This is a genomic window from Caulobacter sp. GW822-FHT07D08 (genome assembly GCF_058798735.1).
Genome location: NZ_JBXAKU010000001.1, coordinates 338,681 through 396,159 on the forward strand (window position 1 = coordinate 338,681; position 57,479 = coordinate 396,159).

General features: G+C 68.9%; 47 protein-coding genes (2 of these 47 running past the window's edge). 22 read left to right on the forward strand and 25 right to left on the reverse strand.

Annotated elements, in window-relative coordinates:
- A protein-coding gene (locus tag AC1RJ9_RS01520; protein WP_492835356.1) for a TonB-dependent receptor crosses the window boundary here: on the reverse strand, positions 1-215 show its 5' end (the start). The gene continues 1,996 nt to the left of window position 1, outside the view; 215 of the gene's 2,211 nt are visible here — the first part of the coding sequence; the start codon lies at positions 213-215; the stop codon falls past the left edge of the window.
- 244 nt (positions 216-459) lie between these two features.
- Complete coding sequence (locus tag AC1RJ9_RS01525; protein ID WP_492835354.1) at positions 460-1,668, reverse strand: TetR family transcriptional regulator; 1,209 nt, start codon at positions 1,666-1,668, stop codon at positions 460-462.
- A 205-nt stretch (positions 1,669-1,873) separates the two neighbouring features.
- Between AC1RJ9_RS01525 and AC1RJ9_RS01530 the strand changes: the two genes are divergently transcribed.
- From AC1RJ9_RS01530 to AC1RJ9_RS01550, 5 genes are all read left to right on the forward strand, one after another.
- Positions 1,874-3,151: a glycerate kinase type-2 family protein gene (locus AC1RJ9_RS01530; protein ID WP_492835352.1), complete on the forward strand. Its 1,278-nt coding sequence runs from the start codon at positions 1,874-1,876 to the stop codon at positions 3,149-3,151.
- 136 nt (positions 3,152-3,287) lie between these two features.
- Positions 3,288-4,577 carry a c-type cytochrome gene (locus AC1RJ9_RS01535; protein ID WP_492835350.1) on the forward strand — a complete coding sequence of 430 codons (1,290 nt, stop codon included), beginning with the start codon at positions 3,288-3,290 and terminating at the stop codon, positions 4,575-4,577.
- 7 nt (positions 4,578-4,584) lie between these two features.
- A complete protein-coding gene (locus AC1RJ9_RS01540) occupies positions 4,585-5,049 on the forward strand; it encodes a (2Fe-2S)-binding protein (RefSeq protein WP_492835348.1) in 465 nt (154 codons plus the stop codon).
- On the forward strand, positions 5,046-7,355 hold the full coding sequence (locus AC1RJ9_RS01545; protein ID WP_492835346.1) for a xanthine dehydrogenase family protein molybdopterin-binding subunit: 2,310 nt from the start codon (positions 5,046-5,048) through the stop codon (positions 7,353-7,355). Before AC1RJ9_RS01540 ends, AC1RJ9_RS01545 begins: the two co-directional genes overlap by 4 nt.
- Positions 7,356-7,547: 192 nt before the next feature.
- Positions 7,548-8,756 (forward strand): acetyl-CoA C-acyltransferase, encoded by a 1,209-nt coding sequence (locus AC1RJ9_RS01550; protein ID WP_492835344.1) that lies wholly within the window; start codon positions 7,548-7,550, stop codon positions 8,754-8,756.
- 35 nt (positions 8,757-8,791) lie between these two features.
- Here AC1RJ9_RS01550 and AC1RJ9_RS01555 read toward each other — a convergent pair whose 3' ends face one another.
- Positions 8,792-9,247, reverse strand: coding sequence for an SgcJ/EcaC family oxidoreductase (locus tag AC1RJ9_RS01555; RefSeq protein WP_492835342.1), 456 nt, complete (start codon positions 9,245-9,247; stop codon positions 8,792-8,794).
- 123 nt (positions 9,248-9,370) lie between these two features.
- Here AC1RJ9_RS01555 and AC1RJ9_RS01560 point away from each other — a divergent pair, with 123 nt between their 5' ends.
- From AC1RJ9_RS01560 to AC1RJ9_RS01570, 3 genes are read left to right on the forward strand one after another with little or no spacing between them, the layout of a single operon-like run.
- Complete coding sequence (locus AC1RJ9_RS01560) at positions 9,371-10,849, forward strand: carotenoid oxygenase family protein (RefSeq protein ID WP_492835340.1); 1,479 nt, start codon at positions 9,371-9,373, stop codon at positions 10,847-10,849.
- Between the two features lie 25 nt (positions 10,850-10,874).
- The gene (locus AC1RJ9_RS01565) at positions 10,875-11,633 is read left to right on the forward strand and encodes an SDR family oxidoreductase (protein WP_492835338.1); all 759 of its coding nucleotides are present in this window, start codon (positions 10,875-10,877) and stop codon (positions 11,631-11,633) included.
- A gap of 9 nt (positions 11,634-11,642) precedes the next feature.
- Entirely contained in the window at positions 11,643-12,044 is a 402-nt protein-coding gene (locus tag AC1RJ9_RS01570) for a nuclear transport factor 2 family protein (protein ID WP_492835336.1), read from the forward strand.
- A gap of 77 nt (positions 12,045-12,121) precedes the next feature.
- On the opposite strand, the gene AC1RJ9_RS01575 is transcribed toward AC1RJ9_RS01570, so the two are convergent.
- Positions 12,122-12,532: a limonene-1,2-epoxide hydrolase family protein gene (locus AC1RJ9_RS01575; protein ID WP_492835334.1), complete on the reverse strand. Its 411-nt coding sequence runs from the start codon at positions 12,530-12,532 to the stop codon at positions 12,122-12,124.
- Positions 12,533-12,982: 450 nt separating this feature from the next.
- Between AC1RJ9_RS01575 and AC1RJ9_RS01580 the strand changes: the two genes are divergently transcribed.
- From AC1RJ9_RS01580 to AC1RJ9_RS01590, 3 genes are all read left to right on the forward strand, one after another.
- Positions 12,983-15,286, forward strand: coding sequence for a TonB-dependent receptor (locus AC1RJ9_RS01580; RefSeq protein ID WP_492835332.1), 2,304 nt, complete (start codon positions 12,983-12,985; stop codon positions 15,284-15,286).
- An 81-nt stretch (positions 15,287-15,367) separates the two neighbouring features.
- The gene (locus tag AC1RJ9_RS01585; protein WP_492835330.1) at positions 15,368-15,778 is read left to right on the forward strand and encodes a nuclear transport factor 2 family protein; all 411 of its coding nucleotides are present in this window, start codon (positions 15,368-15,370) and stop codon (positions 15,776-15,778) included.
- A gap of 80 nt (positions 15,779-15,858) precedes the next feature.
- Complete coding sequence (locus tag AC1RJ9_RS01590) at positions 15,859-16,290, forward strand: nuclear transport factor 2 family protein (RefSeq protein WP_492835328.1); 432 nt, start codon at positions 15,859-15,861, stop codon at positions 16,288-16,290.
- On the opposite strand, the gene AC1RJ9_RS01595 is transcribed toward AC1RJ9_RS01590, so the two are convergent.
- The 10 genes from AC1RJ9_RS01595 to AC1RJ9_RS01640 form a co-directional block, all read right to left on the reverse strand.
- Positions 16,287-17,246 carry a winged helix-turn-helix transcriptional regulator gene (locus AC1RJ9_RS01595; RefSeq protein WP_492835325.1) on the reverse strand — a complete coding sequence of 320 codons (960 nt, stop codon included), beginning with the start codon at positions 17,244-17,246 and terminating at the stop codon, positions 16,287-16,289. The two genes, AC1RJ9_RS01590 and AC1RJ9_RS01595, sit on opposite strands and share 4 nt — an antisense overlap.
- Before the next feature lie 59 nt (positions 17,247-17,305).
- On the reverse strand, positions 17,306-18,247 hold the full coding sequence (locus AC1RJ9_RS01600; RefSeq protein WP_492835323.1) for an NAD(P)H-dependent flavin oxidoreductase: 942 nt from the start codon (positions 18,245-18,247) through the stop codon (positions 17,306-17,308).
- A gap of 2 nt (positions 18,248-18,249) precedes the next feature.
- A complete protein-coding gene (locus tag AC1RJ9_RS01605) occupies positions 18,250-19,059 on the reverse strand; it encodes a DUF1295 domain-containing protein (protein WP_492835321.1) in 810 nt (269 codons plus the stop codon).
- A 94-nt stretch (positions 19,060-19,153) separates the two neighbouring features.
- The gene (locus AC1RJ9_RS01610; RefSeq protein ID WP_492835319.1) at positions 19,154-20,938 is read right to left on the reverse strand and encodes an AMP-binding protein; all 1,785 of its coding nucleotides are present in this window, start codon (positions 20,936-20,938) and stop codon (positions 19,154-19,156) included.
- A 2-nt stretch (positions 20,939-20,940) separates the two neighbouring features.
- Positions 20,941-22,161 (reverse strand): acetyl-CoA acetyltransferase, encoded by a 1,221-nt coding sequence (locus AC1RJ9_RS01615; protein WP_492835317.1) that lies wholly within the window; start codon positions 22,159-22,161, stop codon positions 20,941-20,943.
- A 48-nt stretch (positions 22,162-22,209) separates the two neighbouring features.
- Entirely contained in the window at positions 22,210-23,094 is an 885-nt protein-coding gene (locus tag AC1RJ9_RS01620) for an SDR family NAD(P)-dependent oxidoreductase (protein ID WP_492835315.1), read from the reverse strand.
- A 55-nt stretch (positions 23,095-23,149) separates the two neighbouring features.
- The gene (locus tag AC1RJ9_RS01625; protein ID WP_492835313.1) at positions 23,150-24,214 is read right to left on the reverse strand and encodes an NAD(P)H-dependent amine dehydrogenase family protein; all 1,065 of its coding nucleotides are present in this window, start codon (positions 24,212-24,214) and stop codon (positions 23,150-23,152) included.
- A 75-nt stretch (positions 24,215-24,289) separates the two neighbouring features.
- The gene (locus AC1RJ9_RS01630) at positions 24,290-25,234 is read right to left on the reverse strand and encodes a winged helix-turn-helix transcriptional regulator (RefSeq protein WP_492835311.1); all 945 of its coding nucleotides are present in this window, start codon (positions 25,232-25,234) and stop codon (positions 24,290-24,292) included.
- A 76-nt stretch (positions 25,235-25,310) separates the two neighbouring features.
- Positions 25,311-26,999 carry a class I adenylate-forming enzyme family protein gene (locus AC1RJ9_RS01635; RefSeq protein WP_492835309.1) on the reverse strand — a complete coding sequence of 563 codons (1,689 nt, stop codon included), beginning with the start codon at positions 26,997-26,999 and terminating at the stop codon, positions 25,311-25,313.
- 193 nt (positions 27,000-27,192) lie between these two features.
- Positions 27,193-28,230, reverse strand: a complete 1,038-nt coding sequence (locus AC1RJ9_RS01640; RefSeq protein WP_492835307.1) for a LacI family DNA-binding transcriptional regulator — start codon at positions 28,228-28,230, stop codon at positions 27,193-27,195.
- 184 nt (positions 28,231-28,414) lie between these two features.
- On the opposite strand from AC1RJ9_RS01640, the gene AC1RJ9_RS01645 reads away from it, so the two are divergent.
- Positions 28,415-29,998 (forward strand): rhamnogalacturonidase, encoded by a 1,584-nt coding sequence (locus tag AC1RJ9_RS01645; protein WP_492835305.1) that lies wholly within the window; start codon positions 28,415-28,417, stop codon positions 29,996-29,998.
- Positions 29,999-30,011: 13 nt separating this feature from the next.
- The gene (locus AC1RJ9_RS01650; RefSeq protein ID WP_492835303.1) at positions 30,012-31,646 is read left to right on the forward strand and encodes a glycoside hydrolase family 43 protein; all 1,635 of its coding nucleotides are present in this window, start codon (positions 30,012-30,014) and stop codon (positions 31,644-31,646) included.
- On the opposite strand, the gene AC1RJ9_RS01655 is transcribed toward AC1RJ9_RS01650, so the two are convergent.
- Positions 31,627-33,033: a glycoside hydrolase family 28 protein gene (locus AC1RJ9_RS01655; RefSeq protein ID WP_492835301.1), complete on the reverse strand. Its 1,407-nt coding sequence runs from the start codon at positions 33,031-33,033 to the stop codon at positions 31,627-31,629. The genes AC1RJ9_RS01650 and AC1RJ9_RS01655 overlap by 20 nt on opposite strands.
- 157 nt (positions 33,034-33,190) lie before the next feature.
- Between AC1RJ9_RS01655 and AC1RJ9_RS01660 the strand changes: the two genes are divergently transcribed.
- Positions 33,191-36,250, forward strand: a complete 3,060-nt coding sequence (locus AC1RJ9_RS01660) for a TonB-dependent receptor domain-containing protein (RefSeq protein WP_492835299.1) — start codon at positions 33,191-33,193, stop codon at positions 36,248-36,250.
- Between the two features lie 113 nt (positions 36,251-36,363).
- On the opposite strand, the gene AC1RJ9_RS01665 is transcribed toward AC1RJ9_RS01660, so the two are convergent.
- Positions 36,364-37,284, reverse strand: coding sequence for a nucleoside hydrolase (locus AC1RJ9_RS01665; protein ID WP_492835297.1), 921 nt, complete (start codon positions 37,282-37,284; stop codon positions 36,364-36,366).
- Positions 37,281-37,934, reverse strand: coding sequence for a phosphoribosylanthranilate isomerase (locus AC1RJ9_RS01670; protein WP_492835295.1), 654 nt, complete (start codon positions 37,932-37,934; stop codon positions 37,281-37,283). Before AC1RJ9_RS01670 ends, AC1RJ9_RS01665 begins: the two co-directional genes overlap by 4 nt.
- Positions 37,935-38,015: 81 nt before the next feature.
- Here AC1RJ9_RS01670 and AC1RJ9_RS01675 point away from each other — a divergent pair, with 81 nt between their 5' ends.
- Complete coding sequence (locus AC1RJ9_RS01675) at positions 38,016-38,834, forward strand: carbohydrate kinase family protein (RefSeq protein ID WP_492835293.1); 819 nt, start codon at positions 38,016-38,018, stop codon at positions 38,832-38,834.
- On the opposite strand, the gene AC1RJ9_RS01680 is transcribed toward AC1RJ9_RS01675, so the two are convergent.
- Positions 38,799-39,263: a MarR family winged helix-turn-helix transcriptional regulator gene (locus tag AC1RJ9_RS01680; protein WP_492835291.1), complete on the reverse strand. Its 465-nt coding sequence runs from the start codon at positions 39,261-39,263 to the stop codon at positions 38,799-38,801. The genes AC1RJ9_RS01675 and AC1RJ9_RS01680 overlap by 36 nt on opposite strands.
- Positions 39,264-39,342: 79 nt before the next feature.
- On the opposite strand from AC1RJ9_RS01680, the gene AC1RJ9_RS01685 reads away from it, so the two are divergent.
- Positions 39,343-39,714: a nuclear transport factor 2 family protein gene (locus AC1RJ9_RS01685; RefSeq protein ID WP_492835289.1), complete on the forward strand. Its 372-nt coding sequence runs from the start codon at positions 39,343-39,345 to the stop codon at positions 39,712-39,714.
- Here AC1RJ9_RS01685 and AC1RJ9_RS01690 read toward each other — a convergent pair.
- Positions 39,711-40,997 carry a NupC/NupG family nucleoside CNT transporter gene (locus tag AC1RJ9_RS01690; RefSeq protein WP_492835287.1) on the reverse strand — a complete coding sequence of 429 codons (1,287 nt, stop codon included), beginning with the start codon at positions 40,995-40,997 and terminating at the stop codon, positions 39,711-39,713. The two genes, AC1RJ9_RS01685 and AC1RJ9_RS01690, sit on opposite strands and share 4 nt — an antisense overlap.
- A gap of 279 nt (positions 40,998-41,276) precedes the next feature.
- On the opposite strand from AC1RJ9_RS01690, the gene AC1RJ9_RS01695 reads away from it, so the two are divergent.
- The 5 genes from AC1RJ9_RS01695 to AC1RJ9_RS01715 all read left to right on the forward strand — a co-directional run bounded on the left by AC1RJ9_RS01695 (position 41,277) and on the right by AC1RJ9_RS01715 (position 49,138).
- A complete protein-coding gene (locus tag AC1RJ9_RS01695) occupies positions 41,277-43,631 on the forward strand; it encodes a TonB-dependent receptor (RefSeq protein ID WP_492835285.1) in 2,355 nt (784 codons plus the stop codon).
- A gap of 131 nt (positions 43,632-43,762) precedes the next feature.
- On the forward strand, positions 43,763-44,764 hold the full coding sequence (locus AC1RJ9_RS01700) for a LacI family DNA-binding transcriptional regulator (protein WP_492835283.1): 1,002 nt from the start codon (positions 43,763-43,765) through the stop codon (positions 44,762-44,764).
- Positions 44,761-45,783, forward strand: coding sequence for an esterase-like activity of phytase family protein (locus tag AC1RJ9_RS01705; protein WP_492835281.1), 1,023 nt, complete (start codon positions 44,761-44,763; stop codon positions 45,781-45,783). The genes AC1RJ9_RS01700 and AC1RJ9_RS01705 overlap by 4 nt, the downstream gene beginning before the upstream one ends.
- Positions 45,784-45,866: 83 nt before the next feature.
- Positions 45,867-48,026 carry a TonB-dependent receptor gene (locus AC1RJ9_RS01710; protein ID WP_492835279.1) on the forward strand — a complete coding sequence of 720 codons (2,160 nt, stop codon included), beginning with the start codon at positions 45,867-45,869 and terminating at the stop codon, positions 48,024-48,026.
- Entirely contained in the window at positions 48,026-49,138 is a 1,113-nt protein-coding gene (locus AC1RJ9_RS01715; RefSeq protein ID WP_492835277.1) for a PepSY-associated TM helix domain-containing protein, read from the forward strand. Before AC1RJ9_RS01710 ends, AC1RJ9_RS01715 begins: the two co-directional genes overlap by 1 nt.
- An 89-nt stretch (positions 49,139-49,227) precedes the next feature.
- Here the strand turns inward: AC1RJ9_RS01715 and AC1RJ9_RS01720 are convergent, their stop codons facing one another.
- Positions 49,228-52,275 carry a sensor histidine kinase gene (locus tag AC1RJ9_RS01720; RefSeq protein WP_492835275.1) on the reverse strand — a complete coding sequence of 1,016 codons (3,048 nt, stop codon included), beginning with the start codon at positions 52,273-52,275 and terminating at the stop codon, positions 49,228-49,230.
- A 313-nt stretch (positions 52,276-52,588) separates the two neighbouring features.
- Between AC1RJ9_RS01720 and AC1RJ9_RS01725 the strand changes: the two genes are divergently transcribed.
- On the forward strand, positions 52,589-53,194 hold the full coding sequence (locus AC1RJ9_RS01725; RefSeq protein WP_492835274.1) for a response regulator: 606 nt from the start codon (positions 52,589-52,591) through the stop codon (positions 53,192-53,194).
- On the opposite strand, the gene AC1RJ9_RS01730 is transcribed toward AC1RJ9_RS01725, so the two are convergent.
- The 5 genes from AC1RJ9_RS01730 to AC1RJ9_RS01750 all read right to left on the reverse strand — a co-directional run.
- Complete coding sequence (locus AC1RJ9_RS01730) at positions 53,191-53,730, reverse strand: helix-turn-helix domain-containing protein (RefSeq protein WP_492835272.1); 540 nt, start codon at positions 53,728-53,730, stop codon at positions 53,191-53,193. The two genes, AC1RJ9_RS01725 and AC1RJ9_RS01730, sit on opposite strands and share 4 nt — an antisense overlap.
- A 167-nt stretch (positions 53,731-53,897) precedes the next feature.
- A complete protein-coding gene (locus AC1RJ9_RS01735; protein ID WP_492835270.1) occupies positions 53,898-55,247 on the reverse strand; it encodes an alginate export family protein in 1,350 nt (449 codons plus the stop codon).
- Positions 55,244-55,945 carry a YoaK family protein gene (locus AC1RJ9_RS01740; RefSeq protein ID WP_492835268.1) on the reverse strand — a complete coding sequence of 234 codons (702 nt, stop codon included), beginning with the start codon at positions 55,943-55,945 and terminating at the stop codon, positions 55,244-55,246. Before AC1RJ9_RS01740 ends, AC1RJ9_RS01735 begins: the two co-directional genes overlap by 4 nt.
- A complete protein-coding gene (locus AC1RJ9_RS01745) occupies positions 55,942-56,358 on the reverse strand; it encodes a DoxX family protein (protein WP_492835266.1) in 417 nt (138 codons plus the stop codon). Before AC1RJ9_RS01745 ends, AC1RJ9_RS01740 begins: the two co-directional genes overlap by 4 nt.
- A gap of 2 nt (positions 56,359-56,360) precedes the next feature.
- Positions 56,361-57,479, reverse strand: partial view of an amidohydrolase gene (locus AC1RJ9_RS01750; RefSeq protein ID WP_492835264.1) — the 3' portion only. It continues 837 nt past the right edge of the window; the window shows 1,119 of its 1,956 coding nt (coding positions 838-1,956); the start codon falls outside the window, past its right edge; its stop codon occupies positions 56,361-56,363.

Sequence of the window (57,479 nt, forward strand, 5' to 3'; positions counted from 1 at the left end):
GGCGACGTATCGTCCGAGGTGATGCCGCGTAGCGAAATCCCCGGCAGCAAGCGGTCCTGCAGTTGGATGACCAGGCCCGGCGTCAGCTGGGCGATCCTGTCCAGCTCCGTCACCCCCAGCCGCTCCAGGGTCGCGCCGTCATAGGCGCTGATCGACATGGGCACTTCCGAGATGCGTTGGGTGCGCTTCTGCGCCGTGACGATGATATCGCCCACGGTCGCGACATCGTCATGAGCAGGGAGCTCCTGCCCAAACGCTTGTCCAGCACCAAGCGCGCTGACGCTGCAGCAAAGAGCCAAACGAAAGGCCGAAAAAATTCCTCGTGCCGACATAAACGCCCCTCCCTAAAAGTTATTGAGCAGGGGCTTAATCGCAGGTGATTATGACGTCAACATAACAGTTGTCCTAATTTTGGAAGCGAGATACCGCCGATTTCCCCTTACGGTATCGAACGGTTGTCTAGTCCTTGTGGCGCGCGATCAGCCAGCTCAGCAACAGGTCGCGGCGGTCGTCGCCGTCCACGCCAGACAGGATTGTCTGTCCGGTGGCGACCAGCGAAGCCGTCTGGCCGTCGAGGGCGTCGAGACCGGAATAGCCTCTGGATCTCAAGAGGCGGATATAGTTGACGCCACGCCAGCGGCGCTGATCGATGACATAGGGAGACAGCGCCGGGTCCCGGGCGGCGGCCAGGACCACGGCCAGTTCCCCGCGCGCGACAGCCTGGCCTCGCCACAGGATCGGATCAACGCCGGGCGGCGCGGGTGGCGGATCGCCGCGCCCATCGGCGATCAGATAGACGCCGCTGATCGCCGCCTTGAACAGGTCCGCCGCGGTCCTGAAATAATAGCCCACGGCCGACCGCGACAAGCCGGCGCGTTCGGCGACCGCCCTGTGGGTGAGCGCTTCGGCGCCGCCGTCGACCAGCACATGACAGGCGGCGAGGGCGGCGTCGCGCTTTGGACCTGGCCCCATGGCGTCCGCCGGGACATCGCCCGCCGGCAGGCCCAGGCGCCGATCCATTCGCTGCACCAGCCGAGAGAACAGCGGTTCGCGCCCGACGCCGTCGCGTTCCAACCGGCTGGACAGTCGGTCGATCGCCATCCGGCGCAGCAGCCGGTAGTCGAGGTCGTCGCCCACGACCAGGCCGTTGAAGCCCTCGTCCGTGACATAGGCGGCGGCCAGACCCGCCCAGATGGCGGGGTTCTCGATGCGTCCGTCGAACAGCCGCGTCCAGAAGCTCCGGCGCTCGGCCAGCCACGGCGCCACCTGGGCCGCCACCTCGGCGTCGCGCGGCGCCCGTAGCGCCAGGTCCATCCAGATCAGTTGCGTCAGACGCGCTTCGCCGTGGACCAGGGCGTCGAGATATTGCTCCAGGATGGCGGCCAAGGCCTGACGGTCCAGGCGTTCAAGGCCATCCAGACGCTCCAGCCATTCGTCGTGCCAGCGGCGGTCGCGAAGCCGCTCACGCGCGACGACCTCGCTCAGGATGTCGGCCTTGGCGCCGAGATGGTAGGCCAGGGCGCCCGATGTCGCGCCCACGGCGTCGCCCAGGCGACGGAAGCTCATCGCGCGCAGGCCGCCATGGGCAAGCTCTCGCCGAGCCGCCTCGATCAGGCGATCTACCTGGGGCTCCGGGGGGGTAGCGGCGTCGAGTGGTCCTGAAGTCATGACTTTTCTATAGCGTGAGCCCGCCCGCGAGCCTCAATAGATCGCGTCGCAAAAAAATGGGCGGGAAAAGGTTTTTGCGCGCTGGCTTTGTGGCGACGCTGAAGGCGGCGCGTCAGGTTTCGGCGGATCTGATGCGTTTCGCGCATAGGCCGGATGGGCCGTGGGCGGCCTAACCCGGAGACGGACTGGAGAAGGGCGCGGACCCGTGACGGATATCGAAGCCCAGGAGGCCTTGAAGGCGATGTTCCAGGCGGCGGTCGACGCCGCCTCCCCAGGGCTTTGCCTGCCGCCGCATCTGCCCGCGCCACCCAAGGGGCGTACGATCGTGGTCGGCGCGGGCAAGGCCGCCGCCGCCATGGCCGCCGCTCTGGAAGCTCACTGGGAGGGCCCGCTCGAAGGGCTGGTGATCACCCGTTACGGCCACGGCGCGCCGTGCCAGCGCATCACGGTCGTCGAGGCCGGGCACCCGGTCGCCGACGCGGCGGGCCTGGCCGCCACCGCCGCCATGATCGCGCTGCTGAAGGACCTCACCGCCGATGATCTGGTGGTGTGCCTGCTGTCGGGCGGCGGCTCGGCGCTGCTGGCCGCGCCCGCGCCGGGGCTGACCCTGGCGGACAAGCAGGCCATCACGCGGGAATTGCTGCGCAGCGGCGCGGCGATCGACGAGATCAACTGCGTTCGCAAGCATCTGTCCGCGGTCAAGGGCGGCCGGCTGGCGCTGCTGGCCGCGCCGGCGCGTGTCGTGACCCTGGCCATCTCCGACGTGCCTGGCGACGACATCTCGACGATCGCCTCGGGGCCGACCGTCCCCGACCCGACGACGCGCCAGGCGGCGTTGGCGATCCTCGAGCGCTGGCGGATCGCCATCCCCGACCGTGTCCGGGCCTGGTTGGATGACCCCCGCAGCGAAACGCCCAAGGCCGTCCCCGATGCGCGAACGGCGCTGGTCGCGCGTCCTCGCGACGCCCTGAACGCCGCGGCGCGGGCGGCCTCCGAAAGAGGGCTGACCCCTGTCATCCTGGGGGATGCGATCGAGGGCGAGGCCCGAGGCGTCGCCGCCGCCCAGGCGCGGCGGGCCCTGGAGATCGCCGCCAGGCGCGGCGAGGTCGCGCCGCCCTGTGTCCTGCTGTCGGGCGGCGAGACGACCGTGACCGTCACGGGCGGCGGCCGTGGCGGGCGCAACGCCGAATACCTGCTGGCCCTGGCGGTCGCCCTGGACGGCCGGGCCGGAATTCACGCCCTGGCCGCCGACACCGACGGAGTCGACGGCTCCGAGGACAACGCCGGGGCGATCCTCTTTCCGAGCAGTCTGGCGCGCCTCTCGGCCCTGGGACTGAACGCCGCCGAGCGTCTGGCCGACAACGACGGATACGGCGCCTTCGCCGCCCTCGGCGACCTGTTGGTCACCGGTCCTACTCGCACCAACGTCAATGACTTCCGGGCGATCCTGATCGACGCCCCGTCCTCGGAGGGCTCGCGATGACCGAGCGGCGTTGCGAACGTCTCGCAGAACGTCCGTATGCCTTGCCTGGGGTGGGATTTGCTCCCAAGCTCCCCGCATCTGGCCTTGTTGCGGATGGGCGCTGCGCGTCCGCGCGGGACCGCCAGGAGGGTCCCCCGTGCTGAAACGTCTCCTAGTCGGAACGCTGGCGATCGTGGTCGTCGGCCTGGTGGGCTTCGGGGTCTTCGCCTGGCGTCCGGCGATCGACAAGATCGCGCCGCCCGCGCCGTCCAGCTTCGCGCCTGAACTGGTCGCGCGCGGCGCGGTGCTGGCGGGGGCCGGCTATTGCTCGACGTGCCACACCACCAAGGGCGGGCAGCCGTTCGCCGGCGGTTATCCGATGAAGACGAGCTTCGGCGCGATCTACTCGACCAACATCACCCCCGACCCCAAGACCGGGATCGGAACCTGGTCCGAGGCGGCCTTCCGCCGGGCGATGCACGAGGGCGTGGCCCGCGACGGCGCCCACCTGTTCCCGGCGTTCCCTTACGACCATTTCACCAAGCTGTCGGACGCCGACGTCTCGGCCCTCTACGCCTACATGATGACCCGGCCGGCGGTGGACGCGCCCGCCAAGCGCAACAGCGTCCCCTTCCCGCTGAACATCCGCGCGCTTCAGGCCGGATGGAAGCTGCTGTTCTTCAAGCCCGGCCGCTTCCAGCCCGACACGTCCAAGAGCGCCGAGTGGAACCGCGGCGCCTATCTGGCCGAGGGCGTCAGCCACTGCGGCGCCTGCCACACGCCGCGCAACGCTCTGGGCGCCGAGAAGCACGACAAGGCTTTCGCCGGCGCGGCGATCGACAACTGGATCGCCCCGCCGCTGACCGCCGCCAATCCGTCGCCCGCGCCCTGGGACCAGGCCGAGCTTGTCGCCTATCTGCGCACCGGGATCAGCCGCTATCACGGCGTCGCCGCCGGCCCCATGGCGCCGGTTGTCCACGATGGACTCGTCACGCTGCCCGACGCCGACATCCAGGCCCTGGCGGCCTATTTCGCCGACCGCGACGGCGCGGCGGGCCGAGCCTCGACCCTGGCGCCGGCCCTGCAACGCGCGGCCGTCGCCAACCGGCTCAACGTCGGGCCGCAGAACGATCCGTCGGCGCGGCTTTACACGGCGGCCTGCGCGTCCTGCCACTACAACGGCGCGGGCCAGCCCAATCCGCTGCGGCCGGACCTGGCCCTCAACAGCGCCGTCAATCTGGACGACCCGACCAACCTGATCCGGGTGGTGCTGTACGGGATCAGCGCGAAGGACGGAGCGCCAGGGGTCGTGATGCCCAGCTTCAACCGCTTCAGCGACGCCGACGTCGCCAAGCTGGCCGCCTATCTGCGCGCCACCCGCACGGACAAGCCCGCCTGGCCGAACCTCGAGAAGAAGGTCGCGGCGATCCGCGCGCAGGGAAAGTGAGCCCGTCATGACCCAGTTCACGATCAACGGCCGGGCCGTCTCCATCGACGCCGACGAGGATACCCCCCTGCTGTGGGTGATCCGCGACGACATCGGCCTGACCGGCACCAAGTTCGGCTGCGGCATCGGCATGTGCGGAGCCTGCACCGTCCACGTCGGCGGCCGGGCGACTCGCTCGTGCATCACCCCGATCAGCGCCGTCGACGGCGCCGAGGTCACCACCATCGAGGGTCTCGATCCGGACGGCCAGCACCCCGTGCAGCAGGCCTGGCTGGACCTGCAGACCCCGCAATGCGGCTACTGCCAGTCGGGCCAGATCATGCAGGCCGCCGCCATGCTGAAGGACTTCCCCGCGCCCACCGACCAGGACATCGACGCGACCATGAGCGGCAACCTCTGTCGCTGCATGACCTATGTCCGGATCCGCGCGGCCATCAAGCAGGCCGCCGCGGCGATGGGAGAGAAGTCGTGAGCCGCCTGCCGCCGAAAGGTGAGACCGGCGGCTTCCTGTCGCGCCGCAATTTCCTGATCGCCTCCACCGGCGCGGGCCTGGCCTTCGGCTTCTCGGCCCTGGTCGAGGCGGCGATGGATCCCGCCGTTCCGGGCGGTGTCCCCGTGAGCCCGACAGGACCCCGGTTCGAGCCGACCCTGTGGTTCGCCATCGACGGCGACGGCGTCGTCACGGTCAACATCATCCGCGCCGAGATGGGCCAGCACGTCGGCACCGCCCTGGCCCGCATCCTGGCCGACGAGCTGGACGTCGCCTGGGACAAGGTGCGCATCGTCCATGTCGACACCGATCCCAAGTGGGGCCTGATGGTCACCGGCGGCAGCTGGTCGGTGTGGCAGACCTTCCCGATCTTCAGCCAGGCCGGCGCGGCTGGCCGCATCGCCCTGGTCGAGGCCGGGGCCAAGCTGCTGAACGTCTCGCCGGCCGGCGGGACGGCGCGCGGCGGCGTGGTCCATGTCGGCGGCAAGTCGATCTCGTACGGCGACATCGTCAAGCGCGGCGGCGTCGCGCGGCAGTTCACGCCCGACGAACTGGCCAAGCTGCCGATCAAGCCGGCGGCCGAACGCAAGCTGATCGGCAAGCCGGGCAAGGCCCTGGACATCGCCGCCAAGATCAATGGCTCGGCGGTGTATGGCATCGACGCCAAGGTGCCGGGCATGGTGTTCGCGCGGCCCAAGCTGCCGCCGACCCGCCATGGGGCCAAGGTGCTGTCGGTCAACGACAGCGAAGCCAAGAAGATCAAGGGCTACCTGCGCTGCCTGACGATCGAGGATCCGTCCGACACCGTCCCCGGCTGGGTGCTGGTGATCGCCGAAAGCTATCCGGCCGCCCTGCGCGCGTCGGAACTGGTCAAGGTGAAATGGGCCGCCGGTCCGGGCGCGACCGTGTCGGAGAGGGATTTGCAGGATCACGCCGCAAGCCTGATCGCCAAGCCCGACGGCGGCGCGCTGCTGGACAACAAGACCGCCGACACCGCCCCGGCCTTCAAGGCCGCCAAGTCGGTTCTGGAGCAGACCTACACCGCCGCCACCGTCCTGCATTTCCAGCTCGAGCCGCTGAACGCCCTGGCCTTCGAGAAGGACGGGGTGATGGAGATCCACACCGGCAACCAGTGGCAGAGCCTGATCCTGCCGACCCTGGCCAAGGCGCTGGACCGTCCCGAGACCCGTATCGTCATGCGCACCTACATGCTGGGCGGCGGCTTCGGGCGGCGGCTGAACGGCGACTACGCGGTGCCGGCCGCCTTGGCGGCCAAGGCGCTGGGCAAGCCGGTGAAGCTGGTCCTGACCCGCGAGGACGACGTGCGCTTCGACTCGGTGCGCTCGCCCTCGGTCCAGACGGTGCGCATGGCCTTCGACGGGGCCGGAAACATCCTGGGCCAGGAGCATCACGCCGCCGCGGGCTGGCCGACCCTGGCCAACGCCCCGGCCCTGATGCCCAAGGGCAAGAACGGCGTGGCCTACGACCCCTTCGCCATTTCCGGCGCCGACCATTGGTACGAGGTCGGCGCGCACAAGGTGCGGGCCATCAACAATGACCTGGCCAACGAGACCTTCCGCCCCGGCTGGCTACGGTCGGTGGGGCCGGGCTGGACCAACTGGGCCGGCGAGAGCTTCATCGACGAGGCGGCCCATCACCTGAAGACCGATCCGGTGGCTCTGCGGCTGAAGCTGCTGACCGGCGCCGGCGCCAATGCGGGCAGCGACGCCAGCACCAAGGGCGGCGCCAAGCGTCAGGCCGAGGTGGTGCGGCGCGCGGCGGAAGCCGCCGGCTGGGGACAACCCCTGCCCAAGGACACCGGCCTGGGCCTGGCTGCCAGCTTTGGCCAGGAACGCGATATGCCCACCTGGGTCGCCTGCGTGGCCAAGGTCCATGTGAACCGCGCCAGCGGCGTGGTCACGGTCCAGAAGCTGACCTTGGTGACCGACGCGGGCACCATCGTCGATCCCGACGGGGCCCGCGCCCAGACGGAAGGCGCGGCGCTGTGGGGCCTAAGCATGGCCCTGCACGAGGGGACCGAGTTCGTGAACGGCCAGGTCAGGGACCTGAACCTCGACACCTACACGCCGCTTCGGATCTCCGACACGCCGGAGCTGGACATCCAGTTCGTCGACAGCGTCGAGGTCCCGGTCGGCCTGGGCGAGCCGGCGACGACGGTGGTCGCCCCGGCGATCGCCAACGCCATCTTCCGCGCGGTCGGCGCGCGCCTGCGGCATATCCCGATCACCTCGGCCGCCGTGCTGAAGGCGCTCGCGGAACAGACCTGATCGCCCCATCGACATGGCGCCGCGGTCCTGTCTCGGGAAGCGGCGCCGGTCGCTGGCTGCAACCTCCGCGCACCGCAAAGCGTCCACCCGGCGTCTCGCGATCCTTCGTCGACGGGATTGCTTTCTGATCGGATCTAGGTCACTTCGTTAAAAAGACTTTTAAACGAATACTGACTTTCCGGGAGGGGCTGGATGGACGTCTACATCTTTGACGCGGTGCGAACGCCGCGCGGCAAGGGGCGTCCGGACGGTTCGCTGGCCGGGGTGAAGCCGGCCGGGCTCGTCGCGCAACTCGTGCGGGCCCTGGAGGCCAGGAACGGTCGCGAGGCTGTCCACGCCGCCGGGCATTTCACCCTGGGCTGCGTCACCCAGTTCGGCGTTCAGGGCGGCCATCTGGCGCTGGCGTCGCGGATCCAGGCGGGCCTGCCCGACGCGATGTCGTGCCTGACGATCAACAACTTCTGCGTCTCGGGCCTGTCGGCGATCGCGGACGCCGCGCGGCGCATCGCCGCCGGCGAGGTCGATCTGGCCCTGGCGGGGGGCGCGGAGTCGATGTCACAGACGCCGTTCCTGGCCGACCAGGCCGACTTCTATGCCGACATGGCGCTGGCCAGGCGGATGGGCTGGGCGCCGGTCGGGCTGGCGGCGGATCTGCTGGCGACGCGCGAGGGCCTGACGCGGGCCGCGTTGGACGCCGCCGTCCTCAAGTCCCACCAGCGCGCCGCCGCCGCCTGGCGCGAGGGCCGCTATGCCGGCCGGGTCGTGCCGATCCTGAATGAGGACCAGACGGTGGCCCTGGATCGCGACGAGAACATCCGCGACTACGGCGACGGCAAGTCGCTGGAGCGCTTCGGGCCGGTGTTCGCGGCCACGGGCGCGGAAGGCTATGACGACATCCTGCTGGAGAGCTTCCCCGAGCTCGGCAAGGTCGAGCATCTGCATACCATAGCCCACTGCCCGCCGATCTCGGACGGCGCGGCGCTGGTGCTGCTGGGCTCAAAGGAGGCGGGGCGACGGCTGGGGCTGACGCCGGTCGCCCGGATCCGCGCCCTGGGCGAAGCGGCCGACCATCATGTCCTGCAATTGACGGCCGGTCCGGTGGCGATGGGCAAGGCGCTCGACCGGGCGGGCATGGCGCTCGGCGAGGTCGGGGTCGTCGAATATATGGAAGCCTTCGCCGCCGTGCCTGTGCTGTTCGAGCGAGGCTTCGGCTTCGATCCGGAGCGCCTCAACCCCAATGGCGGGCACCTGGCGATGGGCCATCCGATGGGGGCGACCGGGGCGATCCTGACCACGACCCTGCTGGACGACATGGCCCAGTTCGACGTCGAGACCGGCCTGGTCGTGGCGACGGGCGGCGTCGGGGTCGGCGCGGCTATGGTTCTTGAGCGGGCAGGGTAGGCGGGGCGCGAGGACAGCCCCCGCGCCGCCTCGCTTCAGGGCTCGCCCTTCAGCGCCTTTTCCAGGCTGGCGCGGTCGTAATATTCGCGCCACTCGACGATCTTGCCGTCCTTGATGTCCAGCACGCCGACCACCGGGACCGCGCCGGGATGGCCGTTGTAGACGAACCGGTCGACGCGCTCCATGAACACCAGATCATCGATGATCCCCATGTGGGCGATGTCCAGGGTGACGCCGTCGGGCGCGCCCTTGCCCAGGGCGGCGATGCGCTCGTAGATCGCCGTCCGGCCCTTGACCGGCGCGACCATCATCGACTTCAGCGTTCCGTCCTCGGCGAACAGGTCGGCGACCTTGCGCCAGTCGGCGTGCTTCCAGGCCGCGATCATGTCGCGCGCCACCGCCAGGCGGCTGGCGTCGGTGTCCTGCGCGAAGGCCGGCGAGGCGAGGGCCAGGGCGAGCGTCAGCGACGCGACCAGGCTTGCGATCTTCATGATTTCCTCCCGTGATTTTTTATGCGCCGGATGACGCTACGACATCACTTGCATAACAAGACCATGATGCTAGGGTCGTGACAAGAGGCGCGGTCACGTCGTCTCGAATCCGGGAGAGTCTCGATGAAGCTGGAGCGCCTGCCCCCCGTTCTGACGACGCTTGGGCAAAGCAATCACCCCTACATGTCCGGGCCGTGGACGCCACAGCACGAGGAGGTCAACGCCACCGACCTGACCGTGCTGGAGGGCGCGATCCCGACGGACATCGACGGCGTCTACATCCGCAACACCGAGAACCCGGTCCACCGTCCGCTAGGCCGCTATCACCCGTTCGACGGCGACGGCATGGTCCACATGATCAGCATCCGCGAGGGGCGCGCCGACTACCGCAACCGCTTCGTGCGCACGCGCGGCTTCCAGGCCGAGCAGGAAGCCGGCGGCTCACTGTGGGGCGGGCTCATGGATGGTCCGGGCGTCTCGACGCGGCCGGGCTTCGGCTGCCATGGCGGCATGAAGGACGCTTCGTCCACCGACGTCGTCGTGCACGGCGGCAAGATCGTCTCGACCTTCTACCAGTGCGGCGAGGCCTACTGGCTGGATCCGGAAACCCTGGAGCAGGGCGGGGTGGCCAGCTGGGGGCCGCTGGACGGCGTCTCGGCCCACCCGAAGATCGACGAGGCCACCGGCGAGCTATTGTTCTTCAACTATTCCAAGCACGCGCCGTACATGCACTACGGCGTCGTCGACCGGCACGGCAAGACGACGCACTACGTGCCGATCGACCTGCCCGGGCCGCGCCTGCCGCACGACATGGTCTTCACGACCAACTACTCGATCCTCAACGACCTGCCGGTGTTCTGGGACCAGGAACTGCTGAAGCGCAACATCCACGCCACGCGGTTCCATCGGGACCTGCCGTCGCGGTTCGGGATCATCCCGCGCTACGGACGCTCCGACGAGATCCGCTGGTTCGAGGCCGCGCCGACCTACATCCTCCACTTCCTCAACGCCTATGAGGACGGCGACGAGATCGTCATGGACGGCTACTTCCAGGAGGATCCGACCCCGCCGCCGCTGGCCGACGCGCCCGAGGGCATGGGCCACCTGATGGCCTTCCTGGACGAGCAGTCTTTCAAGCCCAAGCTGCACCGCTGGCGCTTCAACCTGAAGACCGGCGAGACGACCGAGATGCATCTGGACGAGCGGATCCTCGAATTCGGCATGTTCAACCAGCGTTATGCCGGCAAGCCCTACCGTTACGCCTATTCGACGGCCACGAAGCCCGGCTGGTTCCTGTTCACCGGCTTCGTCAAGCACGACCTGGAGACCGGCGAATCCTGGAGCGTGAACCTGCCGGAGGGGCGCTACGCCAGCGAGTCGCCGTTCGCACCCCGCATCGGAGCTATCGATGAGGACGACGGCTATCTCGTCAGCTTCATCATCGACGAGAACAGGCAGACCTCCGAATGCGTGCTGATTGACTGCAAGCGGTTCGAGGAGGGGCCGGTCGTCCGGATCGCCCTGCCGCACAAGCTGTCCAGCGGCACCCATAGCGTCTGGGCCGATCGGGCTTTCATCCGGGACGGTGTGGCCGCCGCTTGAGTTGGCCGAAATCCAGGAGTTTCAGATGGACATCAAGAACAGCGTCGCGCTGGTGACCGGCGGCAACCGGGGCATCGGCGAGGCCTTCGTGCGGGCCTTCGTCGCCGCGGGGGCGGCCAAGGTCTATGTCGGCGCGCGCGACGTCGCCAGCGCCCAGCATCTGGTCGACGAGGGGGGCGGCAAGGTCGTGGCGATCGCGCTGGACGTCACCAAGCCCGAGACGATCACGGCCGCCGCCGCCCAATGCCAGGACGTCACGATCCTGGTCAACAACGCCGGCCAGTTCGGCATGCGGACCCTGCTCAAGGCGCCCGACCTGGAGACCGCGCGCCTGGAGATGGAGGTCAACTATTTCGGCCCCCTGGGCATGAGCCGCGCCTTCGCGCCGATCCTGGCCAAGAGCCCGGAGAGCACGATTGTCAACGTGCTGTCGGCCGGCGGCCTCGTGGCCGTACCGGGCATGGGCGGCTACAGCCCGTCCAAGTTCGCGGCGCGGGCGATGAGCACCTGCCTGCGCGCCGAGCTGGCGCCGCAGAATACCAATGTCGTCGCCCTGATCGTCGGCTCGGTCGACACGCGCATGGCCAGCCACGTCGAGGGCTTCAAGGAGACGCCGGCGACCATCGCCGAGGCCGGCCTGAAGGCCATCAAGCGCAAGGCCGACGAGGTCGACACCGATTTCATGGCCATCGACGTGCGCGCCAACCTGGCGCGCGATCCGAAGGGTTTCGAACTTCAAATGCGGCGCTCCCTGGCGGGCGAGCGCGTCACCACTGGCCGCTGAGGAGCGTTCATGTCCAAGCCCGACACCCCAAAAATGGACTATGTGGATTTCGCCAAGCGCTTCGTGGCCGCCATCCAGGACGGGGACGGTGAAGCCGTCCGGGCCTTCTACGCGCCAGACGCCAAGCTGTGGCACAACACCGACAATATCGAGCAGACCGTCGACCAGAACCTCAAGGTGTTGGCCTGGTTCGTGAAGACCCTGCCTGACCGCAACTATCGCGTCCTGCGCGTCGAGGCGCTGCCCGACGGCTTCGTGCAGCAGCACGTGCTGGAGGCCACCCTGCCCAATGGCGAGCGCTGGGCCATGGACGCCTGCGTCGTCGTCAAGGTCGAGAACGGGGTGATCACGCGGCTGGACGAGTATCTGGACTCGGCCAAGTCGGCGGCCCTACGTCCGTTCGGCCGCTGACGACAGATCCGCGGCCTTTCCTACCGCCGCGAGACTGGGGCGGGTCCTTCGGGGGACCCGCCCTTCTTGTTCGCTCGCTAGTGACGGCCGGCCTGGTCGAAGTCCTGGACCAGGCCCATGGCCTTCAGCAGGTGGGCGCGGTCGTAGTACTCGCGCCACGTCTTGATCAGGTCGCCGTCGAATTCGAGAATCCCGACGACTGGGGCCGAGCCGAACTTGCCCCGGATCGTGAACTCGTCGCTGCGCTCCATGAACAGCAGGCCATCCACCACCCCGATGTGATGAATCTTCAGCTCGATCGCCTCGAGCCCGTCGCCCAGCGCCGAGACGCGGGCGTAGATCGCTTCGCGCCCGACGATGGGTTCGACCATCATCGAGTGCAGTACGCCGTCGGGCGTGAACATGTCGGCGATCGCGCGCCAGTCCATGCGCTTCCAGGCGTCGGCCATCTCCAGGCCGCGCGCGATCTTCTGTTCATGGGTCAGCATGGTTCTCTCCCTGAAATCGGCTCCAAGCTTGACCAGAGCCGACGTTGTTCTTTTAGCTTTTATAACCGTACTTAATGCCAGGCTCGCGCCTCTGTCGACCCGCGGATACGGGCGAGCGGGGCGGTTTGCGCGCCTAAAATAGACACTTGCGTTACGAGACTAAAAGGACAATTCTCGCGTCATGGGCCGGTTAAGAGCCCTTAAATCAGAGGGGGAGCGCTTCATAGGGGCTTTCATGGGTGTCGCCGCGCTGGCCGCCGCGATCCCGTGATCCAGTAAATGCCTTTCTGTTATGCAAGCGATTTGCCAGCGGGCCTCGGCCGTCGCGAGCACGACACCGCCCTATCAGCGCGCCACCCCCTCGAGCCGCAACCACCCGGGCTTGCCCGGTCATCAACACAAGGGACTCCAAGACCGATTGATCGGCGCAGGTCCCCGGGGAGGAATGACATGCATCTCAAGAGATCCGCTTCCATCATCGCGCTGATCGCGGGCGTCGGACTGGGCGCGCCCGCGCTCGCGGCTTCGGCCGACCAGACCGCGCCGCAGAACACCCTCGAGGAACTGATCGTCACCGCGCAAAAGCGCGAAGTGAACCTGCAGCAGGCGCCGCTTTCGATCTCGGCCGTCGGCGGCGAGACCCTGGCGCGCGACAAGATCATGAACTCCGAGGACCTGGGCCACGCCACGGTCGGTCTGTCCTTCACCCAGAACTCGCCCCAGGCGCTGGAACTGAACATCCGCGGCGTCGTCAACACCCGCCTGTCGGCCCCGACCGCCGACCAGTCGGTCTCGACCTTCGTCGACGACGTCTATGTCAGCCGCTCGGGCAACCTGAACACGTCTTTCTACGACATCGACCGGGTCGAGCTGATCCGAGGACCGCAGGGCGTGGTGCTGGGCAAGAACGTCGCCGGCGGCGCCATCAGCGTCATCTCGGCCGCGCCACAGTTTGACTATAGCGGTCAGGTGGCCGTGACCTTCGGCAACTACAACCTGCAACAGACCGCCGGCCACGTGACCGGTCCGATCACCAGCAACCTGGCGGGCCGCCTGTCGTTCCAGACGATCAACCACTCCGGCTACGCCAAGGACATCCTGCACGACGTCGATCTGGAGGACCTGGACTCCAAGCAGATCCGCGGCCAGCTGCTCTACAGGCCCGAAGGCAGCGACCTGCGCGTCCGTTTCATCGCCGACTACAACTGGGACACCAGCAACGGTCCCAACCGCGTGGGCATGGGCGAGACGACCTGCACCACGCCGACCCAGTGCTTCGCGCCCTGGTACAAGGCCCGCCTGGCCATCGCCGCCCTGCGCGGTGGTCTCTCCATCCGCGAGAGCCTGCCGATGTGGCCGCAGTTCAAGGGCGACGCCGCCCCGACCCGTCAGCGCGTGCAGCACGAGTCGGCCAGCTTCATCCTGAAGATCGACAAGGACATCTTCCCGGATGTCGGCTTCACCTCGGTGACCGGCTATCGCGGCGGCCAGGCGTTCACGCTGTACGATCAGTCGGGCGTCGGTCCGACCAACGGCTATGGCGTCGTCACCCCGCTGCTGTTCGCCGAGCCGGTGAACTTCGTCGAGGACATCGCCCAGTTCACCCAGGAAGTGCGCCTGACCTCGCACTATGACAACAGCCGGTTCGACTGGATCGTCGGCGGCTTCTATCTGCACAACAAGGTGCGCCAGACCAACCGCTTCTGGGGCGAGAGCACGGTCCTGCCTTCGCTGTCGGGCGAAAGCTACTGGGATGACCACGGCCTGAACCGCGACATCGCCGTCTTCGCCCAGCTCGGCTACAAGTTCACGGACACGGTGAAGCTGGAAGCCGGCGTCCGCTATACGCGCGACAAGAAGAGCGGCGCCCAGGAGGGCAGGGCGATCGCCCTGGGCGACAAGCTGAACCCCAACGACAAGGTCCCGCTGACCCCGCTGACCGACGCGAACGGCTTCCTCACGCCCTATGCCGAGAAGTGGTCGAAGGTCACCCCGCAGGCCACCCTGACCTGGACGCCGAACGGGGACTTCATGGCCTATGCCACGGTCTCGGTGGGCTTCAAGGGCGGCGGCTTCCAGAACGACGCGCCCAACGCCTTCGCCGCGCAACAACCCTATCGGCCGGAGTCGGTCACCAACTACGAAGCCGGCTACAAGTGGGAGTTCATGGACCGCCGCGCGCGGTGGAACACCTCGGTGTTCTTCATGGACTACACCGACCTGCAGGTGCAGCGCACCGACGGCACCTGCCTGTGCAACGTGATTTCCAACGCCGGCGCCGCCGAGATCAAGGGCGTGGAGTCGGAGTTCCAGATCGCGCCCATGCGGGGCCTGCGCGTGTCCTTGGGCGGCTCGATCCTCGACGCCAAGTACACCGACTTCGTCGATCCGGTGACCAAGATCTCGTACAACGACAACTTCATGCAGCGGACGCCGAAGTACCAGCTGTCGGCCAGCGCCGAATATACGACCGCGGCCTTCGGGCTCGAGGACGCGCTGCACTTCAAGCTGGCCTACAAGAAGCAGGGCAAGATGTTCTGGGCGCCCGACACGGTCCAGTACGAGAAGCCCTACGGCCTGCTGGACGGTCGCATCAGCCTGTCGCCGGCGGACAAGCCGTGGGCGGTCTCGGTCTGGGGGCGCAACCTGACCGACAAGGTCTACCGCACCAACATCATCGACATCCTCGGCGATGCGGTGTCGTCGTTCGGCGCGCCGCGCACCTTCGGCGTCGAGCTCTCCACCAAGTTCTAACTCCCTATCCTGGCGCCGGCGGCCCTGGGGCTGTCCGGCGCCCTGCTTTTCGAGGGGCCGATGGGCGCGTTGTACTCCCGTTTGACCGAAGTCATCTCCGCCTGGCAGGCCAAGGATGTCGACAAGGTGCTGAGCTACATGTCCGAGGACATCGTCTGGCACTACGCCGCGCCGGCCTTGCCGCCGATCAGGGGCAAGGCGGCGGCGCGCAAGCTGCTGGTCAAGTTCCAGAGCGACATGCACGACATCCAGTGGCGGATCTTCAACCACGCCGAGACGGCCGACCGCCTGTTCCTGGAGGGCGTCGACGACTACCGCACGACCGACGGCAAGCGCATGGCCGTACCCTATGCCGGCGTTCTCGATTTCCGCGACGGCCTGATCACCGGCTGGCGCGACTATGTCGATCTGGCCGTCATCGCCCAGCAGAAGGCCGGCGAGCCGTTCACCGCCCAAGTGGATGCTCTGATCGGTCGGGAGGCCGTCGGATGAGCGGCCTGGCGCGACGCGATCTCGTGGGCCTGGGCGCGGCCCTTACCCTTCTTCCCATCACTTCAGCGGAGGGCGCTGGCATGGCCCGTCTCTATCCGGTCCTAGACGCCATCATCGCCGCCTGGCGCCGTCAGGACGTCGAGGGCGTGCTCGTCCACGTCACCGACGACATTATCTGGCGCAACTCGGGCGGCTTCGCCCCGGCGATCCGCGGCAAGGCGGCCATGCGCGAGGTGCTGGTGGCCATGGCGGCCAAGATCAAGACCAACCACTGGCGGATCTTCGACCACGCCGAGAACGACCATCGCCTGTTCATGGAAGGCGTCGACGAGTTCTGGTTCCACACCGGCGAGCACATCGCCATCCCCTATGCCGGCAGCCTGGAGTTCCGGGGCGACAAGGTCTGCGAGTGGCGCGAATATTTCGACGGCCGTCTCAGCCTGGCGATGAAGAACGGCGAGCCGCTCTCGGCCGAGGTCAAGGAAATGATCGGTCGCCCGGTCGCGGGCTAGGCGGGCGGCAGGACGGTCGTCAGGTCGGCCGGTCCCCCGCACTGATCGCAGATCATGCGCGGCTCGAGCACGGCGCCGCAGGTCCGGTGGCGCATGATCGTCGGCGGTCCGGCCTCGGTCGCCAGCCAGCGGTCGCCCCATCGGTTCAGCTCGATGATCAGCGGGTGCAGATCCTTGCCCTCGTCGGTCAGGCGATATTCCCAGCGCTCGGGCCGGGTCTGATAGAGCACGCGTTGCAGGATGCCCAGCTCGACCAGCCGTCCCAGGCGGTCGGTCAGGATGTTAGGCGCGATGGCCAGGGCTTCCTGGAAGTCCCCGAACCGCCGCCGGCCGGCGAAGGCCGAGGCGATCACATGGCTGGTCCAGCGGTCGCCCAGCACCTGGAAGGCGCGGTCCAGCATCGGATTGCCCTTGTTCAGCCCCTCCGACGGGACGATCGACCGACGCTGCGCGCGCGGCGGGGCCGAGGGTTCGTAGCCGGCGCCGGGACCAGGCTCGACAATGACATTGCGGACCGTCAGAGCCTCGCCGCAATGGCCGCAGGCCAGCACCGGCGTGAACTCCGCCCCACAGCTGTGGCGCAGGCGGTGGCCCGGATTGGTCGGATCGTAGAACCAGCGCTTCTCCCAGCCGATGATCGCCAGGGCGACGCTATAGAGGTCGCGGCCCATCTCGGTCAGCCGGTACTCGAACCAGTTGGGGCGTTCGGCATAGGGCGTGCGGACCATGACGCCGGCCGCCTGAAGGCGCTTGAGGCGGTCGGTCAGCAGGCTGCGGGCCAGACCGATGCGCGCCTGGAAGTCGTCGAACCGCCGGACCCGCTGGAAGGCCAGATAGAGGATCATCAGCGTCCAGCGATCCCCCACCACGTTCAGGGCCCGCGTGGCCGAATTGGCCTGCACCAACTGGTTCAGCGGGCGCGGGGAGATGGTTTCCGGCGGACTGTCTTCGGCCATGAGGTCCCGTATCTGGCGAGGGCGGCGGAAGGTCGATAGCCATCGCGCCGCCCTCTCTATCAAGCTCGCCGGCCGGCGCCCACTGTCGCGCGGGCGCGTTCATAGTCGGCGGCCAGGGACTCGACGATCGCGGCCAGTGGCTCGATCGCCTTGACCTCGCCGACGCCATGGCCGGCGGCCCAGACGTCGCGCCAGCGCTTGGCCGAGTCCTCGGGGCGACCCAGCTGGATCTCGGCGCGGCCCGTCAGGGAGGCCGGATCGTAGCCGGCCGCCAGCAGGCTCTGGCGCAGCCAGTTGGCCGGGATGCCGGTCAGGGCCGCGGAGGTGACGATGTCCTCGGCCCGCGAGTCGATCAGCATCTGCTTGTATTCCGGTTGGGCCATGCTCTCGGCGCAGGCGATCAGGCGGGTGCCCAGATAGGCCAGGTCCGCGCCCAGCGCCTGGGCCGCCAGGATCGCGCGGCCGCTGCCGATTCCGCCGCCCAGGACGATGGTTCCGTCGAACATCTCGCGCACCGCCGGCGCGAAGGCGAAGCCGGAGATCGGACCGGTGTGCCCGCCCGCGCCCGAGGCCACCAGGATCAGGCCGTCGACGCCCGCCGCCGCCGCCTTCTCCGCATGGGTCAGCGAGTTGACGTCCGCGAAGACCAGGCCGCCATAGCCATGGATCGCGTCGACCACGCCGGTGGGCGCGCCCAGGGCGGTGATCACAATCGGCGGTCTGTGCTTGAGCACCAGCTCCAGCTCCTCGTCCTTCCGGGCGTAGGAGCGGTGGACCATGATGTTGATCGCCCAGGGCGGCGCGTCGGCTGGCAGTTCGCGGCCGATCAGGCTCATCCAGGCGTCGAGGTCGTCCAGGGTCCGGGCGTTGTTGGCGGGGAAGGAGCCGATGATCCCGGCCCGGCAGGCGGCCAGCACCATGTCGGTTCCCGAGACCAGGAACATCGGCGCGGCGATCGCGGGGACCTTCAGGCGGTCGAGGATGTTGGCGGGAAGCACCATGCTCAGTCCGCCTTCGCCGGCTTGGGCGGCCACGGGAAGAAGCCCGAGGTGCGGCGCATATAGTCCTCGTAGTCGGGCTTGCGGCGGCGCATGCGGCCTTCGACGGTCGGCGCGCCGCTCCAGCGGGTCAGGGTGAAGACCAGCCAGATCGGGCCGATGATCGAGACCAGGCCTAGCTGCGTCTCGGCCGCGATCAGGAACAGGCCCCACCAGACACAGGCGTCGCCGAAGTAGTTGGGGTGGCGGGTGTAGCGCCACAGACCCTTGTCCATCACCTTGCCCGCGTTGCCGGGGGTCTTCTTGAAGCGCACCAACTGCCAGTCGGCCAGGCTCTCGAATAGCAGGCCGAACACCGCCAGGCCCGCGCCGACAAGGCCCAGAACACCCAGTTGCGTCGGCGTGTCGGCGATCTGACCCAGCTGGACGGGCAGGCAGACCATCCACAGCAGCGGCATCTGCAGCATGAACACCATGCGGAAGGCGGCGTGGGCGAAGCCCCAGCCGCGTTCCTCCTTGGCCTTGGCTAGCATCCGAACATAGCGGCCGTCGGGGCCGTGGTCGCGCCAACGCCACAGCATGTAGCCGCCCAGCCGCAGGGCCCAGGCGACGCAGAGGCCGGTCATGACCATCCGCCGCTGCGTGCCGCCGCCGGTCTGAAGGTAGGTGGCGATCGCCACCACCCCCATGCCCAGGCCCCAAAGGCTGTCGACGGGCGTGACGTCGCGCATCGCCACGCAGATGGCCCAGGCGGCCACGAACACGGCCAGGATGACCCCGGCGTTCACCAGCGGAATGAGAATATAGTCAGGCATCGCCTTCCCCCGTTCGGCGCGCCGCGGCGCGCGTCTTGATCTTTTTATGAAAGTGATTGGCGGCGCGAGGTCTGATCCGCGCGTCGCCCTTGCGTCAGGAAACGACCATCACCTCGGCGTCGGGATCGTCCGCGAACAGGCGCTCGACCTCGGCGGCCCGGCGGTCGATGACCGCCCGGCGGTTGATGGTGCCCTTGTCGGAGATCTCGTGGGCGTTGGGGCTGGGCGGCTCGCGCAGCACCAGGGCCCGACGCACGCGGGCCGCGCCGCCGGACTGGCTGCGGTTGAAGACCGCCAGGCCTTCCTCGAGAAGCGCGCGCGGCGCGTCGGGCTTGGCCCACAGCATCACGCCCAGATAGGGCCGGCCGTCGTCGCAGAGGACCAGATCGGTGACATGCGGCGACAGCGCCTTGAGCAGGCCGTCGCGCAGGGCGCCGCCATAGACCCAGGTCCCGCTCGACAGCTTGAACTCCTCGGCCGCGCGGCCGGCGAAGACCAGGCCCTGGGCGGGATCGCTGGGATCGTGGAACAGGGCGAGATCCCCGGTGCGGTAGAAGCCCTCCTCGTCGAAGGCCGCCGCCGTCTTTTCCGGCTCGTCGAGATAGCCGGCCGTGACCTGCGGACCCCTGACCCGGACCTCGTAGCGGTCGCCAACGGGCTGCAGCTTCACCAGCGCGCCCGGCGCGGGCAGGCCCAGGCCGACCTTGTCGGTCTCGAAGTGGATGACCATGAAGGCCGAGACGGTCTCGGTCATGCCGTAGCCGCTGGTCATCATGATCCGATGGCCGGTCTCGCGCACGGCCATGGCCTGGATGCGGTCATAGACCGTCTGGGACAGGCCGGCGCCGCCGTAGAGCATCAGGCGCATGTCCTTGAAGAAGGTCTTCCGCAGCACCGGATCCTGCTCCAGGGCGTCGGCCAGCATGGCGTAGCCCAGGGGCACGTTGTTGAAGTAGCGGACCGAGACGTCGCGCAGGTTCCGCACCGAGGCGTCGAACAGACCCGGCACGGGCTTGCCCTCGTCGACATGCAGCGTCCCGCCCTCCAGCAGGGTCGCGCGCAGGACGAAGGCCCCGGCGGCGTGATGCCAGGGCAGCCAGTCCAGCATGACATTGTCCCAGCCGGCCGCCTTGCCGATGGTCTGCATGCACTGGATGCTGTTGGCGGCCAGGTTCCGGAAGGTGATCGGCACCACCTTGGGCAGGCCGGTCGAGCCGGAGGTCAGCATCAGGGCGGCGCGGTCGTCGGGCTTCAGCGCCGCGATGCTGGCCGCCACCGTCGGCGTCGGCGTCGTGGCCAGGAGGTCGGCATAGGCGATCGAGGGCTTGGAGAGGTCGGCCGGGTTGGTGGTGACGATCACCGCCTCGCCCAGGTCCAGGTGTTCCAGCGCCGCCGCGCAGGCGCGGGTGTCCTCGGCGAAGATCACGGCCGGGCGGACCTTGGCGATGACGTGGGCCAGTCGGCCGAAGTCCCCGCCCAGCGCGGCGTAGGTGACGCTGACCGGGCAGACCGCTCGGCCCGAGGCCTGGGCCGCGAAGGTCATCACCGCGAAGGCGGCGCTGTTCGGGGCCAGCATCAGCACCGGCCCGGCGGGCGCGCCCAGCAGCCACTGCGTCGCCGCGTCCATGTCGCGCTTGAGGTCGGCATAGGAGACGTAGCGCCAGGCCTCGCCCTCGCGGAAGGCCAGGGCGGCCTTGTCGCCGCTCGTCGCCGCGCGCTCGGCGAAGGCGTCGGGCAGGTTGGCGTTGTAGGCCGCCAGCGGGATGCGCGAGGCGATCAGGATCGCCCCGTCGTCGCGGTGCGTCACGTCCAGGTCGATCGGCATCAGCTCGGCGGGGCGGAACGGCGCCAGCGTCTTGTCGAGCACGGCTTGGTCCATGGTCAGACTCCGACGACCAGGCTGACGGTCGTGGTCGTCGAGCCGCCGATATTGAGCGTCTGGCAGGTCTTGGCGCCCTCGACCTGGTAGTCGCCGGCGCGGCCCGTCACCTGCTTGAAGGCGTCGAGCGCCATGCGCACGCCGGTGGCGCCGACGGGGTGGCCCAGGCCGATCAGGCCGCCCGAGGGGTTGATTGGCAGGCGGCCGCCGATCTCGATGTCGCCGGCCTCGATCGCCTTCCAGGCCTCGCCCGGCGCGGTCAGGCCCAGGTGGTCGATGGCCATGTATTCGGTGGTGGTGAAGCAGTCGTGGGTCTCGACCACGTCGATCTGGCCAAGGTCCGTTACGCCGGCGCGGCGGCGGGCGTCCTCGATGGCGCGGCGCACCTGCGGGAACACATACGGCTGGTCGGCGCTGGCCCGCACCTTGGCCGAATAGGAGATCGGCGCCGAGCGGTGACCCCAGCCCTTGATCCGGGGCAGGCTCTCCAGCGGGACGCCCCGCTTGGCCGCGTACTCGGCGGCGCGCTTCTCCGAGGCCAGGAAGATCACGGCCGAGCCGTCGGTCACCTGGCCGCAGTCCTGCTTGCGCGTGCGGCCCTCGACCACCGGATTGGCCTCGTCGTCGGCGGTGAAGCTCTTGGCGTTGAAGGCCCACTGGCGGGTCTGGGCGTTGGGATTGCGCTTGGCGTTGGCGAAGTTGATCTCCGCGATCCGCATCAGGTGCTCGTACTTCAGGCCGTAGCGACGCTCATATTCCTCGGCCAGATCCGAGAAGGCCCGGGGCCAGACATAGGTTGCGTCGGCGAACTCGTGGCCGGTCCAGGCCGCAGCTCCGAGATACTCCGCCGCCGTCTGGCCGCTGACATTGCGCATCTGCTCCAGCCCGACCACGCAGGCCAGGTCGTAGCGGCCCGCCTCGATCTCGGCGCTGGCCGCCAGGATGGCGACGCTGCCCGAGGCGCAGGCGGCCTCGTGGCGCGCGGTCGGCAGGCCGTCGAAGTCGGGATGCACCAGGCCGAAGAAGCCGCCCAGCAGGCCCTGTCGGGCGAACAGCTCGCTGACGAAGTTACCGACGTGGCCGACCTCGATGTCCTTGGGATCCAGCCCGACGCTGTCGAGGCCCTGACCCACGACCTCGCTGAAGGCGTCCGCCAGGTCCATGTCCCGCCGGGCCCAGTTGCTGGCGAAATCGGTCTGCCAGCCGCCAAGTATGTAGACCATTGTCGTCTCCTCGCCGGGGCGGCTCGCCGGCCGCCGATTGTGATGGGTTCAGGCCGTCGGCCGCTCGTCCATGAAGGCGGCGAACGCCGCGTGGGCGTCGCCATAGGTTTCTCGCGGCTCGGCCGTGAGGGCGCGCGTCACCGCCGCGCCGATGTCGTCGTCGAGGGCCACGGGCGGGCCCTCCACCGCATAGGCCGCGCGCAGGCGTCCGCCGCCGGAGACCAGGGTCTGGCCCGAGACGTCGCACGCTTCGCTGACCAGCCAGGAGACCAGCGGCGCCACGTCGGCGGGATCCATGCGCCGCGCCAGGGCGCTGCTCAGGTGCGGCGTGGTCATGGCGGTGGCCGCGTAGGGGGCGATGGCGTTGATCAACAGGCCGCGCGGACGGCCCTCGACCGCCAGGCCCCGGACCAGTCCGATCAGCGCCGCTTTCGACGAGGCGTAGGCCGCCATGCCGTCGCCGCCATAGAGCCCCGCCGACGAGGCGCTGAGCACGATGCGGCCCGAGCCGGTCTCCGACAGCACCGGCCACGCGGCTTGAACCAGGCTCAGCGCCCCCTGGAAATTGATGTCGAAGATCGACTGGAAGGCCTCGGGGCTCTGGCGGTGCAGCCGGCAGGTCTGGGGCACGCCGGCGTTCGAGACGACGGCGTCGAGGCGACCGAAGGCGTCCAGCGCCTTGTCGACCAGGGCTCGCCCGGTCTCGGGGTTCTCGGCCTCGCCAAAGTCGGCGACGGCGCGGCCGCCGAGCGCCTGGATCTCCTTGACCACCTGCTGGGCGCTGGAAGGCTCGCTACGCACGGCCCAGCGGTTGTTGACCACGACCGCCGCGCCCTGGCGCGCCAGATCCAACGCGTAGGCGCGCCCGAGACCCTTGCCGGCCCCGGTGACGATGACGACGCGACCGGCGTGCGGACCGTCCTGATGGCTCATCCTTTCCTCCTTCGTTTGTCGTCGATCATTCCGCCGACGTGTATCTCGTTCAGTTTCAGGCCCTTCGCGCCGAGGCTCCGTCGAACGGGGTGGCCAGGGGGCGGGTCATGACGCCCGGCGGGGCCGCCACGACATGGGGGATGGCGTTGATCACGCTGCCGGCGACGGCCCACTGCTCGGCCGAGGTCGGGGTCTGGTCGCCGGGGCGCTTGTCCAGGTCGAGGGTGATGCGCACGCTGGGCTGGCCGGTCAGGCGCACGCTCCACAGGGAAGGGGCCTCGGTCTCCAGCTGCGCCGTCTCCATGAACCAGTGGATCGAGATGATCAGGTCGCGCCCGCCTTCAGCGCGGCCGATCCAGCGCCAGTTGACGTGGCCGATCGTTCCTTGCGCAATCGTACCCGCCGCGATGATGAGGTCCCGCGAGGCGCCGAACACGCGGTGGTCGGTGTCGATGCGCTCCAGCGTCAGGTTCAGCCGCTTGGCCAGGGCCGACAGGGCCTCGGCGTACATGCCGTTCAGCGACGAGGCAGGGCCCCAGTCGGGGTTGTTGGGATCGATCGACGCCGGATCGAGGCCAAAGCCCAGCACGCCGAAGACGTAGTCGGGACTGCGCACCGCGCGGCAGTCGACGCTCTCGATCACCTCGATCGCGTCCAGTTCAGAGCAGACGCCGCTGGCGACCGCCGCCAGCTGCTCGGCCGCGAAGCCCGGGTTCAGCCCCGCGCCCATCAGGGTCGAGCCGCCCTTGGCGCAAGCCGCTTCCAGGGCCGCGAGGCGTGCGCCGCCCCAGTGGCTGGGATCGCTGTAGCCGTTGATGCTGATGACGTTCTTGCCGCTGGCCAGCAGGGCCAGGATCTCGGCGTCGTGCGAGCCGTAGGGCGGGGCCAGGCGGGCGGCGTGGATCACCACGTCGGCGTCCAGCGCCAGGATCTCATCGATGTCGCGGGTGGCCAGCACGCCCGTCGCGCCGCGCCGGGCGATGTCGCCGGCGTCCCGGCCCGCCTTGGCCTCGCCATAGACATAGAGGCCCACGAGATCCGTCGACGGGTGGTCGATCACCGTCCGCAGGCAGCTCTTGCCTATGGCGCCCGTCGCCCATTGGATGACGCGATACGTCATGTCTCCTCCCTATTGAGGAGACCCTAACCCGGTAAGTCTCGTTATGAAAGTATGAAATCCACGACGGCTGCGCCTTTAGTGCGCGATTTCTGGCGCCCGCTGTTCGGCCTCGATGATCTCGAACGACACGTCGTGCGGCTCGACCGGCTGACCACAGCACGAGCAGGTCACGGCCGGCTCCAGCAGATGTCCGCCGACCTTGTGGCGCAGGATCAGCGGCGGCCCCTCGGGCGAGACGTAGTACTTGTCGCCCCACTGCAGCAGCATCAGCAGGACGGGGTAGTAGTCGAGGCCCTTGTCGGTCAGGCGGTATTCGAAGCGTTTGCCGGCCCGCTCGTGGGCGCGGATCACGCCCTGGGCGGTCAGCCAGGCCAGGCGCTCGGACAGGATGTTGGTCGCCATGGCGGTGTCGCGATGAATCTCGTCGAAGCGCCGCAGCCCCGTGAAGATCGAGCGCAGCACCAGGCTGGCCCAGCGGTCGCCGGTGATCTGGGCGACGTCGACCATCAGGCTGGACGACTCCTCGGCCGCGCCGCGCTGCTGGCGACGACGGCTGTAGAGCGGGACCATCCAGCCCACGCCGGGACCCTCGGCCCAGTCGACCTCGCGCGGATTGATCTCGTCGCCGCACTTCAGGCAGGTCGGGACCGGCTCGAACAGGTGGCCGCACGTCCGGTGGCGCAGGTTAAGCCGCAGCTTGGCGGGGTTGGTCGACCAGCGCCGCTCCCAGCGCAGCATCATCAGCGCCGGCCAGTAGAGGTCCAGGCCCTTGCGGGTCATCCGGTATTCGTAGCGCGGCGGATGGGTCGAATAGGCGCTCTTCTCCAGCACTTCGGCGGCCACCAGCTTCTTGAGGCGGTCGCTGAGCTTGGATTGCAGCAGGCCGGTGCGGTCGCGCAGGTCGTCGAAGCGTCGCGCGCCGATCCAGTTAGCCTCGAGGATCAGCAGCACCGCCGTGTCCCCGACGACCTCCAACGCGCGCCAGATCGAGCAAGTCCTGATGAATTTCGGCGCGCCCATTACTCCGCGTCCTGACCGTGACTAATCGCTGATCAGCGTCGCGGAACAGGTGCGGTTATGCAAGTCTCCAATGGGCTTAAGTAGCCGCCACGCCCGCGAGATCGCGCCGCACCACCTTGCCCAAGGCGTTGCGGGGCAGGGCGTCGACGATGCGCAGCTTCTCCGGCAGCTTGAAGGTGGCCAGCTCGCGCGACTTCAGGTGCGCGGTGAGGTCCTCCAGCGTCAGCGCCTTGTCCGGCCGCAGGGCGACGACCGCGCAGACGCGTTCGCCCAGGCGCTCGTCGGGATAGGCCGCGCAGCAGGCCTCACGGACGGCGGGGTGGCTCTCGATCAGCCCGTCCAGTTCGGCCGGCGAGATATTCAGCCCGCCGCGGATGATGATCTCCTTGCTGCGTCCGACGAAGCGATAGAAGCGATCGTCCGTGTCCGGTGCGATCTCGAACAGGTCGCCCGTGCGGAAGAAGCCCTGGTCGTCGAAGGCGGCCTTGGTCACCTCCGGCGCGTTCCAATAGCCGTCGAAGGTCATGGCCCCAGAGATTCGCAGTTCGCCCTCGCGGCCGGGGGCGACGATGTCCTCGCCGGTGGCCAGGTCGACCAGGCGGGTGCGAATCTTGCCCGGGAAGGTGGCCGGCCAGTCCACGCCCGGCGCGCCGAAGCGGGGGAAGTACATGGCCCGCTGCTCGGGATCGGGAATGGCGGCCGCCGTCGAGAACAGGGACGCGCCCTCGTTCGAGCCGAAGACGTTCATGATCGTCACGCCGTACTGTTCCTGCCAGCGGCGCACCATCCATGGCGGCAGGGGCGCGGAGCCCGAGCCCATGCAGCGCAGGTTGGAGAGGTCCAGGTTCGCGAGCAGCGCCTCGTTCTGCAGCAGCATGGTCAGCACCGCCGGCGGCGCGACGGTGTAGGCGATCTTCTCGTCCTGCATCTGTCGCAGGAACAGCGGCAGGTCGAAGGGATGGTGCTGGACCAGGCGGCCCCGACACAGCAGCCAGGTCATCACCATGCCGCCGATCGCGGCGATGTTGATCAGCGGGAAGGGGTTGAGGATGGCGTCGCCCGTCCGCAGTCCGGCGGCCTCGACCAGCGCCTCGCCATTCACCACCCAGTGGTCGTGGTGGCGCGGCACGCCCTTGGGCATGGCCTCGGTGCCAGAGGTCCAGCAGATGGTCAGGGCCTCGGCCGCATCGAGGTCGTCAGGCGAAGCGAAGGGCTCTGGGGGCGCCTTGGCGGCGAGGTGCGTCAGGCTAAGCGCGCCCTGGGTCGCGCTCTTCGACAGGGTGACGAGCTGGGCCGAGGTCGCGCCCTCGGCCCGCAAGCCGGCGATCATCGCCCCGTGGTCGAAGCCGTGGAAGCGGTCGAGCGTGATCACGACCTTGGGATCGATGCTGGGCAGGATCTGGCGCAGCTCGTGGGCGCGATAGGTCATGGCCAGCGGGCTGAGGATCGCGCCGATCCGCGCGCAGGCCAGGAAGCAGAGCACGCCCTCGACGATGTTGGGCAACTGGGTGGAGACGACGTCGCCACGCCCCACGCCCAGGTCGGCCAGCACATGGCACAGCGTGTCGACGCGGGCGTTGGCTTCCCGGAAGGTCAGGCTCTGCGGCGCCGAGTCCGTGAGCGCCATCCGGTTGGGGGCGTCGACCAGCGCGACCGCGTCGGGGCGGGCGTGGACGGCTTCGGCGAACAGCTGGTCGATGGTGCGTCCGCTCCACCAGCCCAGGCGGCGATATTCCGCGACACGCTCGGGGGGGCTTGGACGCACGGCTTCCTCCTGACGCGACGGGTCTTTCAGCCCTGGAGCCGTCGCCGCCTCTCAGGTCGCGTTCGTATTGTTATGCAAGTAACTTGCCTCGAGCTGACGACGTACGCAAGGCCCTCGCGGTGCGACGCGGGCCTTTTGATCCGAAGGGGCGGAGAGCGTGGCCGTCGTGGAAGCGACCGGATCGGCCGAACTTTCAAACGGCGCGGACAGGCGCGGTCGATCGTCGAACGATCAGGCTCAGACCCACGGACTTGGGCGGCATGGTCGCTCTACGCTCATTGATCATCATCAGGAGGTGCTCGGTCGCGGTCTTGGCCATGTCACGCAGCGGACGGCGGATCGTCGTCAGGCTGGGCGAGATCATCGAGGCCAGGTCCGCGTCGTCGAAGCCGGCGACCGACAGCTGGTAGGGCATCGAAACGCCCGCCTCGCGCGCCGTCTTGACGACCGCCGCGGCCATGGTGTCGTTGCAGGCGAAGATCGCGGTGGGCGGGCGCTCCAGCGCGAGCAGCGACTCGGCGGCGGCCAGGCCGCTCTCGAAGCCGTAGTCGCCCGGACGCAGCTCCACCTCCAGCGGCAGGCCCGAGGCGGTCAGGGCCGCGAGGAAGCCGGCCTTGCGCTCTTGCGCCGAGCGGAAGTGCGGCGGGCCTTCGATCATGGCGATACGTCGGTGGCCCAGGTCAAGAAGGTGGCGGGCCATTTCGCCGGTGGCCGCGCGCTCCTGGCTGATCAGCATGCTGGGGTAGCGCGGCGTCTCGAGCGAGGCGATGCCGACCGCCGGCACGCCGAGGGCTGACAGCCGTTCGGGAATGGCCGCGATCTCGGACGTGGGCGGCAGGACGATCAGGCCGTCGACGCGAGAGCGATGGACGAACCGCTCGATGTCCAGGGCCACGTTCGGGTCGCCGAAGCGCACCGGGTGGACGACCAGCTCATAGCCGTGCTGCGAGCAGACCTCGACGATGCCGCGCTGCAGGACGCCGATCACGTGGGCGTTGGGATCGTCCTGCACCACGGCGATCAGGTACGAGCGGCCCGAGGCCAGGGCGCGGGCCCGTGAGCTGGGGCTGTAGCCGAGATCCTTGATGATCGCCTGGACGGCCAGGCGGGTCTCGTCGCCGACCTTGGGCGAGTCGTTGAGCACCCGCGATACCGTCCGGATCGAGACGCCCGCCGCCCTGGCGACGTCGTCGATGGTCACCGCCATGCTCGCGGCCGGATCGATCCTCATCAGTTTCCCCCACGGCCCTTCGGCGCCGCGATTATGGATCGCGAACTGCCATGGCCAGCGCTGGCACGATAAGGCGCCAACGCTGGCATTGTCGATGCTACCGGTAACAAAATGTCGTTGACACCATCGCGATCGGCTTGCTTGTCTCCCGCCAGACCCGACGAACGGGCAGTGGGAGGGCGTGATGACGATGGATCGACGAGGGCTGATGCTGGGGGCCATGCTCGGCGGCGCCGCACTGGTTCCACCCCATGCCGCCCGCGCCGCGACGCCGGCTGGCCCCGCGCGAGGGCCCGCGCCGCATCTGTTCAGCGTCCGCGACTTCGGCGCCGTCGGCGACGGGGCGACGATCGATTCGCCGGCCATCAACAAGGCCATCGACCACGTGGCGTCGCTGGGTGGCGGCGTGGTGCATTTCCCGCCCGGGACCTACGCCTGCTACACCCTGCGCCTGAAGAGCAACATCACCCTGCACCTGGGCGAGGGCGCCGTGATCCTGGCCGCCGCGCCCAATGGCGTCGCGCCGAACGGCTATGACGATCCTGGTCCTGGGGCGGGCAACGCCTTCCAAGACTACGGTCACAGCCACTGGAACAACAGTCTGATCTTCGGCGAGGGCCTGCACGACGTGTCCATCGTCGGGACGGGCCTGATCTGGGGCAAGGGCCTGACTCGCGGCCACCGTTTCCCCGACGATCCGCCGGACATCTCCGGCCCCGGCGTCGGCGACAAGGCCATCGCCCTGAAGAACTGCCGCAATGTGCTGCTGCGCGACTTCAAGATCCTGCAGGGCGGGTGGTTCGCGCTGCTGGCCACCGGCGTCGACAATATGACGATCGACAATCTGATCGTCGACACCAACCGCGACGGCCTGGACATCGACTGCTGCCGCAATGTCCGCGTCACCAACTGCACGATCAACTCGCCGTGGGACGACGGCATCTGCCCCAAGAGCTCGTTCGCCCTGGGCTATGCCCGTCCCACCGAGAACCTGACGATCTCCGACTGCCTCCTGACCGGCAATTACGAGATGGGCTCGGTGATCGACGGGACCTGGAAGAAGATGCCGCCGGGCTTCCACGGCTATGGCCGCATCAAGCTGGGCACGGAGTCGAACGGCGGCTTCAAGAACGTCACCATCACCAATTGCGTGTTCGACCACTGCTACGGCATCGCGCTGGAGACGATGGACGGGGCGCTGACCGAAGACATCGCCATCAGCAACATCACCATGCGCGGCCTGGGCTTCCCGCCGCTGTTCCTGCGCCTGGGCAGCCGGATGCGCGGCCCGGCCGGCGTTCCGGTCGGCAAGCTGCGGCGGATCACCATCCAGAACATCGTCAGCCATGGCGCGACGCCGCAGCCGTCGATCATCGCCGGCGTGGCCGGTCACCCGGTCGAGGACGTCAAGATCAGCGATGTCTACTTCCACTCGCAAGGCGGCGGTTCGGCAGAGCTGGCCAAGCGGCGTCCGCCCGAGGCCGACAAGGCCTATCCCGACCCGGACATGTTCGGCGACCTGCCGGCCAGCGGCTTCTTCATCCGCCACGCCCGCAATATCGAGATGAGCAATGTCGAGATCGTCACCGAGGCGGCGGACGCGCGTCCGGCCTTCTGGCTGAACGATGTCGAGGACATCGACCTCTTCCGGCTGCGCCTGCCCAAGGGGCCAAGCTTCCTGCTCGACCAGGTGACCGGCTTCCGGTCGTTCGGCAGTCGCTGGCTGCCCGATCGCCGGATCGACGAGACCACCACCCAATCGTTCTAGCGGGATGCCTGTGATGCGTGTGAAACGGCTGGGACTACTCGCCGCGACGGCTCTGGTCCTGGCCGGGCCGGCGCTCGCGGCGCCGAAGCCGCAGGGGGCTGCCGTCTATCGCAACCCGATCCTGCCGGCCGACTATTCGGACCCCGACGTTATCCGGGTGGGCGACACCTACTACCTGGTGGCGTCCAGCTTTCACTTCTCGCCGGGCGTGCCGATCCTGACCTCCAAGGACCTGGTCCACTGGACGATCGCCGGCCACGTCCTGCCCAAGCTGCCGTTCGCGCCGGAATACGACCTGCCGGGACCCGTCCCGACCAACGACGCCGGCGCGCGGATGCCGCGCGACCTGCGCACCTCTGGCCAGCGCTATGCCGGCGGGGTCTGGGCGCCGTCGATCCGGCATCACGACGGCAAGTTCTACGTCTATTTCGCCACCCCCTATGAGGGGATCTTCATGTCGACCGCGACCAAGGTCGACGGACCGTGGACCGCTCCCGTGGCGGTGGTGGCTGGGCCGGGCCTTGAGGATCCGTGCCCCTTCTGGGACGACGACGGTCAGGCCTATCTCGCCCACGGCAAGGTCGGCGCGGGGCCGCTGGTGCTGCATCGCATGGCCCCGGACGGCCAGTCGGTGCTCGACGAGGGCAAGGTCATCGTCGAGGACGCCAAGGCCCTGCCGGTGCTGGAGGGGCCAAAGCTCTACAAGCGCAATGGCTGGTACTACATCTTCGCGCCGATCGGCGGGGTCGATACCGGGCCGCAGGCGGCGATGCGGTCCAGGTCCATCTGGGGGCCGTACGAGCACCGCGAAGTGCTGGCCCCGGGCAAGAGCGACCTGAAGGGACCGCACCAGGGCGGCTGGGTAGAGACCCCCTCCGGCCAGGGCTGGTTCATCCACTTCAACAGCGCCGGCGCCTATGGCCGCATCGTCCACCTGCAGCCGCTGGTCTGGAAGGACGATTGGCCGTTCATCGGCGAGCCCATTCCCGGCGCGGGGCCGGACGCGCACGGCGGCCAGCCGGTCGCCCAGCACGCCATGCCCGATGTCGGCGGACGCTTCCCGGCCGTCTCGCCCCAGACCTCCGACGGCTTCTCGACCGCCAGGCTGGGACCGCAGTGGGAGTGGAACCACAATCCCGACGACCAACGCTGGAGCCTGACGGCGCGGCCCGGCTTCCTGCGCCTGACGGGCGGGCCGGCGGTCAATCTGGTCAGCGCCCGCAACACCCTGACCCAGTCACTGCAGAGCCGTTCGGCGATCATCACCGCGCGCCTCGACGCCAAGGGGCTGGTCGAGGGACAGCGGGCGGGCCTGGCCATGTTCGGCGCGGGGATCGGCGCCATCGGCGTGATCCACAAGGACGGCCAGAACCGCGTCGTCTTCTCGCTGCGGGGCGTCGACACCCTGGGTCCGGCGCTGCCGGCCGGCGTGGTCGACCTGCGGGTGGCCGTGGCGGACCAGGCCGCGAACTACAGCTATAGCCGCGACGGCGGCCGCACCTTCGTCAACATGGGCGGCGGGATCCTGCCGCGCTTCAGCTGGTGGAAGGGCGCGCGGCCGGCGCTGTTCAGCTATGGCGATCCGGCCCAGGTAGAGCCGGGCGTGGCCGACTTCGACTGGGTCGACGTCAGGTCGGTTGCGCGCTGAGCAGGGCGGGGGAGGGGACGCGCCGGCCATTGACCGTGACGCGTTCTAGTCTCAGCCCGTGGGTGTGCGTCACCACGCTGGCCTTGGTCACTCCGTCGAAGCGGCAGTCGCTGAGCACGATGTCGCCCAGCGGCGCGCCGGGCAGGCCTTGTAGATCGAGCACCTGGGCGGCGGCGCTGGCCCGCATCCGCTCGATCCGGACCTTGCGCAGCACCGGCGTGAAGCCACCGCGCGCGCCTTCTTCGTAGTTGAAATCGCAGATGATCGCCGCCCGGGCCACGCGGCCGACGGTGATGTCGCGGGCGTAGATGTCCTGGATGACCCCGCCGCGCATGGCGTTGTTCTTGAAGCGCAGGGCGTACCACAGGCCCTCGCTGTCCATGTGGCAGCGCTGGATGAAGACGTTCTCGACCCCGCCGGACACCTCGCTGCCGATCACCACCCCGCCGTGACCATCCTTCATCACGCAGTCCTGGATCAGGATGTTTCGGGTCGGCTTGGCCAGGCGACGGCCGTCGGCATTGCGGCCCGACTTGATGGCGATGCAGTCGTCGCCGCAGTCGAAGGTGCTGCGCTCGATCACCATGCCGTCGACGGACTCCGGGTCGCAGCCGTCGGTGTTGGGGCCGTGGCCGATCACCGTGACGTCGCGGACGGTCACGTTGCGGCAAAGCACCGGATGTAGCGTCCAGCACGGCGCATCGCGCAGGGTCACGCCCTCGACCAGGACGTTCGCGCAGTTCTGGAACTGCACCATCATCGGCCGCAGGTACGAGCCCTCGCCGAAGACGCGCTCGGCCACCGGCACGCCGCGCTCGGCCATGTCGAAGAGGGCTTCGCGGGCCTTGCGCTGGTTGGGCATGCCTGCGCGCCAGCCGAACTGCGGGCCGCTGCTCCACGACCACCAGGCCGGCCCCTGGCCGTCCAGCACGCCGCGCCCGGTGATCGCCACGTCGTGCTCGCCGTCGGCGAAGACCAGCGGCGAATAGTTCATCAGCTCTACCCCCTCCCAGCGCGTGGCGACGATCGGATAGCGGGCTGGGTCGGTGCTGAAGACCAGGGTCGCGCCCTTGGCGAGATGCAGCTCGACGCGGCTGCGCAGGCGGACGGCGCCGGTCGGCCAGCGCCCCGCCGGCACGAGCACGCGTCCGCCGCCGGCCGCCGCACAGGCCGCGATGGCCTTGGCGATCGCCGTGCTGGTCGCCTCGACATCGTCCTCGATCGCGCCGGCCGCCACGATGTTCCTGACTCGCGAGGGGAATACCGGTAAGTGGACGGATCGCTGGATGGCGCGGGCCTTGGACCAGTCGTCGGCCGCCTCGGCGAGGCCGGGCGCGGCCAGGGCCGCCATCAGCACAGCGCGTCGGGATAGATCCAGAACCGTCAAAACCGCCTCCTAAGCCACCATGCGGACGCTTCAGCGCCTCGCCGCCTCGACTATCGCAGTCGTATCATTTTGTGGACAGCTATTGCACATATCGGAATTCCGCTTTAAGCGTCTTCGAAACGGCCGCAGATGATAGCGGTACCTTCGGGAGGGGACGATGAGCGCCAACCACAAACAACGTCTATTCATGGGCTGCGAAACCGCGCTGGCGCTGGCCGCCGCCCTTTTTGTGCCAGCGCTGGCAATCGCGCAGACTCAGGCGCCGGCTCCGGCCGAAGACCAGACCGTCACCGAAGTGGTCGTCACGGGCTCTCGCCTGTCGGCGCGCGGGTTCAAGGCCCCGACCCCGGTCACGGTGATCGGCTCCGAGGAGATCGGCCTGTCGGGCACGCAGAACGTCGAGACGCTGCTGAACGACACGCCCCAGTTCCTGGGCTCGCAGAACAATGGCCCGACGGCCAACACCGTGCCGGGCGGCACGGCGACGCTGAACCTTCGCGGTTTCGGCGCGCAGCGGAACCTGGTGCTGGTCAACGGCCGCCGTTTCACGATCACCGGGCCTGACCAGACCACCGACATCAACACGATCCCGGCCGCGCTGATCAAGCGCGTCGAGACGGTCACCGGCGGCTCCTCGGCCGTCTACGGTTCGGACGCCATCACCGGCGTCGTCAACTTCATCATGAAGGACGACTTCCAGGGCGTGGAGCTGACCGCCGAGGCCCGCCAGGACACCCACACCAAGACCAAGACCTACACGGCCGATCTGACCTTCGGCACGAACTTCGCCGACGATCGCGGCAATGTCGTCGTGGCGCTGAACTACCTGGATCGTGGGGGCTACTCGCGCGAAGACCGCGGCGGCTGGGCCATGCCCACCATGGCCGACGGCTGCGTCACCGCCGCCAGCTACAGCGACACGCGGCCGGGAACGCCCATGGCCGTTCCGTCCGGTCAGACCTGTCTGACGGCTGGCGGGCGTCCGGGCCTGATCTTCGGCGGCAGCGGCACCATTCCGAATGGTCGCTTCGTCACGGTCGGCTCGCCTTCGAGCTCTTCGCTGACCGCCGCCCTGGCGGCCGCTGGCTTGAGCGGCTTGGGTTCGCGGGGCTTCACCTTCGACAACGCCGGCAAGGTGGCCCGACCGGCGACCACGCCGGGCGATGACTACGATCTGGCCCCGGCCAACTACATCGTCATCCCGCAGCGTCGCTGGCTGGCCAACATGTCCGGCCACTATGAGTTCAACGCGCACGTGACCGGCTACGCCGAGGCCAACTACAGCAACAACCGCGTCTCGATGCAGTTGGCGCCCAGCGGCTTCGGCGGCAATTTCCTGCTGAACGTCAACAATCCCTATCTGACGCCGCAGCTTCAGGATGTTCTGCGTCAGCTCGACCAGCTTGAAGTCGGCACGGTTCGGGCGACCAACGGCACGTCGTCCCTGACCACGACGGCGGGCGATGGCCTGGCGATCCTGAACATCAACCGGCGCGTCCCGGAGATCGGCAATCGCACCAATACCTCCGACCGCTCGGCCTTCCGGTCGGCGATCGGCCTGCGCGGCGACCTCGGCAGCGTCTCCGACAGCTATCTGAGAAACCTGAAGTACGACGCCTACTACACCTACACGCGCACCACCGACACCAGCACCTCCGGCGGGGCCATCTCGCTGAGCAAGGTCCAGGCTGGCCTGCTGTCGGTCAACGGCGCCGCGCCGCTGCTCAACATCTTCGGCGCCAACCTGTCGCCGCAGGGCATTAGCTCGATCGCGGTGGCGTCGACCAACTACACCGAATCCTCGCAGCAGGTCCTGGCCGCCAGCCTGGCCGGCGAGCTGTTCGACACCTGGGCCGGTCCGATCGACTTCAGCACCGGCGCCGAATACCGCAAGGCCTCGGCGCGGTTCGTGCCCGACAGCTTCCTGGCCTCCGGCGACGTCTCCGGCTTCAACGCCGCGCAGCCGACCCAAGGCTCGGAGTCGGTGAAGGAAGTCTATGGCGAAGTCCGCGTGCCGCTGCTGAAGGATTCGCCGCTGGGCGAACGCGCCAGCGTCAACGGCGCCTTCCGCTATTCCGACTACGACCTGGCCGGCGTCGGCGGCGTCTGGACCTATTCGGTGGGCGGCGAGTACGCGCCGATCTCCGACGTCACCCTCCGCGGCCAGTTCCAGCACGCCATCCGCGCGCCGAACGTGGGCGAGCTGTTCGGCGGCAACACCACCAGCGGCCCCTCGGCGGTCGACCCCTGCTCGAGCCGTCAGCCGACGGCCCAGCAGACCGCCGCGGTGCGCGCCATCTGCGTCGCCACCGGCGTGCCGGCCGCCTCGGTCTTCAGCCTGGCGGTGCAGCCCAACACCTTCATCAGCCAGGTCTCGGGCGGCAATCCCAATGTCGGTCCTGAAAAGTCGGACACCACGACCTTCGGCGTGGTGCTGCAGCCGCGCTTCCTGTCCGGCCTGATGCTCAGCATCGACTACTTCAAGATCAACCTGGACGGCGCCATCGCGCCCCTGGGCGGCGGCATCGCGAACACGCTGAGCCTTTGCTACAACACCATCCAGGACGCCAGCAGCGCGTTCTGCAAGGCGATCACCCGCGATCCCCTGACCGGCCAGATCGCCGCGCCGGGCTATGTCACCACCACCAACGGCAACACCGGCGGGCTGAAGACCTCGGGCGTCGACATCAACGCCAACTACCGCTTCAACCTGGCCTGGGGCCCGTTCGGCGACAGCCGGTTCGATATCGGCACGAACCTGACCTACACCGACGAGTTCACCGCCACGCCCGTCCAGGCGCTGCCGGCGACCAAGAACTACTGCGTCGGTTCGTTCGGCCCGACCTGCGGCCAGCCGATCCCGCGCTGGAAGGGCGCTTCGCGCATCAGCTGGCGTTCGGGCCCGGCGACGCTCAGCCTGCGCCATCGCTATATCGGCGAGGTGACGGTCGACACCTACCTGCTGCCCAAGCGCCTCGGCGCGGCGTTCCCGGACAAGGCGACGCTGACCACCCCGGTGATCAAGGCGCAGAGCTACTTCGACCTGACCGGCGCCTATGACGTGACCAAGGACCTCTCGGTGACCGCGGGCGTCCGCAACCTGTTCGACAAGAACCCGCCGATCGTCGGCTCGTCGGCCCCCTCCAACAACACGTTCTCGGCGACCTATGACGTCGAGGGCCGGGTGGTCTACGCCAGCGTGACCGCGCGGTTCTAGTCGGACTTAAGGCTTGGCGGCGGGTCCTTACCCCTGTCGCCAAGCTCGAACTGCCTCCCCCTAGCGGCCGGCGCGAGAGAGCGCCGGCCGTTTTTTTGTGTCCGAGCGGGGCGTCAGGTCTCGGCCAGCGCCCGCTGGAAGCGCCGCGCCAGCTCCGGGCCGTCGGCGTCCAGGCAGACCTGGCGGCTCGGGCCTCGCTCGGACCAGACCGTCTGGCCCCGGCGTTCGCCGTCCAGGATCACCGAGACCGGCGCCGAACGGACGTTGAACAGTTCAGGGGCGGTCAGGCGGACCAGGGCCGCGACGTCGTGCAGCACGCAGCCGTCCAGGCCTTCGTGGCGGGCGTAGGCAGCCGCGTAGCCTCGCGTGAGGTCGTGGACGAAGCGGCCCGTCTCGGTGGTCTTGGCCATATCCCGGGCGGCGGCGTCGGTCAGCACGCAGGGCAGGGTCGCATCCAGCGGAACCAGGGTGACGGGCCACGGCGCGGCCAGCACCTCGGCGGCGGCCTCCGGGTCGTTGTGGATGTTGGCCTCGGCGAACGGGGTGACGTTGCCCCGCGCGAAGGAGCCGCCCATGATCACGACTTCGGCGACCAGGCCGGCGATGTCGGGCGCGGCGCGCAAGGCCTGGGCCAGGTTGGTCAGCGGGCCGATGGCGACGATCGTCACCAGGCCGGGATGGGCGCGGACGAGGTCGACGATCTTCTGATGCGCCGCGCCAGGATCGGCTGGCGGCGGGACGGGGCCGGACAGGTCGATGTCGCCCAGGCCGTTCTCGCCGTGGACATGGATGGGAGAGGGGCCGCGAGGCCGGTTCAAGGGCTTTGCCGCGCCCTTGTGGACGGGCGCGTCAAGGCCCAGGCGCTGGCGCAGCCACAAGGCGTTGCGGGTCGTGGTCTCGATATCCGCGTTGCCAAACACGGTGGTGATCGCCAGCAAGCGCAGGTCCGGGCAAGCGCGTAGATAGAGCAGGGCCAGGGCGTCATCGACCCCTGGATCGGTGTCGAGGATCACCAGCCTCGGCGCGGTGGTCATCCGTAGACCGCGCGGCAGACGGCCTCGCATTTGGACAGATCGAAGGCTCCGTCGGTGCGCACGCCGGACTCCATGTCGATCCAGTAGAGGGAGCCCTCGGGCGCGGCGATGCGAGCCAGGATCTCGGTCACGGTGTCGGGACCTATGCCGCCGGAATAGCCGCAGAACGGCCCCTCGGCCGGCGGCGGGGCGGGCCAACGGTCGGGCCGCGCGCCCGTGCCGAACGAGACGTCGTACAGCCAGTCGACGCCGGTCTGGTTCAGCGGGAAGGCGGCCGAGCATTGCAGCACCGTCCGCACGCCCAGGCGGCGGCCATAGTCGCGGGCGGCGGCGACCTGGGCCGGGGTGCTGCCCTTGAAGCTGTGATTCACCTGTACGCGCTGGACGCCGGCAGAGGGCGGGGGCGCGCTCAACGGATTCGCCACGATGGCCTTGGCCGCCTCGCCACAGACATGGGCCGCCCAGCGCAGGTCGAGCGCGGCCAGCAGGGCGTCGCGGATCGCGGCGGGCGGAAAGAGGGCGGTGTCCTCCTGGGCCGGATCGACCAGCACGCCCCATTCGATCGGATAGCGGGCCGACAGCGCCTTGAGGCCGGGCAGCAACTCGAGGCGGTCTACGCCGGTGAACGCGATGAAACTGGGCGGCTGCATGGGGGAATCCGAGGGTCAGAATGTCCTTGCAAACTATCTAGTGAAACGTTTCAGTCAAGCCGCTGAAACGAAGGGGACGAGATGGTGCGGGTGGCGGTCGCGGGGTTCGCGACGATCGACTACGTGGTCCGGGTCGAGGGCGACTTCACCGGCCGGGGCACGCGGCTGATGCGCGAGGCGGCCTGGCCGCGCGCGGGCGGGGCGGCGCTGTACGCCAGCGCGGCGCTGAACAAGGCCGCCGTGACGGCCGCGCCCCTGACCTGGATCGGCGACGACGCCGACGGCGACGCCTATCGCGCGGCCTGCGGGGCGCCGGACGGTGTCGCGGTCATGCCGGGCGCGCCATCGACGCGGTGCCTGCTGATCTACAACGCCGATGGAAGCTATGGCTGCCTGCTGCGGCCGGGACCCGCCGCGCTCACCGAGGGCCAGCTGCGCCTGGCCGCCCAGGCCGAATGGCTGGTGGTCGCCGCCGCGCCGCCGGCGATCACCGCGCGTCTGCTCGAGATCGAAGGCCCGCGCCTGGCCTGGATCGCCAAGGACGACCCGGCCTGTTTCCCGCCAGACCTTGCGGCGCGGCTGACGGCGCGGGCCGAGGTGGTGTTCTGCAACGCCGGCGAACGCGCCTGGCTGGAGGCTGGCCGAACCGGTCCCGCGCCGGCCGACCAGATCCTGTTCGAGACACGCGGGGCGGACGGCGTCCGCGTCGAGGCGGGCCAAGTCTTCGACCTGCCCGTTTCGCCGTTGGCCGTCGACGACGCCACGGGAGCCGGCGACACCTTCGCCGGCGCGGCGCTGGCGGCGCTGATCACCGGAGGCTCGCCGCGCGCGGCGGCGCGGGCGGGGATCGCGGCGGCGGGCGTCCTATTGGCCGGCAGGGCGACCGTCGGCGCCGGCTAGCTCGTCCAGGTTGGCGATCAGGCGGGTGAGCAGGGCGACCAACTGCTGGGTTTCCTCATTGGTGAAGCCGTTGAGCGCCTCCTGATTGCCGCGCAACAGGGTGTCGACGGCGTCTGGCATCCGGGCCCGCGCCGACTCGGTCAGGGCGATATGGCTGCTACGGCGATCGGTCGGATCGGTGGTACGGCTGATTAGGCCGTCCCGCTCCATACGCGCCAGCATCTGGGCCATCGGCGGCTGCTCGGTCTTGGCGAAGCGGGCAAGGTCGCGCTGGGTGTCGGCCTCGCCGTCGCGCAGCGCCACCAGAACCGGGAGCTGGCCGACGCCGAGCCCCAGCGGCTTCAGGCGCGCCTCGCTCAGTCGGGTGAAGCCACGCGCCGCGAGGCTGATCAGGTGCCCCGGCGTTGACAGCACATCCAGCTTCATCATCGCGCGCCCTTGCGTCCGGCCGTGTTCAAATACATATGTGCATATGTAACTTGTTCGAGCCCAAGCGGGAAGGTGTCCGATGGATAACGATGTTGAGATGCTCAAGCGCCTCTATGAGCGCTTCAATGCGCGGGACATCGACGGTGTGCTGGTCGAGCTGACCGACGACGTGGCCTGGGCCAACGGCATGGACGGCGGATACGAGCAGGGGCGCGAGGCGGTGCGTGCATACTGGACGCGCCAGTGGGCCATGGTCAGTCCGCACGTCGAGCCGGTGGCCTTCGTCCGCCGCGCGGACGGCACGGTCGTCGCCGAGGTCTTGCAGATCGTCCATGACCTGGAGGGCAAGCCCCTGACCGGTCAGACGCACGGGCTGAAGGACAAGACCATCCGCCACGTCTTCCACCTGCGCGATGGCCAGGTGGTCCGCTTCGACCTCGAGGACCTCTAGCCGCCGATCAGTCCCATGATCGTCGCCGTCAGGCAGGTGGTCAGGAACGCCGCCGCCAGGGCCTTGAAGCCCAGCTCGACGACCTCGCCGACCTTCTCGGGAGCCATGGAGGACAGGCTGCCGATCAGGATCGCCACGCTGCCGACATTGCCGAAGCTGCCCAGGGCGTAGGTCAGGATCAGCAGGCTCTTGTCGCTCAGCGCGCCGGGCGGTAGGGCCATCATGTCGCTATAGGCCACTACCTCGTTGGCGGCGACCTTGGTGCCGAGGATCGACCCGACGGCTTGCAGGTCGGGCAGCGGCGCGCCGGTCAGCCAGACGATCGGGGTCAGCAGCCAGCCCAGGATCCCGCCCAGCGTCAGGGGGGCTCCGGCGTGGGGGCCAAAAAGCGGAGAAAGCGCCGCGAGGCCCATGTTGATCAGGGCGATCAGGCCGACGAAGACGATCAGCAGGCCGGCGATGTTCAGCACCATCTTCACCGCGTCCAGCGTACCGAAGGTCAGGGCTTCGAGGCTGCTGCGATAGGGGCTGGAGAGCACGATCGGCTCATGCGCCTCGCCAATCTTGCCCAAAGGGGGCGCTTCGCCTGGAATGATCAATCTGGCCATACCAATGGCCATAGGGGTGCTGATCAGCGAGGCGATCAAGAGGTGGCTGAAGGCGTTGGGCACCTTGGCCGCGATCAGCGAACCCAGCACGATCATCATCGAGCCGCCGATCACCGACAGGCCGTCGACCATGATGATGAAGATCTCGGCGCGGGTCAGGCGCGGCAAGAACGGCTTCACCAGCAGCGGCGCCTCGACCATGCCGAGAAAGACGCAGGCCGAGGTCGAGACCCCGACCGGGCCGCTGACCCCGAACAGCTTGCCGAACGCCCAGGCCGCCGCGCGGACGATGACGATCAGCACCTTCCAGTGCCACAGCAGCGCCGACAGCGCCCCGACCAGCAGGATGGCCGGCAGGGCCTGGAAGGCGAAGATGAAGGCGGCGCTAGGGTCGGCCACGCTGAACGGCGCGCGGCCGCCGCCCAGATAGCCGAACATGAAGCTGGATCCCGCCCGTGAGGCCGCCTGCAGGGCGTCGACCGCGTGGGTGGCGGCGGCGAAGCCGGCGGTGATAGCCGGGACCTTGGTCAGCAACAGGGCGAGGGAGATCTGGCAGGCCAGGCCCACCAGCACCGGCCGCCAGGGCAGGGCGCGCTTGTTCTCTGACAGCAGCCAGCCGAGCCCCAGGAACGCCACGACGCCCAGCAGCGCCCGCGCGGTTTCGTTGTCCGGCATGTCCCCTCCGACGGCGATAAGGTGACTCTATAGAGTGAAACGTTTCAAGGAAATAGCGTCGGATCGACACTATCCGCGACTGAGCGGTTTCGGCGCGTTATCCTCCCGAGTCTGCAACTATGCCCGGAAATTCTCAGCAATTGCAAAGTGAGTGATCAAATTGGGCATGCGTCGAATGCCCGGCCCCTGTGATGAAATTGTCATTGAACTTGGATATGAAACGTTTCACTAAATCGTATCGACGCCGCCGAGGGCGGGTCGCCTGAAGGGGCTTTGAACATGAAGACGTCCATCTGGCTGGCTTCGAGCGCGCTGTGCCTGGTCATGGCCGCGCCCGCCATGGCTCAGCAGACCGCTCCGGCGCCTGAGACCGTCGACGAGGTGGTGGTCACCGCCGAGCGCTTCGGCTCGGGCCTGGCCCGCGCCACGTTCACTATCGGCGCCGAGGATATCCAGGAGCGTCCGCTGGGCGCGGAGATCACCCAGGCCCTGGTCAAGGTTCCGGGCGTGCAGGTCTCGACCGGCGACAGCCGCGGCGGCAGCTTCTCGTTCGAGATCTATATGCGCGGCCTGTCCGACGAGCAGGTCGGCCTGACGCTGGACGGCATCCCCACGGGCGACAGCCGGTTCAATGGCGGCTCGCCGCCGCAGCGCTTCATCGAGAGCAGCAACATCGGCCGGATCACCGTCTCGCAGAGCGCTGGCGACATCGGCGCGCCGTCGCGTTTCGCCCTGGGCGGCTTCATCGACTTCGTCACCGACGCCCCGCGCAAGGACTTCGGCGGCACGATCGAGGCTGGCCTTGGCTCGTTCGACTTCCGCCGCATCTATGGCCGCATCGATAGCGGCGAGGTCGCGCCGGGTCTGTCGGGCTACTTCACCTACTCCCACCAGGAGAACGACGTCTGGGCCGGCCGCAACAGTCGCGGCAGCGAGCGCGACCACTACGAGCTGAAGGTCGTGAAGGACTTCGACAACGGCTCGTTCCTGAAGGCTCGCGTCTCGTACAACGACCAGACCGACAACGACTTCAACATCGTCACCAAGGGCGAGTTCGAGGCCGCGCCGCGCAGCGACCGCGCGCTGGACGCCATCACCGGCATACCGGCCAAGGACATTGACTTCGGCGGCGCCCTGGGCGGCTGGCGCAAGGACTGGCTGGCCTATGCCAACAGCCATTTCGTGCTCAGCGACGCGATCAGCCTGGACGTCAATCCTTACTACCAGAACCTCAAGGGCGAATCCTTCCGCTACCAGGACCGCCAGCGCGTTCTGACCGGCGGCGATCCGCGCGCGGTGACCGGCTACAACGCCAATGGCGGGGCGGTGCGTCCGACCCTGACCACGATCCGCAACAGCAATGTCGTCGGCGGTCCGGCCGACATGCGGGTGACGCCCCGCGACCGCGATCGCTACGGCGTGACCGGCGAGCTGAAGGCCAGGTTCGGCGCCCACGCCCTGCGCTTCGGCGGCTGGTGGGAAGGCGGCGACTCCACGGAGAAGCGCAACTTCTATCCGATCATCAACTCGGCCCAGAGCATCGCCTACGATCGCGGCAAGCTGAACTATGTCGAGTACGAGCGCAGCGCCTCGGTCGAGACCACCATGCTCTACGCCCAGGACGAGTTTCGGGCGTTCGACGACAAGCTGAAGGTCGATCTGGGCGTCACCTGGTACAACGTCAAGTACGACGCCAAGTCGCCGCTGGAGTACAAGGCCAACGTCAAGTTCTCGCAGCACTCGGACCTCAATCCGAAGCTCGGCGCCACGTACAAACTGGCCGACGCCTGGGAGCTGTTCGGCGGCTACGCCAAGAACTTCGCCGGCATCCCGGAAGACGCCTTCCTGGGCTCCACGGCGGTGATTAATCCCAAGGACCTGACCCCGGTCTCGACCGAGAACGTCGACCTGGGCCTGCGCTATGTGAAGCCGAACATGGCCTTCTCGATCCAGGCCTACGATGTCGATCTGAAGAACAATGTCGGCATCGTGCCGCGCGACCCGACCGCTACCCTGGATCCGCAGGAAGTGGTGCGCGGCAATGTCGCGACCAAGGCGGTCAACATCGCCGGGATCAGGACCAAGGGCGTCGAGCTGACCGGCTACTACGACTTCGGCGTCGTCGACCTCTATGGCTCGTACTCGCACCAGGACGCCAAGCACGACAACCCGGCCGTCGGCAGCGCCGCGCGCGCCGCCCTGGCCGCCGTCGCGGTGATCGGCGGGGCCGGGGTGCGCGACATTCCCAAGGACAGCGTCTACGGCCAGGTCGGCTGGAAGCCGCTGGCCGGGCTGAAGTTCGACGCCAATGTCCGCTATGTCGGCAAGCGGGTCGGCGGCCACATCGTCGCCCCGACCACCTTCCAGGAACTGGGCGTCGAGATGCTGGACGCCTACACTCTGGTCGGGCTGACGGCGACCTATGACCTGAAGCGTCAAGGCGTTCCGGACCTGCGCTTCCAGTTCAACGTCGATAACCTGTTCGACGAGGAATATATCGGTGCGGTCAGCGGTTCGACGGCCACCCAGCCGGAGTTCGGCTACAGCGCCGCGAACCCGAACGGCCGCACCTTGGACCGCTACTTCGTCGGCGCGCCGCGCACCTACACCGTCTCGGTGAAGGCGCGGTTCTAGGGTCAGGTTCGGGAGCGTCTTCTCCCCTTGTTAGGCGCTTCCGGAAGGGGCGGGTCGTCAGATCCGCCCCGATCCTTGACGCTGACCATGAAAGGTTTCACGTCCTGGCTATCTCCCGACGGAATCCCCGAATGGCCAAGAGCGAAGACCTACCGCGCCGCGCCACCTTGAAAGAGGTCGCCAAGGCCGCCGGCGTGTCGCTGGCCAGCGCTTCCTACGCGATCAACGGCGCGGGCTCGGTGGGCGAGGCCACGCGCGAGCACATCCTGAAAGTGGCCGCCGAGCTGGGCTATCGCCCCAACCAGAGCGCCAAGGCCATGAAGACCGGCAAGACCGGCGCGATCGGCCTGATCCTGCCCGACCTGACCAACCCGTTCTTCCCCAGCCTGGCCCAGGTGGTGATCCAGGCCGCGCGCGCCCACGGCTACAGCGTCTTCCTGACCGACACCGAGGGCTCGGCCGAGGCCGAGGAGCGGGCCGTGAACCTGATGATCGACCACGGGGTCGACGGGGTGATCTGGTTCCCGATCGCCGACGATGGCCCGGTCGGCAAGCTGATCGAAGGCGTGCCCACCGTGGTGCTCGACCGCAACCTGCAGGGCTATGACGTCATCCAGGCCGACTACGCCGACGGCGGGCGTCTCGCGGCCGAACACCTGCTGGCGGCGGGCCATGTGAACATCGGGGTGATCTCCGGTCCCCACGCCGCCTCCAGCGCCCGGCAGCGGGCCGAGGCGGCGATCAGCACGGTGCGCGAGCGGGGCAATCTGGTCTGGCACGTCCACAACGCCTATTCGCTGGACCTGGAGCCCGAGGTGACGAAGGCGCTGGAGAGCCGCACGGCCACGGCGGTGATCACCGGGGCCGACCTGATCGCCATCGGGGCCATGCGCCACATCCGGAGCATGGGCCTGGTCGTGCCGGACGACGTCTCGGTGGTCGGCTTCGACGACATCCCCTGGGCTCAGTTGCACACGCCGGCCCTGACCACGATCGACATGCCCGTCGAGGACATGGCCGCCGCCGCCGTCGAGGCCCTGATCCGCCGGATGAGCGCCCGGGGCGAGCCGCGCCGGCGGGTGGTGTTCAATGTCGAGTTGATCTCGCGCGACAGCGTGCGCGTCCTGACGTGAGCGCGCTGCTCGGCCTCGCCCTGGCGCTGAAGCTGCTGGCGAGCTTCGAAGTCCCTCAGGGCCTGGCCGTCGACGGCGCGCCGTTCGGCGGAATCTCCGGGGTCGACTATGACCGGCGCACCGGCGAGTGGCTGATGATCTCCGACGATCGCTCGGACAAGGCGCCGGCGAGGGTCTTCGTCGGACGGCTGGACGCCAGGGGGCTGACCGTCACGCGCCAGGTTCCGCTGCGCCGCGAGGACGGCTCGACCTTCCCATCGACCGCCAGCCCGACCGGCGAACGCGTCGACGCCGAGGCGCTGCGGATCGATCCGCTGAGCGGCGACCTGCTGTGGACCACCGAGGGCGACGCCGCCCGCGGCTTCGATCCCGCGGTGCGCCGGATGGATCGGGATGGGGCGGCCAAGGGGATGGTCCCGGCGCCGTTCCGCTTCAGCCAGGGCGCGCGGCCGAATCTGACTTTCGAGGGGCTGAGCTTTTCGCCCGATGGTCGTTGGCTGTGGCTCTCGATGGAAGCGCCCCTCGTCCAGGATGGCCCGGTCAGCAGCGTCGCGGCGGGCGGGCTGACGCGAATCACTCGCCTGGATCGCCAGGGCAAGGTCACCGCCCAGTACGCCTACCGCCTCGACCCGATCCAGGCCGCCCCCGCCCGGCGCGGCGACAACGGGATCAGCGAGATCCTGGCGCTGGACGATCACCGCTTGCTGGTGCTGGAGCGTTCCGGCGTCGAGGACGGGGCCGGGCGCTTCGCTTACCACTGCCGGCTCTATGTCGTGGACATACGCGGGGCGCGGGACGTGGCTGGCCGCGAGGTCCTGGATGATACGATCCGTCCACTGACAAAGCATCTGCTGGTCAACTTCGACCGCCTGGCCGGCGTGCCGGCCAGCAACCTCGAGGCCATGGGCTGGGGGCCATCGCGGAATGGGCGGCGGACCCTCGTGCTGATGTCCGACGACAATTTCGACCCCGCCGCGCCGACCCAGGCCGTGATGTTCAGCGTGGGCGTCACGCCCTGACCTGATTAGCAATCATTCGTCTTGGCAATATTGCAAGTCACTCGCATTTGCGTCATAGCCGCGTCACTTCGACGGGGATGACCATGCGACTTCACCTTTCGCGCGCCGGCCTGCGTGGCGCGCTGCTTTCCACGCTCAGCCTGCTGGCCATGACGGCGGCTCACGCCCAGGACAGGGCGCGCGACACCGACGTGGATCAGGTGGTGATCACCGCCGCCCGCACCATCCTGCCAGCCAGCGCCCTGCCGCTGACCGTCGAGGTGATCGACCAGGCGACGCTGAGCCAGCAGGTCGCGATCAGCGGCTCGATCGTCGACGCCGTATCGACCCTGTCGCCGTCGTTCTCGCCGACTCGCCAGAAGCTTTCGGGGGCGGGGGAGACCTTGCGCGGCCGCTCGCCGCTGTACGCCATCAACGGCATCCCGCAGTCGACGCCGATCCGCGACGGCTCGCGCGACGGCTACACCATCGACCCGTTTTTCATCGACCGTGTCGAGCTGATCTACGGCTCCAACGCCCTGCAAGGCATCGGCGCCACGGGCGGCGTCGTGAACCAGGTCACCGTCGGTCCGCCCAAGCAGGATGGCGTCTCGGGCCGGGCTCTGGTCCAAGCCTCGGCCGGCCATGACCTGGGTGACACGCTGGGCGGCAAGGTCGCCGGCCTGGTCGGCTGGCGCGGAGGGGCGTTCGACGCCACCGCCGGCGTCGCCTACGAGACCCGCGGCGCCTTCTACGACGCCAACGGTCGCCGTATCGGCATGGACAACACGCAAGGCGACGTCCAGGCCTCCAAGACCCTGTCGCTGTTCGGCCGCCTGGGCTGGCGGATCTCGCCCAGCACGCGCCTGGACATCGTCGGCAACCGCTTCGAGCTGAAGGGGGACGGCGACTACGTGACGGTCACCGGCGCGGCGGTGGCGCCGACCGATGGCAATCGTCTCACTCGCCTGCCGACCACGGCCTACCGCGGCGCACAAGCGGGCAAGCCGGCGGCCAACCGCGTCGAGACCCTCTCGGCCGCGCTGGTCAATGACGACCTCTACGGTGGCGTGCTGAACGCCCAGCTGTTCTTCAACCGCTCGCGCGACACCTTCGGCGGCGACAAGAACGCCACGTTCCAGGACGTCAGCATCGCCCCGAACAACACCCTGTTCGACCAGTCGTCGAACCGCTCGCGCAAGCTGGGCGCGCGGATCAGCTACGAGCGCGCCGTGCCGGGAATCGAGGGCCTGACCGCCACCGCCGGCCTCGACGCCCTGACCGACCGCACCGAGCAACTGCTGATCGCCACCGGCCGCGCCTGGGTGCCGCCGACCAAATTCCAGAGCCTGGCGCCGTTCATTCAGGGCAACTACGCGCTGCTCGACGGCAAGCTGCGCCTGGCCGGCGGGGTGCGCTTCGAGAACGTCAAGCTGAAGGTCGATGACTTCACCACCCTGGCCTTCTACGGTTCGCGCAAGGTCGGCGGCGGCGATCCGGACTTCAGCGCCACCCTGCTGAACGGCGGCGCGGTGTTCGAACCCGTGAAAGGCGTGCGCCTCTATGGCAGCTATGCCGAGGGCTACACCGTGCCGGACGTCGGCCGCATCCTGCGCGGCATCAATGTCGCCAATGTCGACGTCGACACCTACCTGTCGATCGAGCCGATCGTGTCCAACAACCGCGAGGTCGGGGCCGAGCTGAAGCGCGGGCCTTTCGACGCCAGCGTCGCCTATTTCTGGTCCAGGTCGAAGCTGGGCCAACTGCTGGTCAAGAACGCCGGCGGCGTCTTCGACGTCCAGCGCCAGGGCGTGGCCATCGAGGGACTGGAGGTCAATGTGAAGGCCCGCACCCCGATCGAGGGCCTCGATCTCTCGACCGGCTATGCCCGCCTGCGCGGCGAGACCGACACCAATGCCGACGGCAAGGTCGACACCGACCTGGATGGCGCCAACATCTCGCCCGATCGCCTGAATGTCGCGGCTGACTATCAGACGGGCGACTGGGCCCTGCGCCTGCAGGTCCAGAAGTACATCAAGCGCGATATGCAGAGCTCCCTGGTGAAGGACGACTTCGACGGCTACACGGTCGCCGACGCCTTCGTGCGCTACCGGCTGCCGGTGGGGGCCGTGTCGCTGGGCGTCCAGAACCTCTTCAACAAGCAGTACATCTCGTACAATTCGGACACGACCTTGCCGGCCAAGGACAAGTTCTACGCCGGCCGTGGCCGCACCGCGACGCTGGGCTGGGAAACGCGCTTCTGATGAAGACCCTGCGCCTGCTGCACCGCTGGACGGGCGGGCTGATCGGCCTCCTGCTGGCGCTTCTGGGCTTCACCGGGGCGTTGCTGGTGCACGAGGACGCCTTCCTGCGCGCCACCACGCCCCACGCCGCCGACGCCCAGCGGCAGGACGCGGCGACCCTGGCGGCGATGACGACCAAGGTCTTCGCCGCCGAGGACCGCCCACGCTCGATCGTGCTGGCGACCCAGCGGATGGGCCTGCACAAGCTGGCCTACAAGACCGAGGAGAAGGCCGCCTACGCCGACCAGGACGGCGACATCGTCCAGGCCTGGACCTCCAACTGGGCCCGACCGGAGGTGTGGATCTTCGACTTTCACCACCACCTGTTCAACGGCGACACGGGCGAGATCGTGGGTGGGATCGCCGGGCTGGCGGGTCTGGGCTTCGTGGTCACCGGCCTGATTCTGTGGTGGCCGACACGGCGGATGTTCCATGTCCGCCCGTGGCCGCGGATGATGAAGCGGGCGGCGATCGTCCATCATCACCGCGACCTTGGAGCCCTGATCGCTCCGCTTCTGATCCTGTCGCTGACGACGGGCGCGGCGATGAACCTGAAGTGGTTCTCCAACGCCCTGCGCGCGCCGTTCACGCCGCCGGCGGTGATGGAGAAGGCCTCGGCCGCGCCTAAGATCAAGGGCGGCGAGCTGGCCAAGGACCTCGACTGGGCCAAGGTCATCGGCGCCGCCCAGGCCCGCTTCCCCGGCGCGGAGGTGCGGACCATCGCCTTGCCCCAGAAGAAGGGCGGGCTGATCGCCATCCGCCTGCGCCAGCAGGCCGAGTGGCTGCCGAACGGCCGCTCTATGGCCTGGTTCGATCCGGCCAACGGCGCGATGGTCGCCAGCCGCGACGCCCAGGCTCTGCCGTTCGGCTCGCGCATCGCCAACGCCGACTTCCCGCTGCACGCGGCCAAGGTGGGTGGACTGGCCTATCGCCTGGTGATGACCGTCTCGGGCCTGACCCTGGCGCTGCTGGGGTCGCTGGCGGTGGTGACCTTCTGGGGCAACCCGGCCGGCGCCCCCAAACGCCGGCGCCCGAAGAAACTCGCGTCGCGGGCCGAAGCCAAGGTGGCGTGACCAAATTCAGCTGGCCTGGCCGAGACGTCTCGACGACGCCAGCCTAGGCGCGGACCCATCCCCAGCTCGTCCGCGAACGCGGCCGCGGATTACCGCTTCCTCCAAACGGCTAGGGCGCGGAGCCTGGCCAGAAACTCGGTCAGCCACTTGCGCTCGCCATAGGCCTGTCGCGACGGGACGGTGAGTTCGATCCGCGCGCCACCGTCGTTCTCGACCTTCAGCACGCCGCCCAGGCGTTGGGCGCGCTCGCGCATGCCGACGACGCCGTAGTGGCCGGCCTGCTCGGCGCGGGCCAGCCGGCCGGCCGGGATGCCGACGCCGTCGTCCCGCACCACCAGACGGAAGGCGGAGGGCTCGAAGGCGAGCTCGACGGTGACCAGGCCGCCGCCGGAGTGGCGCATCGCGTTGCGGATGGCCTCGGAGCCGATCTGGGTGATCTCGTCCAGCACGGAGGGCGTCAACTGGCGGGTCTCGCCCAGCGTGGTCACACGCAGCTCGGGCTTGGCCATCGCGCCAGTGAAGTCGGCGGCGACGCTGAGGCGTTGGGCCAGGTCCTCGCTGGAGCGTGCGGTGCGCAGATCCATGATCCGCTCGCGGCTCTCGACCACCACCTGCTCGGCGCGGTCGATGGCTTCGGCGACCTGGCCGCGCGAGGCGTCGTCGGGCAGGGTGTTGGTCAGGTTATGGAACTTTAGGACCAGGGCCTGGACGTTCTGCAGCAGGGTGTCGTGCAGCTCGCGGGCGATGCGCTCGCGTTCGGCCATCCGGTCCTCGTACTGTTGGGTGATGCGGCGGGCGGTCAGGCGGTGGCGCAGGTAGAAGGCCCCGCCGCCCGACAGGGCCAGACCCAGGATCAGCAGGGCCAGGAAGGTCCGGGACTGGACGAAGGTCGGCGGAATGACGAACGCCAGCGTCGCGCCATTGCGGTTCCAGACCCCGTCGTTATTGGCCGCGATGACCGAGAACCGATACTGGCCGGGTGGCAGGCGCGTGTAGAAGGCCTGATGTCGCGCGCCCGGATCGACCCAGTCGCCGTCGACGCCCCACAGGCGATAGCGCACCCGCACCCGGTCGGGCGCCACCAGGCTGGGGGCGGCGAAGTCGATGCGCAGGTCGCGGATGTCGCTCATCAGCCGCATGTTCTGCCGGGCCGGCAGCGGCATGGTGTTGGCCGTGACGCCGGTGATGGTCACCGTCGGCGGCACGGGGTTGTGCGACAGGTCGGCCGGATCCAGCCAGGCCACCGCGCGGTTGGTCAGCAGCCAGACGCGGTGGGCGCCGTCCGCCGCCACCGTGCGGTGACAGCAGTGTTGCTGCGGCGCGCCGGGCAGACCGTCGCGATAGTCGAAGCGCTTCAGCTCCACCGGCGCGGCGGGGTCGGCGAAGGCCTTCTCGAGCGACTTGGCGGAGATCCGGGAGACGCCGCGGATTGTTCCCAGCCAGACACCGCCCAGGCCGTCCGGCGCCAGACCCGAGACAAGGCTGAGCGCCGGGTGGCGGTCGACGGTCAGGGACTGGAAGCGACCGCCCGTCAGCCGCGCGATCCCGCGCTCGCCGCCGGCCAGGACGATGCCCTGGCGGTCGATGGTGAGCGTCTTCAGTTCACCGATCGCCAGGCCGTCCACCTCCGTGAACCGTCGCACGCCGCCGCCGATCGCATAGAGGTCGAAGCCGGGATCGGCCGCCCAGATCGTTCCATCGGGGCTGGCCTGCAGGATCCGCGGATGGAAGCCCTTGGGCAGGTGGGCGGTGACGGGCCGCCAGTCCTGGCCATCCTGGCGGAAGAGGCCCGCGCCGCTGATCGAGACCCAGAGGCCGCCCAGAGCGTCCTGCGCACAGGCCAGGACGACGCGATGCTGGGCCGCGGCGGGCAAGGGGACCGGGACGAGGCGCGGGCCGTCGACCCGCGAGAAACCCTTGTCGGCGGCCATCCAGACCCTGCCGCCCTTGCCCGCGCAGAGCTCGTTGGGATGACCAAGGCCGCGATGCAGCGCCTGGGCCCGGCCGGCGTCGTCGACCCGGTACAGCGTGTCCGCGTCGGTCAGGTAGAGCCGGCCGCGCGGCGTCACCACGGCGCGGTAGCCCTCTCGCGTGCTGGAAGGGATCGAGCGCTCGGCGACGATGTCGGCGGCGCTGAAACGGTCCAGGCCCAGCAGGCTCCCGACCCAGACGTTGCGCTCGCGGTCCTGGAACAGGGCGGCGGCCAGGTCGGCGGTCAGGCCCTGGGCGGCGCCGTAGGTCTGATCGACATCGGCCTTCGAGAGAATGCGCCCGGTCGGAACGCGTCCCGGATGGAGGATACGATAAATGCCCTTGCCGTCCTCGAACGCGCCCCACAGCGCGCCCGTGCTGTCGAACATCACTCGTCGGGAGATCAGCAGGTCCGGTTTGGCGTGGGGCGTTCGCGTCGGCGCGACCGGATCGAACAGGCGCGCAGGATCCAGCGCCCGCAGTCCCAGGGCCTGGTCGGCGAACCACAGACGGCCGTCGGGCGCCTCGGCCAGGGCCCAGGATCCCTCGACCGGCTCGTGGGTCTTGCGGACCGCCAGCGAGACGGGATCGATGCGCAGCAGGGCGTATTGCGTCGCGACCCAGACGCCGCCGTCGCGGGCGACCAGCATGTTGAAGGCGCGCCCATAGGCCCGGGCCCAGGGGATCGGCGTCCAGCGGCCCTCGCGGAACACGGTCACGCCGCCGAACGTGGCGATCCAGATCGCGCCATCGCGGCCTTCGACGAACTGTTTCACCGTCCCGGCCGGCGGACCCTTGGCGTAGTTGGTGATCCTGCCGTTGCGGATGACCGAGACGCCGCCGGCGTGGTAGCCGACCCAGACCTCGCCCGCGCGGGTGACCAGCATCGCCATGACGATCTCGCTGGGCAGGGTGCGGAGGCCGTCCGACCGGAACTGGCTGAAACGCACGCCGTCGAAGCGGTAGAGGCCCGCGCCGGTCCCCAGCCACAGGTCGCCCTGCGGCGCCTGGCCGATCACCCAGATGTTCGGCGGCGCGCCGGTCTCCTGTCGCCAGGCCGTGTGCAGAAGCCGCGGGAGCTGCTGTTGGGGCTCGTCGGCCCAGGCTGGGAGGGCGGGGGCCAAGGATCCGAAAATCAAGGCGAGGGCCAGGGGCAGAGCGCGCAAGAAAACCCGTCCCCAGGGCATCGCCGATCGCTTTCAGTCCAGAACGTGAGCCCTCGCCGGGCATGGCGCGCGGCGCATTGTTAGCGCCGTCGCCAAAGAGCGTCGAGCGCGGACGCCACCAGCTACCCTTGCCTGGAAGCGCGGTCAGCCCCGAGGTCAGACTGACCGTGGCGTCCGAAAACACCGCCCAACCCATTCCGGTCAAGGCCATGTTCCGCTTAGAGTGTCTGACCTGTTCGCGTACTGCTCAGGCCGAATCCCGCGCCTGTTGGATCCGATGAACGCCATGACGCCCGAGGGCCGGAAGACACGCGTGCTCGTCGTCGATGACCATCCCCTGATGCGGGAGGGAATCGCCAACGCGCTGCTGGCCGAATCCGACTTCGAGCCGGTCGGCGAGGCGTCGGACGGCGCCGAGGCTATCGAGATGTCGCGGACCCTCCGGCCCGACGTCATCCTGATCGACCTGCAGATGCCGCGCCTGGGCGGTCTGGACGCCATCCCGTTGATCCTGAAGGAAGCGCCCGACTCCCGGATAGCGGTGCTGACCACCTATGGCGGCGACGCCTATGCCGAGCGCGCCCTGCGCCTGGGGGCCCTGGGCTTTTTGCTGAAGAGCTCGCTGCACCGTGAACTGGTCGACGCGATCCGCACGGTCGGCGCGGGTCGCCGCTACGTCTCGCCGACGGTCGCCGAGCAGATCCTGTCGCACATGAACGACGACAGGCTCAGCGACCGCGAACTGGCGGTGCTGCGCCTGATCTCACGCGGCGAGCCGAACAAGGGTGTGGCCCGGCGGCTGTCGATTTCGGATCAGACGGTGAAGGTCCATGTGAAGAGCATCTTCGGCAAGCTGGGCGTCAGCGACCGCACCCACGCCGTCACCGTCGCGGTGCGGCGCGGGCTGATCGACATCTAAGCAACCCTGGGCGTCCAGGCGTCGCAGCGAGCGGCCCGGCGCCAGGCGTTGGGCGGTGAGCCGACCGCGCGCTTGAACAGGCGCGTCAGGTGTGACTGGTCGGCCAGGCCGCAATCCAGGGCGATCTCGGCGATCGAGGCGTCCGAGGTCAGCAGCATCTGCTTGGCCAGGGTGATGCGCTGCTGGATCACGTAGTGCGAGAAGGTCACGCCGAACGTCGCCTTGAAAGCCCGCGAGAAGTAGTTCGGGCTCAGCGACACCAGGGCCGCGACCGCGTCGATGCGGATCGGGCGCGACAGGTTCTGCTCGACGAAGCTCTCGATGCGCCGGGCCTGCCAGGCGGCCAGGGCGCCTTGGGCCAGCGGGGCGGGGCGGGTCGAACGGTCGGCCAGGGTGAAGGCCTGCTCCACCAGCCGGCGCGACGCGATGCGGTCGCCCTCGAACAGGCGCAGGGCCTTGTCCAGAAGTTCGGAGATCATGCCCGTGTCGCCGACGGCGAACGGTTCTGTCTCGATGGTTCCGACCGCGTTGAGCATCGCGTCCCCCAGGGTTCGGCCGCGACGCGCGCCTGCGTCTCGTCCGTAAGAGACCATGGTCGATGACCGCGTTTCGCGTCAGCCGCCAACGGGTGACATTTCACTACCCCAAATGGGGTATCGGCCCGTCGCGCGCCTGTCTTGGAAATGGGTCTCGGAAATAGGTCTCAGAAGCGGAACTGGACGATGGCCATGCCGAAGTCGACGTCGTGTCCGCCGGCGGCCTTCACCGCCGCGCCGGCCTCGGCGTGGACGGCCTCCAGCGAGACCTTGACGTTGCGGCTGACCTGCCAGCCGAGATCGGCCTGCCAGTCCTCGCTGACCGCCTTGGCGGTGGAAGCGCCGCCCCCCGCCAGCACCGCGAACGGCTGAAGGTAGAGGGCGTCGCGGCCGGCCTGGCGACGGCGATCCGTATGGCTGATCTCGGCCGTGACGGTCTTGGTCGGCGCGACGCCCAGGGCGATCCGCCAGGCCGAGAGGTTGCTCCAGCTGACCAGACCCGCCTCGCTGAAATAAGCCCCCTTGGGGAACAGCGGGTTGAAGGTCTTCAGCTGGCCGTCGGCGGGATCGTCGTCGCCCGAACCGATGTCGCGACGTGCCGACAGGCGCGGCTTCCACGGCGCGGCGAAGGTGTAGCCCGCCCCGGCCGAGCCGCCCCAGGCGCGGATATCCTGGCCCGCGAAGCGGCCGCGCTGGACCATGCCCTCGACCTCGTAGTCGATCGCCCCAGCCTTGCCGGCCAGACGCGCGCCGACGCCGCGGCGACGCTCGTCGCCGGTGACCGCGCCGAAGCGGACCCGATCGCGGTCTAGGTTCAGGCTGTAGACGTCCAGGCTGACGCCCTTGCCGACGGGCGCGGTGGCGTAGACGCCCCAGAAGGCTTGGCCGGAGTTGTGGCTGTCGTTGAACCCGCCGGGTTCGAGCGCGATCGGGTGGGTGTAGAAGGCGTCGACCTTCAGGCGCTTGCCGGTATAGGTCAGCCGCGCGCCGTCGAAGCTCTGGCGGATGTTGGGCCCCTCGCGCACCGAGACGAAGCGCTGGGTCGGGTTGAAGCTCAGCTCCTGGCGGCCCAGGCGCAGACGCCAGTGTTCGGCGGGCGCGACGTCGACGAACAGCACCTGGGCGTCCAGGCCGTCGCGGTCGGTGATCGCCGGCGCCTCGCCCTTGCCGAGGTCGCGATGCAGGCCAAGCTCGCCATACACCCGAACGGCGGAGTTCAGGTGCAGGTCGGCGCTGACCAGGCCCCGGAAGAGCGCGAAGGTGTCGGCCTGGGCGCCGCCGACCCCGAAGCGCGGGGCGTCGATCGCGTCGAGCCGGACGCGCGCCTCGCCGCCGAGCGAGAGATAGGCGTCCTGGCCCAGCGGGATGTAGCGCAGCGCGTCGAGACTGGTCAGGTTCGGCGCGGACTTCAGGTAGCCGTAGTCCTCGTCGGACCGGACCAGCTTGAACGCCGGCGGCTCGGCGGCTTGGGCGGCGCCGGCCGTGAGCAGGGCCGCCGCGAGAACCGCCGCCCTCATGCTTCCACCGGGCGTGGAGCGCGAGCGTAGAAGCCGCCGAGGATCGCGACCACGACGGCGGCCGGCAGCAGGCTCCAGGGACCCGCCACGACTACGCCGAGCGCCCCGCCGATCGCACCGACCGCGAACGCCATGACCGGCGGCCAGGTCTTGACGATCCGCGCCCGCAAGGCCTCGTCCAGGCCGGTCTTCGAGGTCAGAAGGTCGACCAGGTCGATGGCGATCTGGGTGATGTTGCCGGTCATGATCGTGGTCGGGGCCAGGTGACTGAACACCACCCGGGCGCCGACGTTCTGGACGGCCATGGCGCAGACGCCCACGAGGCCGGCCAGCATCACCGCCGGCTGGTCGGCGTTGTCGGCCGGCAGGGCCGCGACGGTCAGCAGCATGAAGACCAGCAGCATCGCCGCCTGCAGCAGCAGCACCGCCGCCTCGTTGGCCTGGCCGAGCGCCCGGCGCCGACAGATCATCACATAGGTCGCGGCCGCCGCGGCGATGAACACCGGCAGGGACAGCAACTTGGTGGCGATGCCCTGGCCGCCTCCGGCCAGGGAGACGCCCAGCATGACGAGGTTGCCGGTGGCGTGGTTCACGAACAGGCCGAACAGCAGGACGAAGCCGACCACGTCGACATAGCCGCCGACCAGGGCCATGCCGACGCCGGTAGCCGCGGCCAGGCGGGGGGATGGCGCGCTCATGCCCACTTCTCCCGTTCGACCAGGATCGCCGCCAGCATGAAGCCGCCGATCAGGCCGATGTGCTCCAGGAAGGTGTTCAGCGCGTGGAAGCGCTCCACCGGGTCGGCGACCGTCCAATAGGGATGGGCGATCAGGGTGGCGAAGGCGGTGAAGACGCCCAGGGCGCCGGCCGCCAGCCAGCCCGCGCGGCCCAGGATCAGGGCGATTGATCCGCCCAGCTGGACGAGCACCGTGGCGGCCACGACCAGCCACGCCGGCTTGAGGCCGAAGTGGGCGGCCTCGGCCAGGGCCCCGTGCAGGTCGGTCAGCTTGGCGATCCCGCTCCACCAGTAGGGCAGGGTCAGCACCGCGCGGGCCAGGGTTCCGAACGCCGTCGAGCGCAGGAGCGCGGAGATGGGAGCGGGCGTGTCCATGATCACACCGCCCAGCAGCCGCAGCCCATGGCGCCCCAGAAGGAGCGCGCATCGCTGGTCGGCGCCTCGCGGGTATAGGCCGAAGCGTGGTCGTGGCCGTGGACGTTGCAGCCGCTGGCGCAGCCGCAGGCGCTGGCCAGGGCGCGGGCGTGGCCGCGCGAGCGCTCCTGATAGCCGCCAAAGGTCCGCACCGGCGACCAGTCCGGCATCGGCGGCGGCAGCACTGGCGCTAGCTTGGTGAAGTCACCTTCGCCATGGACGACCTTGCCGCCCAGCAGGGTCAGCACCGAGGACAGGTGCGGGATCTCATCTTCCGGGACCGTCATGTAGTCGTCGGCCAGCACGGCCAGGTCCGCCAGTTGACCGACGGCGATCTGGCCCTTCTTGCCTTCCTCGTTCGAGAACCAGGTGTTGGCGGTGGTCCACAGGCGCAGGGCCTCCTCGCGGTCGACGCGGTTGGCCGGCGGGTAGAGCCGCGTGCCGCCCACCGTCTTGCCGGTCACCAGCCAGTTCAGCGAGACCCAGGGATTGTAGCTGGCGACGCGAGTGGCGTCGGTGCCGGCCCCGACCGGGATGCCGGCCTTCAGCATCTTGCCGATCGGCGGGGTCGCCTCGGCGGCCTTGGCCCCGTAGCGCTCCATGAAGTACTCGCCCTGGAACGCCATGCGATGCTGCACGGCGATGCCGCCGCCCAGGGCCGCGATGCGGTCGATGTTGCGATCGCTGATCGTCTCGGCGTGGTCGAAGAACCAGTGCAGGCCGCCAAAAGGCATATCCCGATTGACCTTCTCGTAGACGTCCAGCGCCCGCGTGATGGTCTCGTCATAGGTGGCGTGCAGGCGCCAGGGCCAGCGGTTCGCGACCAGGTGGCGGATCACCGGCTCCAGGTCGGTTTCCATGCTTGGTGGCATTTCCGGCCGCTCGACGCGGAAGTCCTCGAAGTCGGCGGCGCTGTAGACCAGCATCTCGCCCGCGCCGTTGTGACGGTACTTGTCGTCGCCCTGGCCCGGCTTGACCTGCTTGGACCACGACTGGAAGTCCGACAGCTCGGCCTTCGGCTTCTGGGTGAACAGGTTGTAGCTGATACGCAGCGTCAGCTGGTCGTCGGCGTGCAGCTTCTC

Excerpts from the sequence above, each read along its gene's own strand:
- AC1RJ9_RS01525 (WP_492835354.1), bottom strand. The coding sequence starts at position 1,668 with ATGACTTCAGGACCACTCGACGCCGCTACCCCCCCGGAGCCCCAGGTA.
- AC1RJ9_RS01540 (WP_492835348.1), top strand. The coding sequence starts at position 4,585 with ATGACCCAGTTCACGATCAACGGCCGGGCCGTCTCCATCGACGCCGAC.
- AC1RJ9_RS01550 (WP_492835344.1), top strand. The coding sequence starts at position 7,548 with ATGGACGTCTACATCTTTGACGCGGTGCGAACGCCGCGCGGCAAGGGG.
- AC1RJ9_RS01555 (WP_492835342.1), bottom strand. The coding sequence starts at position 9,247 with ATGAAGATCGCAAGCCTGGTCGCGTCGCTGACGCTCGCCCTGGCCCTC.
- AC1RJ9_RS01560 (WP_492835340.1), top strand. The coding sequence starts at position 9,371 with ATGAAGCTGGAGCGCCTGCCCCCCGTTCTGACGACGCTTGGGCAAAGC.
- AC1RJ9_RS01565 (WP_492835338.1), top strand. The coding sequence starts at position 10,875 with ATGGACATCAAGAACAGCGTCGCGCTGGTGACCGGCGGCAACCGGGGC.
- AC1RJ9_RS01570 (WP_492835336.1), top strand. The coding sequence starts at position 11,643 with ATGTCCAAGCCCGACACCCCAAAAATGGACTATGTGGATTTCGCCAAG.
- AC1RJ9_RS01575 (WP_492835334.1), bottom strand. The coding sequence starts at position 12,532 with ATGCTGACCCATGAACAGAAGATCGCGCGCGGCCTGGAGATGGCCGAC.
- AC1RJ9_RS01580 (WP_492835332.1), top strand. The coding sequence starts at position 12,983 with ATGCATCTCAAGAGATCCGCTTCCATCATCGCGCTGATCGCGGGCGTC.
- AC1RJ9_RS01590 (WP_492835328.1), top strand. The coding sequence starts at position 15,859 with ATGGCCCGTCTCTATCCGGTCCTAGACGCCATCATCGCCGCCTGGCGC.
- AC1RJ9_RS01595 (WP_492835325.1), bottom strand. The coding sequence starts at position 17,246 with ATGGCCGAAGACAGTCCGCCGGAAACCATCTCCCCGCGCCCGCTGAAC.
- AC1RJ9_RS01600 (WP_492835323.1), bottom strand. The coding sequence starts at position 18,247 with ATGGTGCTTCCCGCCAACATCCTCGACCGCCTGAAGGTCCCCGCGATC.
- AC1RJ9_RS01605 (WP_492835321.1), bottom strand. The coding sequence starts at position 19,059 with ATGCCTGACTATATTCTCATTCCGCTGGTGAACGCCGGGGTCATCCTG.
- AC1RJ9_RS01610 (WP_492835319.1), bottom strand. The coding sequence starts at position 20,938 with ATGGACCAAGCCGTGCTCGACAAGACGCTGGCGCCGTTCCGCCCCGCC.
- AC1RJ9_RS01615 (WP_492835317.1), bottom strand. The coding sequence starts at position 22,161 with ATGGTCTACATACTTGGCGGCTGGCAGACCGATTTCGCCAGCAACTGG.
- AC1RJ9_RS01620 (WP_492835315.1), bottom strand. The coding sequence starts at position 23,094 with ATGAGCCATCAGGACGGTCCGCACGCCGGTCGCGTCGTCATCGTCACC.
- AC1RJ9_RS01625 (WP_492835313.1), bottom strand. The coding sequence starts at position 24,214 with ATGACGTATCGCGTCATCCAATGGGCGACGGGCGCCATAGGCAAGAGC.
- AC1RJ9_RS01630 (WP_492835311.1), bottom strand. The coding sequence starts at position 25,234 with ATGGGCGCGCCGAAATTCATCAGGACTTGCTCGATCTGGCGCGCGTTG.
- AC1RJ9_RS01640 (WP_492835307.1), bottom strand. The coding sequence starts at position 28,230 with ATGAGGATCGATCCGGCCGCGAGCATGGCGGTGACCATCGACGACGTC.
- AC1RJ9_RS01645 (WP_492835305.1), top strand. The coding sequence starts at position 28,415 with ATGACGATGGATCGACGAGGGCTGATGCTGGGGGCCATGCTCGGCGGC.
- AC1RJ9_RS01650 (WP_492835303.1), top strand. The coding sequence starts at position 30,012 with ATGCGTGTGAAACGGCTGGGACTACTCGCCGCGACGGCTCTGGTCCTG.
- AC1RJ9_RS01660 (WP_492835299.1), top strand. The coding sequence starts at position 33,191 with ATGAGCGCCAACCACAAACAACGTCTATTCATGGGCTGCGAAACCGCG.
- AC1RJ9_RS01665 (WP_492835297.1), bottom strand. The coding sequence starts at position 37,284 with ATGACCACCGCGCCGAGGCTGGTGATCCTCGACACCGATCCAGGGGTC.
- AC1RJ9_RS01670 (WP_492835295.1), bottom strand. The coding sequence starts at position 37,934 with ATGCAGCCGCCCAGTTTCATCGCGTTCACCGGCGTAGACCGCCTCGAG.
- AC1RJ9_RS01675 (WP_492835293.1), top strand. The coding sequence starts at position 38,016 with ATGGTGCGGGTGGCGGTCGCGGGGTTCGCGACGATCGACTACGTGGTC.
- AC1RJ9_RS01680 (WP_492835291.1), bottom strand. The coding sequence starts at position 39,263 with ATGATGAAGCTGGATGTGCTGTCAACGCCGGGGCACCTGATCAGCCTC.
- AC1RJ9_RS01685 (WP_492835289.1), top strand. The coding sequence starts at position 39,343 with ATGGATAACGATGTTGAGATGCTCAAGCGCCTCTATGAGCGCTTCAAT.
- AC1RJ9_RS01690 (WP_492835287.1), bottom strand. The coding sequence starts at position 40,997 with ATGCCGGACAACGAAACCGCGCGGGCGCTGCTGGGCGTCGTGGCGTTC.
- AC1RJ9_RS01695 (WP_492835285.1), top strand. The coding sequence starts at position 41,277 with ATGAAGACGTCCATCTGGCTGGCTTCGAGCGCGCTGTGCCTGGTCATG.
- AC1RJ9_RS01700 (WP_492835283.1), top strand. The coding sequence starts at position 43,763 with ATGGCCAAGAGCGAAGACCTACCGCGCCGCGCCACCTTGAAAGAGGTC.
- AC1RJ9_RS01710 (WP_492835279.1), top strand. The coding sequence starts at position 45,867 with ATGCGACTTCACCTTTCGCGCGCCGGCCTGCGTGGCGCGCTGCTTTCC.
- AC1RJ9_RS01715 (WP_492835277.1), top strand. The coding sequence starts at position 48,026 with ATGAAGACCCTGCGCCTGCTGCACCGCTGGACGGGCGGGCTGATCGGC.
- AC1RJ9_RS01730 (WP_492835272.1), bottom strand. The coding sequence starts at position 53,730 with ATGCTCAACGCGGTCGGAACCATCGAGACAGAACCGTTCGCCGTCGGC.
- AC1RJ9_RS01735 (WP_492835270.1), bottom strand. The coding sequence starts at position 55,247 with ATGAGGGCGGCGGTTCTCGCGGCGGCCCTGCTCACGGCCGGCGCCGCC.
- AC1RJ9_RS01740 (WP_492835268.1), bottom strand. The coding sequence starts at position 55,945 with ATGAGCGCGCCATCCCCCCGCCTGGCCGCGGCTACCGGCGTCGGCATG.
- AC1RJ9_RS01745 (WP_492835266.1), bottom strand. The coding sequence starts at position 56,358 with ATGGACACGCCCGCTCCCATCTCCGCGCTCCTGCGCTCGACGGCGTTC.